The sequence below is a fragment of the Kineococcus sp. TRM81007 genome, assembly GCF_022669155.1.
Classification (GTDB): Bacteria; Actinomycetota; Actinomycetes; order Actinomycetales; family Kineococcaceae; genus Kineococcus.
This window is the reverse complement of sequence record NZ_JALBVB010000051.1, coordinates 59,404-115,365: the sequence shown is the minus strand read 5'-3', so window position 1 is coordinate 115,365 and position 55,962 is coordinate 59,404. Positions and strand designations below refer to the sequence as shown.

The window sequence follows — 55,962 nt, the reverse complement described above, 5'->3', positions numbered from 1 at the left end:
CCTGTCCGACCGGGTGCGCCACGAGCGCCTGCACGTCGTGGAGGGCATGGCCATCGGCGACGCCCCCTCGACGAAGACGGCCGTCAAGCTCCTGTCGACGCTGTCCGGCCGCAAGAACGTGCTGGTCGTCCTGACCCGCGACGACGAGGTGTCGGCCAAGAGCCTGCGCAACATCGCCGGCGTGCACGTCCTGCCCGCCGACCAGCTGAACACCTACGACGTCGTGAAGAGCGACGACGTCGTCTTCACCCGCGCGGCGCTGGACGCCTTCGTCGCGGGCCCGCCGAAGGGTCGCAGCGCGACCGCGGTGGCTGCGGAGTCGGAAGGGAGCACCCTGTGAGCGCGCTCGGCGGAACCCAGAAGGACCCGCGCGACATCCTCATCGCGCCGGTCGTCTCGGAGAAGAGCTACGGGCTCATCGACGAGGGCAAGTACACGTTCATCGTGGACCCGGCCGCCAACAAGACCGAGATCAAGATCGCGGTCGAGCGGGTCTTCGGCGTGAAGGTCTCCGCGGTGAACACCGCCAACCGGCAGGGCAAGAGCCGGCGCACCCGGTACGGCACGGGCAAGCGCAAGGACACCAAGCGGGCCATCGTGACGTTGCGCGAGGGCACGATCGACATCTTCGGCGGCTCGGTCGCCTGAGCCCACGGGGCTCGCACGACTGCCGTAGACACCTTCGAACCCGAGGAACGACGCAATGGGAATCCGCAAGTACAAGCCGACGACGCCGGGCCGCCGCGGCTCGTCCGTCGCCGACTTCGTCGAGGTCACGCGGAGCGAGCCGGAGAAGTCGCTCGTCCGCCCGCTGACCAAGTCCGGTGGCCGCAACTCCACCGGGCGCATCACCACCCGCCACATCGGCGGCGGCCACAAGCGCGCCTACCGCGTCATCGACTTCCGTCGCAATGACAAGGACGGCGTGCCGGCGAAGGTCGCGCACATCGAGTACGACCCCAACCGCACCGCGCGCATCGCGCTGCTCCACTACGTGGACGGCGAGAAGCGCTACATCATCGCCCCGAGCCGCCTGAAGCAGGGCGACCGGATCGAGAACGGCCCCACGGCCGACATCAAGCCCGGCAACAACCTGCCGCTGCGCAACATCCCGGTCGGCACGGTGGTCCACGCCATCGAGCTGCGCCCCGGCGGCGGCGCCAAGATCGCCCGGTCCGCGGGCGCCAGCGTGCAGCTCGTGGCCCGCGAGGGTCGCTTCGCCCAGCTGCGCATGCCCTCCGGCGAGATCCGCTACGTCGACGTCCGCTGCCGCGCGACGGTCGGCGAGGTCGGCAACGCCGAGCAGTCGAACATCAACTGGGGCAAGGCCGGCCGCATGCGCTGGAAGGGCAAGCGCCCGACCGTCCGCGGTGTGGCCATGAACCCGATCGACCACCCGCACGGTGGTGGTGAGGGCAAGACGTCCGGTGGCCGTCACCCCGTCAGCCCCTGGGGTCAGCCTGAGGGCCGCACGCGGCGTCCGGGCAAGGAGAGCGACAAGCTCATCGTCCGTCGTCGCCGCACCGGCAAGAAGCGCTGATAGGGAGTCCAGGCCACCATGCCTCGCAGCTTGAAGAAGGGCCCGTTCGTCGACGACCACCTGCAGAAGAAGGTGGACTCGCAGAACGAGGCCGGCACGCACAACGTCATCCGGACCTGGTCCCGCCGTTCGGTCATCACGCCGGACTTCCTGGGTCACACGTTCGCGGTGCACGACGGCCGCAAGCACGTCCCCGTCTTCGTCACCGAGGCGATGGTGGGGCACAAGCTCGGCGAGTTCGCGCCCACGCGGACGTTCAAGGGCCACGAGAAGGACGACCGCAAGGGTCGTCGTCGCTGAGCCCCGCGGTTCAGTGCAACGAAGTCACGAACTGAGACCAGAAGGCAGGACAGGGATGGAAGCCAAGGCGCAGACGCGGTACCTCCGCGTCACGCCCCAGAAGGCGCGCCGAGTCGTCGACCTCGTCCGGGGCAAGCAGGCCACCGAGGCCGTCGCCGTGCTCTCGTTCGCCCCGCAGTCGGCGGCCGAGCCGGTGCGCAAGCTCGTCGAGAGCGCCATCGCGAACGCGAAGTTCCTCGCGGACAAGCACTCTGAGGCGTTCGACCCGAACGACTACGTGGTCAAGGCGATCCACGTCGACGAAGGCCCCACGATGAAGCGCTTCCGTCCCCGCGCCCAGGGCCGCGCGGGACGCATCCTGAAGCGCACCAGCCACATCACGGTGGTCGTCGCCCCCGCAGTCGCCGGCGCCAAGAAGACGAGGAGGACCCGCTAGTGGGACAGAAGGTCAACCCGCACGGGTTCCGACTGGGCATCACCACCGATCACAAGAGCCGCTGGTTCGCGGACTCCACCAAGACGGGTCAGCGCTACGCCGACTACGTCAAGGAGGACGTCGCGATCCGCCGCCTCATGTCGAAGGGCATGGAGCGGGCCGGCATCTCCAAGGTCGAGATCGAGCGCACCCGCGACCGCGTGCGCGTCGACATCCACACCGCCCGGCCGGGCATCGTCATCGGCCGTCGCGGTGCGGAGGCCGACCGCATCCGCGGTGAGCTGGAGAAGCTGACCGGCAAGCAGGTGCAGCTGAACATCCTCGAGGTCAAGAACCCCGAGATCGACGCTCAGCTCGTCGCGCAGGGCATCGCCGAGCAGCTCGCCAGCCGCGTGTCGTTCCGCCGTGCCATGCGCAAGGGCATGCAGACGTCCCTGCGCTCCGGCGCCAAGGGCATCCGCGTGCAGTGCGCCGGCCGCCTGGGCGGCGCCGAGATGAGCCGCTCGGAGTTCTACCGCGAGGGGCGCGTGCCGCTGCACACGCTGCGCGCGAACATCGACTACGGCTTCTACGAGGCCCGCACGACCTTCGGCCGCATCGGTGTGAAGGTCTGGATCTACCACGGTGACGTCACCAGCCGTGAGCTCGCCCAGTCGCAGGCCGCCGCCCCGCGCGCCCCGCGTCGCGGGGAGCGCGGTGACCGCGGTGAGCGCGGCGGCCGTCGTCCCCGTCCCACGCAGGACGCGACCAGCGCACCCGTGGCCGAGGCCGCTGCCGGTGGCAGCGCCCCGACCGGGACCGCGGCGAGCGAGCCGGTGACCGGCAAGGGCAGCAACGGAACGGAGGGCTGAGGCGTGCTCATCCCACGGCGAGTCAAGCACCGCAAGCAGCACCACCCCACGCGGCGCGGTGCGGCCAGCGGCGGCACCCGCGTCACGTTCGGCGAGTACGGGATCATGGCCGTCGAAGGCGGCTACGTGACCAACCGGCAGATCGAGTCGGCTCGTATCGCCATCACCCGCCACATCCGTCGTGGCGGCAAGGTCTGGATCAACATCTACCCGGACCGCCCGCTCACGAAGAAGCCGGCCGAGACCCGCATGGGTTCCGGCAAGGGCTCCCCGGAGTGGTGGATCGCGAACGTGAAGCCGGGAAGAGTCATGTTCGAGCTGTCGTTCCCCAACGAGAAGGTCGCTTCGGAGGCGCTGACCCGCGCCATCCACAAGCTGCCGGTGAAGTGCAAGATCGTGCGCCGCGAGGGTGGTGAGTGATGGCCATCGGGACCAAGGGCCTGGGTGCCGACGAGCTGCGCGACTTCGAGGACGCGAAGCTGGTCGAGGAGCTCAAGAAGGCCAAGGAGGAGCTGTTCAACCTGCGCTTCCAGTCCGCGACCGGGCAGCTGGAGAACAACTCCCGGCTGCGGGCCGTCAAGCGGGACATCTCCCGCATCTACACCACGATGCGCGAGCGCGAGCTCGGCATCACCGAGGCGCCGATCACGAAGGAGGCCGCGGAGTGAGCGAGCAGACCGCCGCCGCCGCGACGAGCGAGCGCGGCTACCGCAAGACGCGCCGCGGTTACGTCGTCAGCGACAAGATGCAGAAGACCGTCGTGGTCGAGGTCGAGGACCGCGTGAAGCACCCGCTCTACGCGAAGGTCATCCGCCGCACCACCAAGGTCAAGGCGCACGACGAGGCATCGACCGCCGGCGTGGGGGACCTCGTCCTCATCGCCGAGACCCGGCCGCTGTCCGCCACCAAGCGCTGGCGCGTCGTCGAGGTCCTCGAGCGCGCCAAGTGACCTCGGGCGGAGCGCAGGTGCGCACCGCCTCCCGTACCCCATGTCCGTTCGGCCAGGCTCGACACCCCCTCGCGGGGCGTCGAGAACCGGCGCGACGAAGGAGTAGAGAGTGATCCAGCAGGAGTCGCGGCTCAAGGTCGCCGACAACACGGGTGCCAAGGAGATCCTGTGCATTCGCGTGCTCGGCGGTTCCGGCCGCCGCTACGCGGGCATCGGTGACGTGATCGTGGCCACGGTCAAGGACGCGATCCCCGGTGGCAACGTGAAGAAGGGCGACGTGGTCAAGGCCGTGATCGTCCGCACCAAGAAGGAACGTCGCCGCGCCGACGGTTCCTACATCCGCTTCGACGAGAACGCGGCCGTGATCCTCCGCGCCGACGGCGGCGACCCGCGCGGCACCCGAATCTTCGGGCCCGTCGGTCGTGAACTGCGCGAGAAGAAGTTCATGAGGATCATCTCGCTGGCTCCGGAGGTGCTCTGACCATGGGGAAGATCCGCATCAAGAAGGGTGACCTCGTCCAGGTCGTCACCCGCGTGCGTGGTCGTCGCAACGAGGACGGCACCAAGACCTCGGACCTCGGCAAGCAGGGCAAGGTCCTGGAGGTCTTCGCCGACACGCAGCGCGTGCTCGTCGAGGGCGTCAACCAGATCAAGCGCCACACCAAGGCTCGCCCGGGCGTCGCCGGCGGCATCGAGGTCCGCGAGGCCCCGATCCACATCAGCAACGTGCAGCTGGTCGACCCGGAGTCGGGCAAGCCGACCCGCGTGGGCATCCGCACCGAGCAGGTCGAGCGCGACGGTCGCACCAAGACCAACCGGATCCGTGTCGCCAAGCGCTCCGGCAAGGACATCTGATGACTACTGAGACTGAAGCCCGCCCGCTGCCCCGCCTGAAGCAGCGCTACCGCGACGAGATCAAGGGTCAGCTGCACGAGCAGTTCGGCTACGGCAACGTCATGCTGATCCCCGGCCTGGTCAAGGTCGTGGTGAACATGGGCGTCGGCGAGGCTGCCCGCGACTCCAAGCTGATCGACGGCGCGGTGCGTGACCTGACCGTGATCACCGGCCAGAAGCCGCAGATCACGAAGGCCCGCAAGTCGATCGCCCAGTTCAAGCTGCGCGAGGGCATGCCGATCGGTGCGCACACCACGCTGCGCGGCGACCGCATGTGGGAGTTCCTGGACCGCCTCGTGTCGCTGGCGCTGCCGCGCATCCGCGACTTCCGCGGCCTGTCGCCCAAGCAGTTCGACGGCAACGGCAACTACACGTTCGGCCTCAACGAGCAGTCGATGTTCCACGAGATCGATCAGGACAAGATCGACCGCGTCCGCGGCATGGACATCACGGTCGTGACGACGGCCAAGACCGACGAGGAGGGCCGTGCGCTGCTGCGTGCGCTGGGCTTCCCGTTCAAGGAGAACTGACCGTGGCGAAGACCGCTCTCATCACCAAGGCCGCGCGCAAGCCGAAGTTCGCTGTCCGCGCCTACACCCGTTGCCAGCGCTGCGGCCGGCCCCACGCCGTGTTCCGCAAGTTCGGCATCTGCCGCATCTGCCTGCGGGAGATGGCACACCGTGGCGAGCTGCCCGGTGTGACCAAGAGCAGCTGGTGACCACCGACATCACGACGACGCCGAAGGTCCGCACCGCGCCCCGCGGTGCGGAAACCCCGGCGAGGAAGGGCGGACGAGCCCGATGACGATGACCGACCCCATCGCAGACATGTTGACGCGTCTGCGCAACGCCAACTCGGCGTACCACGACACGGTCTCCATGCCGTACAGCAAGCTGAAGTCGCACATCGCCGAGATCCTCCAGGCCGAGGGCTACATCGCCTCCTGGTCCGTCGAGGACGCCGAGGTCGGCAAGAAGCTGACGCTGGACCTGAAGTTCGGCCCCAACCGCGAGCGTGCGATCGCCGGCCTGCGCCGCGTGAGCAAGCCGGGTCTGCGGGTCTACGCGAAGTCGACCAACCTGCCCCGCGTGCTGGGTGGCCTGGGCGTGGCGATCCTGTCCACGTCCTCCGGGCTCCTGACCGACAAGCAGGCCAACAAGAAGGGCGTGGGTGGGGAAGTCCTCGCCTACGTCTGGTGAGGGAGGAGGACTCATGTCGCGCATCGGTCGACTCCCGATCCCCGTCCCCGCGGGCGTGGACGTGACCATCGACGGCCCCGCCGTCACGGTCAAGGGCCCCAAGGGCACGCTGACGCACACCGTCGCCTCGCCGATCACGGTGGAGCGCGCGGAGGAGGGCACCCTGCAGGTGGCCCGCCCCGACGACGAGCGCACCTCGCGGGCGCTGCACGGCCTCACCCGCACCCTGCTGGCCAACATGGTCCAGGGCGTGACGCAGGGCTACGAGAAGCGCCTCGAGATCGTCGGCACCGGGTACCGCGTGACCGCCCGGGGCACGGACCTCGAGTTCGCGCTCGGGTACAGCCACCCGGTGGTCGTCAAGGCCCCGGAGGGCATCACCTTCGTGGTGGAGAACAACACGCGCTTCTCGGTGTCCGGCATCGACAAGCAGCAGGTCGGCGAAGTGGCTGCGAACATCCGCAAGCTCCGCAAGCCCGACCCGTACAAGGGCAAGGGCGTGCGCTACGCCGGCGAGCAGATCCGCCGCAAGGTCGGAAAGGCGGGTAAGTGACGATGGCTCTCTCCACCCAGCGGACTCAGAAGGGCAAGGCGGCTGCGCTCAAGCGTCGCCACACCCGCGTGCGCAAGAAGGTCGTGGGCACCCCCGTGCGCCCGCGCCTGGTCGTCACCCGCTCCTCCCGACACGTCTTCGTGCAGGTCATCGACGACGCGGCGGGTCGCACCCTCGTGTCGGCCTCGACCATGGAGGCGGACCTGCGTGCCAGCGGTGACGACAAGTCGGCCAAGGCGAAGGCTGTCGGCGTCCTCGTCGGCGAGCGGGCCAAGGCGGCCGGCATCGAGGCCGTGGTCTTCGACCGCGGCGGCAACCGGTACGCCGGGCGTGTCGCGGCGATCGCCGACGGCGCCCGCGAGGCTGGTCTCGCCCTGTGATGACCCGAACTGTCGATGAGATGAGGAACGTCTGATGCCTGGACCCCAGCGCCGAGGCGCCGGCGCCGGTGCGGCCGGCGGCGGCGACAACCGCAACAACGACCGTCGGGACCGCCGCGACGGCGGCCGCGACCAGCGCGGGCGGGGCGACGCGGGCGACCGCGGCAACTTCGTCGAGCGCGTGGTGACCATCAACCGCGTGGCCAAGGTCGTCAAGGGCGGCCGTCGCTTCAGCTTCACGGCCCTCGTGGTCGTGGGTGACGGCGACGGCACCGTCGGCGTCGGCTACGGCAAGGCCAAGGAGGTGCCCGCGGCGATCGCCAAGGGCGTCGAGGAGGCCAAGAAGAACTTCTTCCGCGTGCCGCGCATCCAGGGCACCATCCCGCACCCCATCCAGGGCGAGAAGGCGGCCGGCGTGGTCATGCTGCGCCCGGCTTCCCCGGGTACCGGCGTCATCGCCGGTGGCCCGGTGCGCGCCGTGCTGGAGTGCGCGGGCGTGCACGACGTGCTGTCGAAGTCGCTCGGCTCCGACAACGCGATCAACATCGTGCACGCGACCATCGAGGCCCTGCGCGGCCTGGAGCGTCCCGAGCAGGTCGCGGCGCGCCGCGGTCTGCCGGTGGACCAGGTGGCCCCCGCCGCGCTGCTGCGCGCCCGTGCCGAAGGGGTGAGCGCCTGATGGGTCGCATCAAGGTCACCCAGGTGAAGTCCGGCATCGGTGGCAAGCAGAACCAGCGGGACACCCTGCGCAGCCTCGGGCTGCACAAGATCGGGCAGAGCGTCGTCAAGGACGACAAGCCGGAGTTCCGCGGCATGGCCATGACGGTCGCTCACCTCGTGACCGTCGAGGAGGTTGACTGACATGGCGAACCAGCCGGGCGAGCACGTCCTGAAGCTGCACCACCTGCGCCCCGCACCGGGGTCGCACACCGCCAAGACCCGCGTCGGCCGCGGTGAGGCCAGCAAGGGCAAGACCGCCGGCCGCGGCACCAAGGGCACGAAGGCCCGCTACCAGGTGCCGGAGGCCTTCGAGGGCGGCCAGATGCCCCTGCACATGCGACTGCCGAAGCTGCGCGGGTTCAAGAACCCGTTCCGCGTCGAGTACCAGGTGGTCAACCTCGACAAGCTGGCCTCCCTCTACCCCGAGGGTGGCGCGGTCACGGTCGAGGACCTCGTCGCCAAGGGCGCCGTCCGCAAGGGCCAGCCCGTCAAGGTGCTGGGCACCGGTGAGATCGCCGTTGCCCTGCAGGTGACCGCGGACAAGTTCTCCACCTCGGCGGCCGAGAAGATCGCGGCGGCCGGCGGGACGACGACCGCCGCCTGAGGCTCCGGCCCCACAGCTCCACCGGTTCCACACCGCACACGGCGGTAGCGGCGAGTGATCGCCCGCTACCGCCGTGTGCGCGTTGTGGGGGACTGTAGGGTGCTCGGGGAGACGCGCGCTGTGCGCGCCGACCCGGCAGGTCCTCCGCAAGTCCGTCCACGAAGTCCACCCGCCGCGCCCCGCCGGGCAGCGGTGGCGCAGGAGGTTCACGTGCTCACCGCATTGGCCCGCGCGTTCCGCACGCCGGACCTGCGCCGCAAGCTGCTCTTCACGCTCGGCATCATCGTGCTGGTCCGGGTGGGGTCGTTCGTGCCCACGCCCGGCGTCGACTACGGCGCGGTGCAGCAGTGCATCGCGCTGGCCGAGTCCGGGAACGACCTGCTGGGCCTGGTCAACCTCTTCTCCGGCGGCGCGCTGCTCCAGCTGAGCATCTTCGCGCTCGGGATCATGCCGTACATCACGGCGAGCATCATCATCCAGTTGCTCACCGTGGTGATCCCGCGCTTCGAGGCGCTGAAGAAGGAGGGGCAGCAGGGCACGACCAAGCTGACCCAGTACACCCGGTACCTCACGATCGCCCTGGCGATCCTGCAGTCGACGACGTACGTGACGATCGCGCGGGAGCCCTCGCGCCTGTTCGGCACCGCCTGCAACGCCGAGGTGGTGCCCGACCAGAGCATCCCCGCCATCGTCCTCATGGTCATGACCATGACCGCCGGCACGGGGCTCATCATGTGGCTCGGTGAGCTCGTCACCGAGCGCGGCGTCGGCAACGGCATGTCCCTGCTGATCTTCACCCAGATCGCCGCCGGGTTCCCCACGTCGCTGTGGGCCATCCAGCGCGAGCAGGGTGCCCTCACCTTCGCCGCGGTGCTCCTCATGGGGCTCGTCGTCATCGCCGCCGTCGTCGCCGTCGAGCAGTCCCAGCGCCGCGTGCCCGTGCAGTACGCCAAGCGGATGATCGGCCGGCGCATGTACGGGGGCAGCTCCACCTACATCCCGCTGAAGGTCAACATGGCCGGGGTCATCCCGATCATCTTCGCCTCGTCGCTGCTGTACCTGCCGGCGCTGGTGGGTCAGTTCAGCGACCAGAACGCCGGGTGGGTCGTGTGGATCAACGAGCACCTGGTGACGGGTGACCACCCGGTCTACATGATCACGTACTTCCTGCTGATCATCTTCTTCGCGTACTTCTACGTCGCGATCACGTTCAACCCGGACGAGGTCGCCGAGAACATGCGCAAGTACGGCGGCTTCATCCCCGGCGTGCGCGCCGGCCGGCCCACCGCCGAGTACCTCGACTACATCCTCACGCGCATCACCCTGCCCGGCTCGCTCTACCTGGGGCTCGTCTCGCTGCTTCCCCTGATCGCGCTGGTGGCGTTCAATGCCAACTCCAACTTCCCCTTCGGGGGCACGTCGATCCTGATCATCGTCGGGGTCGGGCTCGAGACGGTGAAGCAGATCGAGTCCCAGCTCCAGCAGCGCAACTACGAAGGGTTCTTGCGATGAGTCGTCTCGTCCTCCTCGGTCCCCCCGGTGCCGGCAAGGGCACCCAGGCCAAGCGCCTGTCCGAGAAGCTGGGGATCCCCGCCATCTCCACCGGTGACATCTTCCGGGCCAACGTGGCGCAGCGGACCGAACTGGGCAGGACGGTCCAGGAGTACCTGGACGCCGGCAAGTACGTGCCGGACTCCGTCACCAACGCGATGGTCCGCGACCGCATCGCGCAGCCGGACGCCGCCGACGGCTTCATCCTCGACGGGTACCCGCGCACCACCGACCAGGTCCGCGAGCTGGACGACATGCTCGCCGGCTCCGGCGCCAAGCTGGACCGCGTGCTGGAGATCACCGCCGACCCCGACGAGCTCGTGCGCCGCCTGACGAAGCGGGCGCAGGTCGAGGGCCGCAGCGACGACACCGAGGAGGTCATCCGCACCCGGCAGGAGGTCTACGCCGAGCAGACCGCCCCCCTGGTGTCCGTGTACTCCGAGCGGGGCCTGCTGCGCAGCGTGGACGGCCTGGGCGAGGTGCCCGAGGTGACCTCGCGACTGCTGGACGCGCTCGCCTCCGACGCTGGCTGAGGCGGCCTTGTTCGGTCGCGAGCGCATCGAGATCAAGACCCCCGAGCAGGTCCTGGCCATGCGCAGGGCGGGCCTGCTCACCCACGCCGCGCTGGAGAGCGCCCGGGCGGCCATCCGCCCGGGCATCACCACCCGCGAACTGGACGGCATCGCCGCGGAGGTGATCCGGGCCGGTGGGGGCACGTCCAACTTCCTCGGCTACCACGGCTACCCCGCGACCCTGTGCATCTCGGTCAACCACGTCGTGGTGCACGGCATCCCCGGCGACCAGGTCCTCGCCGAGGGCGACGTGGTGTCCGTCGACGGCGGCGCGATCGTCGACGGCTGGCACGGCGACTCCGCCTTCACCGCGATCGTGGGGGAGCCCGCGGCCCCGGAGGACGTGGAGCTGGTGGAGACGACCCGCAGGGCCCTGTGGGCGGGCATCGCCGCCCTGGACCGCCGCGGGCGCGTCGGTGACGTCGGGGCCGCCGTGGAGGACGCCGTCGACGGACGCTTCGGCATCGTCGACGGCTACACGGGGCACGGCATCGGCACGGCCATGCACATGGCGCCGGAGGTGCTCAACTACCGGGTGCGGGAGCGCGGACCCAAGGTGCGGCCGGGCATGTGCCTGGCCGTGGAGCCGATGTGCACGCGCGGTGGCGTCGAGACCGACGTGCTGGCCGACGAGTGGACCGTGGTCACCTCCGACGGTGCGCGTGCCGCGCACTGGGAGCACACGGTGGCGGTGCTGGACGAGGGCCTGTGGGTCCTCACCGCCCCCGACGGGGGAGCTTCCGAGCTCGGTCCCCTCGGGGTCTCCGTGCCGCAGGACTGACTGCCGCCCAACGGGTCCCGACGGCTGTGCGCCGTCGATTTCGCCTACGGCGCGCCGTCGACTAAGCTTGACCGTTGGTTCGCCATGCCTACGTTCCGGTCCCTCCGGGTCCGGGCGCAGCGGGCGGACACCGAACCGACACTTGATGAAAAGCGGAGGACATGCCGAAGAAGGACGGCGTCATCGAGATCGAAGGCACCGTGATCGAGGCCCTGCCGAACGCGATGTTCCGCGTCGAGCTGAGCAACGGTCACAAGGTGCTGGCCCACATCTCCGGGAAGATGCGGCAGCACTACATCCGCATCCTCCCCGAGGACCGGGTGGTCGTCGAGCTCAGCCCGTACGACCTGTCCCGCGGGCGCATCGTCTACCGCTACAAGTGATTCCCCCACTGGCCGCCGGCCGCGGTCCCGCCACACCCGTGGTCGGGGTCCGGTCTGCTCGACCGGAGACACGATGAAGGTCAAGCCGAGCGTCAAGAAGATCTGCGACAAGTGCAAGGTGATCCGCCGCCACGGCCGGGTCATGATCATCTGCGACAACCTGCGCCACAAGCAGCGCCAGGGCTGATCGCAGGACCCCCGCCGCCGGGCCCCGCAGCCGGCGGCACCCATCGCAGCACCCGCCCGCCCCGCACGCCGGGAGCGGGCGACACCCCCGGTCGGAGGCCGGGGACCCGCCGGACGAGAGCGGGAGCGGTACTGCGCCAGACCTCCGCGACAGAAGAGGGACCACCCGCATGGCACGTCTCGTCGGCGTCGACCTCCCCCGCGAGAAGCGGCTCGAGATCGCGCTCACGTACATCTACGGCGTCGGGCGCACGCGCGCCATGGAGACGCTGACCGCTACCGGCGTCAGCCCGGACCTGCGTGTCCGCGACCTCTCGGACGACGACCTGGTCGCCCTGCGCGACCACATCGAGGGCAACTACCGCGTCGAGGGTGACCTCCGCCGCGAGGTGGCGGCCGACATCCGCCGCAAGGTCGAGATCGGCACCTACCAGGGTCTGCGGCACCGCCGCGGCCTGCCCGTCCGCGGGCAGCGCACCAAGACCAACGCCCGCACCCGCAAGGGACCGAAGCGCACCGTGGCCGGCAAGAAGAAGGCCGGTCGCAAGTAAGCAGTGCGCGGCCCTCCGGGTCGCCTCGCGAGCCGTCCGCCGGCTCGCCCTCGAACTCAGTCGTCGCAGTCCACCAGGAGTCCGGACACCATGCCTCCCAAGAGCCGCCAGGCCACGGCGACGCGCAAGCCGCGTCGCAAGGAGAAGAAGAACGTCGCGCACGGCCACGCGCACATCAAGAGCACGTTCAACAACACGATCGTCTCGATCACCGACCCCACCGGTGCGGTGATCGCCTGGGCGTCCGCCGGCCAGGTCGGTTTCAAGGGGTCGCGCAAGTCCACCCCGTTCGCCGCCCAGATGGCGGCCGAGGCCGCTGCCCGCCGCGCCCAGGAGCACGGCATGCGCAAGGTCGACGTCTTCGTCAAGGGTCCCGGCTCCGGCCGGGAGACCGCGATCCGCTCCCTCCAGGCCACCGGCCTGGAGGTCGGCGCCATCCAGGACGTCACCCCCAGCCCGCACAACGGCTGCCGGCCCCCCAAGCGCCGGCGCGTCTGACCCGGTGACGACGCCGGCCGCACCCCACGGGGGAGCGCGGCCGGCGTCCTCCCGACCGGCCGGACCGGCCGGACCAGCCAGACCAGCCAGACCCCGTCGGTGGACCGATGCTGACGGGCGTGCGGGGCGTCATATGGCGGACGCCCGCGGGAAGGAACCTCCGTGCTGATCGCACAGCGCCCCACCCTCACCGAAGACGTCGTCAGCGAGTACCGCTCGCGCTTCGTCATCGAGCCCCTCGAGCCCGGCTTCGGCTACACCCTGGGCAACTCGCTGCGTCGCACCCTGCTGTCGTCGATCCCGGGCGCAGCAGTGACCAGCCTGCGCATCGACGGTGTGCTCCACGAGTTCACCTCCGTGCCGGGGGTCAAGGAGGACGTCACCGAGATCGTCCTCAACGTCAAGAACCTCGTCGTCTCCTCCGAGCACGACGAGCCCGTCGTGATGTACCTGCGCAAGCAGGGGCCCGGCGCCGTCACGGCCGCCGACATCGCGCCGCCGGCCGGCGTGGAGGTCCACAACCCGGACCTGCACATCGCCACGCTGAACGGCAAGGGCAAGCTCGAGATGGAGCTGACGGTCGAGCGCGGCCGCGGTTACGTCTCGGCCGCCCAGAACAAGTCCGGCGAGCAGGAGATCGGCCGCATCCCGGTCGACTCCATCTACTCGCCCGTGCTGAAGGTGACGTACAAGGTCGAGGCCACCCGCGTCGAGCAGCGGACGGACTTCGACCGCCTCGTCGTGGACGTCGAGACCAAGCACGCCATCACCCCGCGCGACGCCGTCGCCTCCGCCGGCAAGACGCTCGTCGAGCTGTTCGGTCTGGCGCGCGAGCTGAACGTCGAGGCCGAGGGCATCGACATGGGCCCCTCGCCCACCGATGCCGCGCTCGCCGCCGACCTCGCGCTGGAGATCGAGGCGCTGGACCTGACGGTCCGCTCCTACAACTGCCTCAAGCGCGAGGGCATCCACGCCGTCGGCGAACTGGTCTCGCGCAGCGAGGCCGACCTGCTCGACATCCGCAACTTCGGGCAGAAGTCCATCGACGAGGTCAAGGCCAAGCTGGCGGGCATGGGCCTGCACCTCAAGGACTCCCCGCCCGGGTTCGACCCGAGCACCGCCGTCAACGACTTCGAGGAGGACGACTCGTCCTTCGCCGAGGACGAGCAGCTCTGACCGTCCGCTGACCGGCACCCTCCACCCGGGTGTCGGCGACCTTCGAGGAGATCGACAACCATGCCCACCCCCACCAAGGGTCCGCGGCTCGGCGGCGGGCCGGCCCACGAGAAGCTCATCCTCGCCAACCTGGCGACGCAGCTCTTCGACCACCGCAGCATCACCACGACCGAGGCGAAGGCCAAGCGCCTGCGCCCGGTCGCGGAGCGCCTGATCACCTTCGCGAAGAAGGGTGACCTCGCGTCCCGCCGCCACGTGATGAAGACCGTGCGCGACAAGTCCGTCGTGCACTTCCTCTTCACCGAGATCGCCCCGGCCATGGCCGAGCGCGAGGGTGGCTACACCCGCATCGTGAAGATCGGCCCCCGCAAGGGCGACCAGGCCCCCATGGCGGTCATCCAGCTCGTCATGGAGCCGGTCAGCCCGAAGCAGGCCACCGTCCGCGAGGCCGAGCAGGCCGCCGCGAGCGCCGCCGCGGCGTCCGCCGCCGTGGCCGCCGACGCCGAGGCCGGTCAGGCCGCGGTGGAGGAGCCCGTGGAGCCGGGCAGCGTGGACCAGCCCGACACCCTGCCCGAGGGTGACGGCGCCGACACCGGTGCCGAGGTCGACGCCGCCGAGGCCGACCCGAGCGACGAGAGCACGGAGGGGAAGGCCTGAGCGCCTCCTCCCCGCACCGCGACGAGCCCGTCCTCCCCGCAGGGGAGGGCGGGCTCGTCCGCGTCGACCCGGCCGGTGCCCCGGAGGTGGTGCGCGTGCGGCTCGACCTCGGCTACGACGGCGCGGGCTTCGCCGGGTGGGCCGAGCAGCCGGGCCTGCGCACCGTGCAGGGCGAGCTGACGCGCGCCCTGGGGCGCGTGCTGCGGCTGGACCCCGCCCCGCGCCTGACGGTCGCCGGCCGCACCGACGCCGGTGTCCACGCCCGCGGGCAGGTCGCGCACGTGGACGTGCCCCGCGCAGCCTGGGAGGCGGCTCCCGGCCGCTCCGGTTCCGAGCCGGGTACCGCCCTGGTGCGGCGCCTGGCCGGCGTGCTGCCGCCCGACGTGCGCGTGCACCGCGCCGCGACCGCGCCCGACGGCTTCGACGCGCGCTTCTCCGCGCTGCGCCGCCGCTACGCCTACCGCGTCTGCGACGACCCGTCCGGTGCGCCACCGCTGCTGCGCTCCCACGTCCTGCACCACCGGCGCCCGCTCGACGTGGCCGCGATGGACTCCGCCGCCCGCGCGATGGTCGGGCTGCACGACTTCGCCGCCTACTGCAGGCCCCGCGAGGGGGCCACGACCGTGCGCACGCTGCTGGCGCACTCGTGGCGGCGCGAGCGGGAGGGCCCGTACGCCGGGCTGCTCGTGGCGGACGTGCGCGCCGACGCCTTCTGCCACTCGATGGTGCGCGCCCTCGTCGGCGCCGTCCTGGCCGTGGGCGACGGCCGCCGCGGCCCCGACTGGCCGGCGCAGGTGCTGCTGCGCGGGGTGCGCGACCCGGCCGTCGCCGTCGTCGCCCCGCACGGGCTGTGCCTGGAGGAGGTGGCCTACCCGCCCGAGGCGGACCTGGCCGCCCGCGCCCGCGAGGCGCGCGCCGTGCGCTCGCTGCCCGTGCCGCCGGCCGCCGAGGACCCTCTGCGGCCGCGCTGACCCCGCGCGGCACGGCGCGGCACGGCGCGGCGCGGCCGCGCCCGCGGTGCGCGGGGGTGCCTGCCGGGCGCCGGGGGCGGTGGGGCAGTCTTGCGTCGTGCCCACGCTCGTCCTCGTCCGCCACGGCAAGGCGGACACCCCCCTCGGCCTGCAGGACATCGCCCGCCCCCTCACCGAGCGGGGTCGCGCGGACGCGGCCGCCGCCGGTCGCTGGCTGTCCGAGCACGTCGCCGCCCCCGACCTGCTGGTGACCTCCCCCTCGCGCCGCACGGAGGAGACCACGGCACGCCTGCTGGACGCCTGGTGCGTCGAGCCGTCGATCGTGGACGAGGAGCGGGTCTACGAGGCCTCCGTGGGGGACCTGCTGCGCCTGGTGCGCGGGCTGGACACCGACCGTCCCGAGTCGGTCGTGGTCCTGGTCGGCCACAACCCGGGCCTGTCCGACCTGCTGGAGGCGCTCACCGGCGAGGTGCAGCAGCTGCGCACCTGCGGTGTCGCGGTGCTCGACGTGGCGGGGGAGTGGGCCGACGCCGACACCACCAGCTGCACGCTGCGCGCGGCGCACACGGCCCGCGCGTGATCGTGCGCGCCGCCACCGCGCGAACGGCGGCGGCGGGGGGACCGGCGGCGCCCGCCGCCCGCGCCGGGGCAGACTGACCCCCGTGGGCCACGTCGACGTCCAGGCCGTCAGCCACGAGCTGCCCGACGGCCGCCCCCTGCTGCACGAGGTGACCTTCCGCGTCGCCGACGGCACCACCACCGCGCTGGTCGGCCCCAACGGCACCGGCAAGACGACGCTGCTGCGGCTGGTCGCCGGTGACGAGCCCGTCCAGTCCGGGGCCATCGCCCGCAGCGGCGGCCTCGGCGTCATGCGGCAGTTCGTCGGGTCGCTGCGCGACGCCACCACCGTCGGCGAGCTGCTGGTCTCCGTGGCCCCGGCGCCGCTGCGCGCGGCCGCCGCGGCCGTGGACGCCGCCGAGGCGGCGATGCTGGAGACGGACGCCGAGCGCGAGCAGATGCGCTACGCGCAGGCCCTGGCCGACTACGCCGACGTCGGCGGCTACGACGCCGAGGTCGGCTGGGACGAGTGCACCACCGCCGCGCTGGGGACGGGTTTCGAGGGCTGCCGGCACCGCCTGGTGCGCACGCTCTCGGGCGGGGAGCAGAAGCGGCTGGTGCTGGAGGCGCTGCTGCGCGGGCCCGACGAGGTCCTGCTGCTGGACGAGCCGGACAACTACCTCGACGTGCCGGGCAAGCGGTGGCTGGAGGAGCAGCTGCGGGCCACGGCCAAGTCGGTGCTGCTGGTCAGCCACGACCGCGAGCTGCTGTCCGCCGCCGCCGACCGCATCGTCACGCTGGAGCCCGGTGCGCTGGGTGCCGTCTCGTGGGTGCACGGCGGTTCCTTCGCCACCTACGGCGAGGCCCGCACCGCGCGCGGGGAGCGGCTGGAGGAGCTGCGACGGCGCTGGGACGAGGAGCGCGTGAAGCTGCGCGCCCTGGTGCTGGCGCTGCGTGAGAAGGCGAAGTTCAACGACGGCGTGGCCTCGCGCTACGCCGCGGCGCAGACGCGGCTGGCGAGGTTCGAGGAGGCGGGGCCGCCGCAGGCGCCGCCGGCGGTGCAGGACGTGCGGATGCGCCTGCGCGGCGGCCGCACCGGCAAGCGGGCCGTGGTGTGCGAGGGGCTGGAGCTGACCGGCCTGATGCGGCCGTTCGACGCCGAGCTGCACCTGGGCGACCGGGTGGCGGTCCTGGGCTCCAACGGCTCGGGCAAGTCGCACTTCCTGCGGCTGCTGGCGGCCGGGGGCTCCGACCCCGACCCCGAGCACGCCCCCGTCGACGAGCACCCCGTCGCAGCGGTGCCGCACGCGGGCGCCGTGCGGCTGGGCGCGCGGGTGCGGCCCGGCTGGTTCGCGCAGACGCACGAGCAGCCCGCGCTGGTGGGCCGCACGCTGCTGGACGTGCTGCACCGCGGCACCGCCCACCGCGCCGGGCTGGACCGGGAGGCGGCCGCGCGGGCGCTGGACCGCTACGGGCTGGCGGGGGCCGCCGAGCAGCGCTTCGAGCACCTGTCCGGCGGGCAGCAGGCCCGGTTGCAGATCCTGCTGCTGGAGCTGTCCGGCGCCACGCTGCTGCTGCTGGACGAGCCCACCGACAACCTCGACCTGCACTCGGCCGAGGCGCTGGAGCAGGCGCTGGCCTCGTTCGAGGGCACCGTGGTGGCGGTGACCCACGACCGCTGGTTCGCCCGCGGCTTCGACCGCTTCCTCGTCTTCGGCGCCGACGGGCGGGTCGTCGAGAGCGCCGAGCCCGTGTGGGACGTGGCGCGGGTGGCGCGCGCCCGCTGATCCACCCCGGTGCGGCGCGCAGCCGTTTTGACCCTTCGGTACCGGGCCGGGTAACGTCATTGGTCGTTGTGCCCACGCAGTGCCTGTCCGCCCGGAAACCCGGAGCAGACGGCCCCGAGCGCGGGCCCGTTCCGCAATCGTCTCGAGGAGATGGGCAAGCCCCGTGCGCACGTTCACCCCGAAGCCCGGCGACATCGACCGCCGCTGGCTCGTCATCGACGCGGAGGACGTCGTCCTGGGTCGCCTCGCGTCGCAGACGGCCGCCCTCCTCCGCGGCAAGCACAAGCCGACCTTCGCGCCGCACGTCGACGGCGGCGACTTCGTCGTCATCGTCAACGCCGCCAAGGTGGCCCTGACGGGGGCCAAGCGCGAGCAGAAGATCGCCTACCGCCACTCCGGGTACCCCGGCGGCCTGAAGGCCACGAGCTACGTGGACCTGCTGGAGCAGAACCCCGAGAAGGCCGTGGAGAAGGCCGTCCGCGGGATGCTGCCGAAGAACTCGCTGGGACGGCAGATGCTGTCCAAGCTCAAGGTCTACGCCGGCCCGGAGCACCCGCACGCGGCGCAGCAGCCGCAGCCCTTCGAGCTGACCCAGGTCGCGCAGTGAGCGCTACCCCCACTGCGAACTGACTGAGGAGAACCGTGGCCGAGTACACCACCGAGACCGTCGACGACATCACCGAGTCCGACGAGTTCACCGGCACCTACACCAGCGAGTCCGCGCAGCCGCAGACCGGCGGCAGCAGCGTGATCGCCCCCGGCGGGGCCACCGGCCGCCGCAAGGAGGCCGTCGCTCGCGTGCGCATCGTCCCCGGCTCGGGCAAGTGGTCGATCAACGGCCGTGAGCTGGAGAGCTACTTCCCGAACAAGGTGCACCAGCAGCTCGTCAACGAGCCGTTCCGGGTCACCGCGCTCGAGGGGTCCTTCGACGTCATCGCCCGCATCCACGGCGGTGGCTCCTCCGGCCAGGCCGGTGCGCTGCGCCTGGGCGTGGCCCGTGCGCTCAACGCGGTCGACCTCGAGGCGAACCGCCCGGCGCTGAAGAAGGCCGGGTTCCTGACCCGCGACCCGCGCGCCATCGAGCGCAAGAAGGCCGGTCTGAAGAAGGCCCGCAAGGCGCCGCAGTTCAGCAAGCGCTGATCCGCGCCCGCACCCGCGGGCACGCACAGCTCACACCGCGACGGCCCCGGGGGGAGAACCCCGGGGCCGTCGTGGCGTCGAGAAGCATTGGACCGAGTGGGGGACGGACGCGTGGGGCGGCTCTTCGGCACCGACGGGGTGCGGGGTCTGGCGAACGTCGACCTGACCGCGGAAACGGCCCTCGGCCTGTCCGTGGCGGCGGCGACGGTGCTCGCCGCGCCGGGTGGGGCCGCGCACCCGCGCGCCCTCGTGGCCCGGGACCCGCGCGTGTCCGGGCAGTTCCTGTCCGCGGCCGTCGTGGCGGGGCTCGCCAGCGCCGGCGTGGACGTGCTGGACGTGGGCGTGGTGCCCACCCCCGCGCTGGCCCACCTCGTCGACGTCACCGGCGCCGACTTCGGCGTGATGCTGTCCGCCTCGCACAACCCCATGCCGGACAACGGGCTGAAGATCTTCGCCCGCGGCGGCACCAAGCTGCCCGACGAGGTCGAGGACGCCGTCGAGCGGGAGTTCCGCGCCGGCGGCGGCCGCCGTCCCACCGGTGCCGCGGTCGGCCGCGTGCACGCCGGCCCGGACGTCGAGCAGGACGCCGCCGACACCTACGCCGCGCACCTGCTGTCCACCCTGCCGAACCGGCTGGACGGCCTGCACGTCGTCGTGGACTGCGCCAACGGGGCGGCCAGCGCCATCGCCCCGCGCGTGCTCGCCGAGGCCGGGGCGCGCGTGACCACCCTGTTCGCCCACCCCGACGGGCTGAACATCAACGACGGCTGCGGGTCCACCCACCTCGGCCCGCTCACCGAGGCCGTCCTCGCCCACGGCGCCGACGTCGGCATCGCGCACGACGGCGACGCCGACCGCTGCCTCGCCGTGGACGCGACCGGCCAGGTCGTGGACGGCGACCAGATCCTCGCCGTGCTGGCGCTGGCGATGCGCGAGCGCGGGGAGCTGCGCGAGTCCACCCTCGTGGCGACCGTGATGAGCAACCTCGGCCTGCGGCTGGCCATGCAGCGCGAGGGAGTGCGGCTGGTGGAGACGGGCGTGGGGGACCGCTACGTGCTCGAGGCGCTGGGTGCCGGCGGCTGGAGCATCGGCGGTGAGCAGAGCGGCCACGTCGTCCTGCCCGCGCACGCCACCACCGGCGACGGCGTCCTCACGGCCCTGCACCTGCTGGCGCGGGTGGCGAGCACCGGCCGCTCGCTCGCCGACCTGGCGGGCGTCGTGCAGCGCCTGCCGCAGGTCCTCGTGAACGTGCGCGGCGTGGACAAGTCCCGCACCGGGCAGGACGAGCACCTGCGCGAGGCCGTCGCGGCGGCCGAGGCCGAGCTGGGCGAGACCGGCCGCGTGCTGCTGCGTCCCAGCGGTACCGAACCGCTCGTGCGCGTCATGGTCGAGGCCGCGCGCACCGAGCACGCCCAGGAGGTCGCCGACCGCCTGGCGGGCGTGGTGCGCGAGCGCCTGGCGCTCTGACGCCCCTGGGCGCAGCGCCCGCACCGGAAAACCCCTCGCCCGCACCGCGGGTGCCCTGGCTCACTGGTGACGTGCACGTCCTGACCACCAGCACCGACGACCCCGCCCGCGCCGCGTGGGCGGCGGAGCACTTCGACGACTGGTACGCCGCGCAGGCCGCCGGTGAGTCCCACGGCCGCGCCGACCCGGCGCTGTGGCAGCCGGGGGAGCGGCGAGCCCAGCTGGAGCACGGCACCGTCGACGACCGGATCCACCTGCTGCTGGCGCGCGACGCCGCCGGGGCGGCGCTCGGCGCGGCCGAGGTGTGGCTGCCCGTGCACGACAACGCGCACCTGGCGATCGTCGACGCCGCGGTCGTCCCCGCCCACCGTCGCCGCGGGGTGGGCACCGCGCTGCTGCGCGCCGGCCTGGACGTGGCCGCCGCGGCCGGCCGCACCCGCGTGCGCTCCACGACGGAGCGTCCGGTGGGCGTGGCCGCCGGCGACTGGCCCGGCTCGGCCGCCGCGACCGCGTGGGGGTTCGCCGTCGCCCAGGCCGTCGTCCGCCGCCAGCTGCTCCTCCCGCCGCGCCCGGGGCTGCTGGACGAGCTGGAGCGCGCCGCCGCCCCGCGCGCCACCGGGTACGCGGTGCGGACCTGGGCCGGCCCCGCGCCGCAGGAGCACGTCGACGCGATCGCGCACCTGGCGTCGCGGATGAGCACCGACGCCCCCCGGGGGGAGCTGAGCACCACCCCGGAGGTGTGGGACGCCACCCGGGTGCGTGAGGGGGAGGTGCTGCGCACCGCGCAGGGCCGGCGGTGGTGGACGGCGCTGGCCCTGGCCCCGGGCGGCGAACCCGTCGGGTACACGGTGCTGGTGAACTCCCGGCACGAGCCGCAGCGGCTGCTGCAGCACGACACCCTCGTGGTGCGCGAGCACCGCGGCCACCGCCTCGGGCTGCTGCTGAAGGTGGCGTGCCTGCGGGCGGCGCTGCACGACGTGCCCGGTGCCGAGCGGGTCACGACCTGGAACGCCGCGTCCAACGCGCCGATGGTCGCGGTGAACGAGGCACTCGGGTTCCGCTGCGACGAGGTCGTCGAGGAGCTGGAGGCGCCCCTGGAGGCGGTGCGGGCCGCCGCGGGGGGCGTGGCGGCCGGGGTGGCCCGCTGACGCGGCGGGCTCAGAGCTTGCGCAGCCGCACCTGCTGCACGGAGTGGTCCGGGCCCTTGCGCAGCACGCACGTGGCCCGGCCACGGGTGGGACGCACGTTCTCCACGAGGTTGCGCTCGTTGATGTCCGCCCAGATCCGCTGCGCCCGCGCCACGGCCTCCTCGTCGCTGAGGGCGGCGTAGCGGCGGAAGTACGACTGCGGGCGGTTGAACGCGGTGCGCCTCAGCTCCAGGAACCGCGACACGTACCAGGAGCGCACGTCGTCGGTGCGCGCGTCGACGTAGAGCGAGAAGTCGAAGTAGTCGCTGACGGCCACGCCCTGCGTGCCGTCGGCGCGGACCCGCGCCGGCTGCAGCACGTTCAGGCCCTCCACGATGAGCACGTCGGGGCGGCGCACCACGGTCTCCTCGCCGGGGACGATGTCGTACGTCAGGTGCGAGTACACCGGCGCGCGCACCTCCGCCGCCCCGGACTTCACCGCGGAGACGAACCGCAGCAGCGCCCGGCGGTCGTAGGACTCCGGGAAGCCCTTGCGCTCCAGCAGCCCGCGCCGCTCCAGCTCGGCGTTCGGCAGCAGGAACCCGTCCGTGGTGACCAGCTCCACGCGCGGCGTCTCCGGCCAGTGCGACAGCAGCTCGCGCAGCACGCGCGCCGTGGTGGACTTGCCGACCGCCACCGACCCCGCGACGCCGATGACGAACGGCGTGCGCCGTGCCCGCTCACCCAGGAACGTGGACGTCGCCGCGTGCAGGCTCCCGGCGGCCCTCTCGTACAGCGTCAGCAGCCGCGACAGCGGCAGGTACACCTCCTCCACCTCGTGCAGGTCGACCCGGTCGCCCAGGCCGCGCAGCCGCGCGACGTCCTCGGCGGTGAGGGTCAGCGGGGTGGCGGCGCGCAGCCGGCTCCACTCGGCCCGGTCGAGCACCACGTAGGGGGAGGTCTCGCGGGGCCCCTCGCGGGGGCCGTCGCGGGAGGGGTCGGGCACGGCCGGCTGCCTGACCGGCGCGGGCGACGTCCCGGGCAAGGGTCCGGCCGAGCTCACCGGCGGCACGGTACCCGCTGCCGCGCGGTGCACCGGGCACCCGCCCGACCGTCGGCCGCCCCGGCGTCGCCCGCCGCGCCCCCGCGTCACCCACCCGGCCGGACGGGTGCACCCGCACGGGTGGCCGTGCACAGGTCGTGCACACCGCGCTCCCCGCCGGGGCGGGGGACGGACCGTACGCTTGCTGCCCATGTGCGGCATCGTGGGCTACGTCGGGCGACCCGGGGCACCGGGCGCGGCAGCGGAGGGCGGCCCCGCCGTCGTCCTGGAGGGGCTGCGGCGGCTGGAGTACCGCGGGTACGACTCGGCGGGCATCGCCGTCGTCACCGGCGACGGCGTGGCCGTGCGCAAGCGCGCCGGCAAGCTCGCCAACCTCGTCGAACTGCTGGACGCCGACCCGTTGCCGGACACCGGCACCGCGATCGGGCACACCCGCTGGGCCACCCACGGCGGCCCCACCGACGCCAACGCGCACCCGCACGTCGACGCCGCCGGCCGGGTGGCGGTCATCCACAACGGCATCGTCGAGAACTTCGCGGCGCTGCGCGCGGAGCTGACCGAGGCGGGCGTGGAGTTCACCAGCGAGACCGACACCGAGGTCGTCGCCCACCTGCTGGGCGCCCAGTACCGCCTCACCCCGGACCTCACCGAGGCGATGCGCGCGGTGTGCGCCCGGCTGGAGGGCGCGTTCACGCTGCTGGCCGTCCACGCCGACGCCCCCGGCACCATCGTCGGCGCGCGCCGCAACTCCCCGCTCGTCGTCGGCCTGGGCGAGGGCGCGAACTACCTCGGCTCGGACGTGGCGGCGTTCATCGCGCACACCCGCGAGGCCCTGGAGCTCGGCCAGGACCAGGTCGTCACCATCACCCCCGACGAGGTGCGCGTCGTCGGCTTCGACGGCACGCCCGCGCAGGGCCGGCGCTTCCACGTCGACTGGGACGCCTCCGCCGCGGAGAAGGGCGGTTTCCCGAGCTTCATGGCCAAGGAGATCCACGACCAGCCGCAGGCCATCGCCGACACCCTGCTGGGGCGCACCGACGCCGCCGGCCGCCTGCAGCTGGACGAGATGAAGATCACCGAGGCCGAGCTGCGCAGCATCGACAAGATCGTGGTCATCGCCTGCGGCACCGCCGCCTACGCCGGGCAGGTCGCCAAGTACGCGATCGAGCACTGGTGCCGCATCCCGGTGGAGGTGGAGCTCGCCCACGAGTTCCGCTACCGCGACCCCGTCGTGTCCGAGCGCACGCTCGTCGTGGCGATCTCGCAGTCCGGCGAGACCATGGACACGATCATGGCGGTGCGCCACGCCCGCGAGCAGGGCGCCAAGGTGCTCGCGATCTGCAACACCAACGGCTCCACGATCCCCCGCGAGTCCGACGCCGCGCTGTACACGCACGCCGGCCCGGAGATCGCCGTGGCCTCCACCAAGGCGTTCCTCGCGCAGATCACCGCCTGCTACCTGCTGGGGCTGTACCTGGCGCAGCTGCGGGGCAACAAGTTCGCCGACGAGGTCGCCGAGGTCCTCGCGCAGCTGCACGAGGTCCCCGGCCAGGTGCGCCAGGTCCTCGACGGCCTCGAGCAGGTCCGCGAGATCGCCCGGTCCATGGCCGACACCCGCTCGGTGCTGTTCCTCGGCCGGCACGTCGGCTACCCGGTGGCGATGGAGGGCGCCCTGAAGCTGAAGGAGCTGGCCTACATCCACGCCGAGGGCTTCGCCGCCGGCGAGCTCAAGCACGGCCCCATCGCCCTCGTCGAGCCCGGCCAGCCCGTGTTCGTCGTGGTGCCCAGCCCGCGCGGGCGCGACTCCCTGCACGCCAAGGTCGTCTCCAACATCCAGGAGGTGCGCGCCCGCGGCGCCCGCACCCTCGTCATCGCCGAGCAGGGCGACACCGACGTCGAGCCGTACGCCGACGTCGTCATCCGCGTCCCGCGCACCTCCACCCTGCTGTCCCCGCTGCTGGCGGTGGTGCCGCTGCAGGTGTTCGCGTGCGAGCTCGCCACCGCCAAGGGCCTGGACGTCGACCAGCCGCGCAACCTCGCCAAGTCCGTCACCGTCGAGTGAGGCGCACCCCGCCGCGGGTGGCGCGGACCCCGCGTGGGACCGTGTCCGCCTGCGGAGGGGGCTGAGGATGATCGTCGGAGTGGGCATCGACGTGGTCGACATCGCGCGGTTCGTGCGGCAGCTCCAGCGAACGCCGCGGCTGCTGGACCGGCTGTTCGGCGACGGCGAGCGCGGCCTGCCCGCCGAGTCCCTCGCCGCGCGCTTCGCCGCCAAGGAGGCCGTCGCCAAGTCGCTCGGCGCTCCCGTGGGCCTGGTGTGGCGCGACGTCGTCGTCGAGCGCGAGGACGGCCACCGCCCCGAGATCGTCGTGCGCGGCAGCGCCGAGCGCATCGCCCGCGAGGCCGGGGTGCAGCGCTTCCACCTGTCCCTGTCCCACGACGCCGGCATCGCCACCGCCATGGTCGTCGCCGAGGGCGCGTGACGCTCCGCTGACGCACGGCTGAAACCGCGCTGAGCCGTCCGGGGAGCCGCCGGCGAGCGCCCGGGGCCCGTCGGTGCCAGGGTCGGAGCGTGATCGAAGCGCACGCCACCGCCGACGTCCGCGCCGCTGAACGCACCGTGATGGCCACCGCCCCCGAGGGCACCCTCATGCAGCGCGCCGCCACCGCCCTCGACGCCGAGTGCGCCGCCGTGCTGCGCGCCACCACCGGCCGCGTCACCGGCCGCCGCGTCGTCGTCCTCGCCGGCGCCGGCGACAACGGCGGCGACGCCCTGTTCGCCGCCGCGCGCCTCGCCGGCCGCGGCGCCGGCGTCCTCGTCCTCACCACCGCCGGCACCGCCCACCCCGAGGGCCTGGCTACCGCCGTGGCCGCCGGCGCGCGCGTGCGCCCCTTCGACGACGAGGGCCCCGCCGCCTGCCGCGCCGCCGACCTCCTCCTCGACGGCGTCGCCGGCATCGGCGGGCGCGGCGGCCTGCGCGCCCCCCTCGACGAGCTGCCCGCGGCCCTGGCCGGCGCCGGCGAGGACGGCCCCGTCGTCGTCGCCGTCGACCTGCCCAGCGGCCTGGACGCCGACCGCGGCGCCGTCGAGGGCGGGGTGCTGCACGCCGACGTCACCGTCACCTTCGGCACCGCCAAGCCGGCCCACCTGCTGGCCCCCGCCGCCGCCCGCTGCGGGCGCGTCGTCGTCGCCGACATCGGCGTGCGCGAGCAGCTGCCCGCCCCCGCGGTGCGCCGCGTCGAGCCCGCCGACGTCGCCGCCCGCTGGCGCCGCCCCGGCCCCGGCGACGACAAGTACTCCCGCGGTGTCGTCGGCGTCGTCGCCGGCGGCCCCGACTACACCGGTGCCGCCCTGCTGGCGGTCGACGCCGCCGTGCGCGCCGGCGCCGGCATGGTGCGCTACCTGGGCCCCGAGCACCCCGCCGAGCTGGTGCGCCACCACCGTCCCGAGGTCGTCGTCGGCCCCGGCCGGGTGCAGGCGTGGGTGCTGGGGCCGGGCGTGTCCCCCGACGACGACGAGCAGCAGCAGCGGGTGCGCGAGGCGCTCGCCTCCGGGGAGCCGGCCGTCGTGGACGCCGGCGCGCTGGCCGGGTTGCCCGAGGGCCTGGGCCCGCAGCACGTCCTCACCCCGCACGCGGGCGAGCTGTCCCGCCTGCTCGGCGTCCTCGGCGAGGACGTGCCCCGCACCGCCGTGGAGGCCGACCCGCTGCCGCACGCCCGCCGCGCCGCCCGCGCCACCGGCGCCACCGTCCTGCTGAAGGGCTCCGTCACCACCGTCGCCGGCCCCGACGGGCGCGTCCTCACCGCCGCGTCCGCCCCCGCCTGGCTGTCCACCGCCGGGGCGGGGGACGTGCTCGCCGGCGTCCTCGGCGCCGCCCTCGCCTCCCGCGCCGCCGAGCTCGCGCGGGACCCGGCGCTCGCCGCCGAGGTCGCCGCCGACGCGGCCGTGCTGCACGGCTGGGCCGCCGCCCTCGCCAGCGCCGGCGGGCCGATGAGCGCGCTGGACGTCGCCGAGGCGTTGCCGGCGGCCCTGACGTCGCTGCCCGGCTGGTAGGCGCCCCGTCGGTGGGGCGCGGTGGGTGCCGGACGCCGCCTGCCGCACCACCGGGCCCCCACCGCTCGCGGGTCTGGGGCGCCGTGCCGGGCAGCGACACGGCGCCGCCGTGGTGGGGGAGGGGAGGTCGGGGCCGCCGGGTACCGTCGGAGCGTGGGCTCACCCGTGGACGAGGCCGTGGACCCGGCCGCCGCACCCGCTCGCCGCACCCCGCCCGAGCCGTCGCCGGGGCTGCCGGCCGAGGCCGTCGTCGACCTGGACGCGATCACCGGCAACGCGGCCGCTCTGCGCGAGCGGCTCGGGTCCGCGCAGCTCATGGCCGTGGTCAAGGCCGACGGGTACGGGCACGGCGCCGTGCCCGCCGCGCGCGCAGCGCTGGCCGGCGGGGCGAGCTGGCTGGGCGTGGCGCACGTGCACGAGGCGCTCGCGCTGCGCGGGGCCGGGATCGCGGCGCCGGTGCTGGCGTGGCTGCTCACCCCCGGGCTGGACCTGGGCGCGGCCGTGGCCGCGGACGTGGACCTGTCGGTGGCCGCTCCCTGGGCGCTGGCGGAGGTGGTGGCCGCCGCGCGCGCCACCGGGCGCACCGCCGGCGTCCACCTGGAGCTCGACACCGGCATGTCCCGCGGCGGCGCCTCCCCGGAGCGGTGGGTGGACCTGCTGGACGCCGTCGCGCAGCACGTCGCGGAGGGTTCGGTGCGGGTGCGCGGCACGTGGGCGCACTTCGCCTCCGCCGACGCCCCCGGCGACCCCTCCGTGGACGCGCAGCTCGACGCCTTCACCGCCGCGGTCGCCACCGCCCGCGCCCGCGGGGTCGACCCCGGGCTGCTGCACCACGCGAACTCCCCGGCGGCGCTGTTCGACCCGCGCGCCCGCTTCGACCTGGCCCGCTGCGGCATCGCGCTGTACGGGATCAGCCCGGCACCGCACGTGGCCTCGTCGGCGCGGCTGGGGCTGGTGCCGGCGATGACGTTGACGGCGCGGCTCGCCCACGTGCGCCCGGTGCCGGCCGGTGCGGGCGTCTCCTACGGCCTCACCCACCGCACGCCCCGCGCCACCACGCTGGGCCTGGTGCCCGTCGGGTACGGCGACGGGCTGCCGCGGCACGCCTCCTCCCGCCCCGGCGGCGGCGGGTCGGTGCTCGTGGCCGGGCGGCGCCGGCCGGTGCTGGGGCGGGTGTGCATGGACCAGGTGGTCGTCGACCTCGGCGGCGAGGAACCGGCGCCGGGGGAGCCGGTGGTGCTCTTCGGCGCGGGCGAGGCCGCCGGCCGGCCGGCCGAGCCCACGGCGCAGGACTGGGCAGAGGCCGCCGGCACCATCGCGTACGAGGTCGTCACGCGCATCGGCCCGCGGGTGCCGCGCCGCTGGACCGGGGGCACGGCGTGAGGGTCGCCGGGGTGCTGCGCCCGCGGCGGCGCGTCGCGGTCGCCCGCGAGGAGGTGCAGCCGCTGGCCGGGGAACCGGTCGAGGTGCAGACCGACGACGGCGCGTGCCTGCACGTGGAGGTCGACCCCGCCGACCCCGCGCAGGTGGTCCCCGGCGCACCGACCGTCGTGCTGTGCCACGGCTACGGGCTGTCGGCCGACGCCTGGCACTTCCAGCGCCTGGCGCTGCGCGGCCGGTACCGCCTCGTGCTGCCCGAGCACCGCGGCCACGGCCGCTCCACCCGGGGCCCCGCCGGGCCGGTGGGGGTGGCGCGGCTGGCCGACGACCTGGGGCAGGTCCTCGACGTCGTGGCGCCCACCGGCCCGCTGGCGCTCGTGGGCCACTCCCTCGGCGGCATGACGATCATGGAGCTGGCGGTGCGCCGGCCCGACCTGCTGGAGCGCGTCCGCGGCGTCGGCTTGGTCGCCACCAGTTCCGGCGGGCTGGCCGCGTTCGACCACGGGCTGCCGCTGCTGGGCCGGCACCTGGTGCGCTGGGCCGAGCAGGCGCTGCAGCGCACCGCGGAGCGCGCCGACGTCCTGGAGCGCGGCCGCCGTCTGGGCGCGGACGTGGAGCAGCGCCTGGTGTCGCACTGGTCGTTCGCCTCACCGGTGTCCCCGGAGGTGGAGCGGCTGGCCGCCCGCATGATGGGCGCCACCTCGGTGGGCACCATCGCCGACCTGCTGCCGGCGTTCGGCACCCTCGACGAGAGCGAGGCGCTGGTGGCGCTGGCCGGGCGGGCGGTGCTGGTGATCGCCGCCGAGCGCGACCTCATGACGCCCGCAGCGCACGGGCGCACCATCGCCGACGCGGTCCCCGGCGCCGAGCACGTGCTGGTGCGGCAGGCGGGGCACCTGGTGATGCTCGAGCACCCCGCGGTGGTCACCGCCCGGCTGGAGCGGCTGCTGGCGCGCGCCGCCGGGGACGTCGGGCCCGGTGGGGGCGACGAGGTCGTCCTGCCGGTGGCCGCCCGCTCGCGCCCGAGGCGGGTGCGGCGGTGAGCGCCCCGCTGGAGCTGGAGCTGGAGCTGCCCACCGCGGAGGCCACCGGGGAGTTCGGCCGCCGCCTGGGAGCGCTGCTGCGCGCCGGGGACCTGGTGGTCCTGTCCGGCGACGTCGGCGCGGGCAAGACGACGATGACCCGCGGGCTGGCTGACGGGCTGGGCGTGCGGGGGCCGGTGACGTCCCCCACGTTCGTCATCGCCCGGGTGCACCCCTCCCTGCGCGGCGGCCCGCCGCTGGTGCACGTGGACGCCTACCGGGTCGGTTCCCTGGCGGAGGTCGACGACCTGGACCTGGACGCGGACGCCGACGAGGCCGTCACCGTCGTGGAGTGGGGCGCCGGGCTGGTGGAGGACCTGAGCGGGCAGCGCCTGGAGGTGCACCTGGAGCGTCCGCACGGCGCGGCGCCGGCGGGGGAGTCCGGTGAGGTGCCGGTGGAGCCGCGCGCCGCGCGCGTGGTCGCGCACGGCGAGCGGTGGGCGGGTGTGGACCTGGCCGGCGCGCTGGGCGCCGGCGCGTGAGCGGCCCCCGAGGGCAGCGTCCTGCCGGCGACCGGCCTCGCGGGTCGGGGAGCCCGGGGGCCACGCCCTAAGCTGCGCGGCGTGCTGCTGCTCGCCCTGGACACCGCCACCGACGGGGTCGCCGTGGCGCTGCACGACGGCACCCGCGTGCTGGACGCGCGCCGTGCCGGCGACGCCCGCCACCACAACGAGGTCCTCGTCCCCACCATCGCCGAGGCGCTCGCCGCCGCCGGTCGCGAGCGCGGCGAGGTCACCGACGTCGCGGTGGGCGTGGGGCCGGGCCCGTTCACCGGCCTACGGGTGGGGCTGGTCACCGCCCGCACCCTGGCGCTGGCGTGGGGCGCGGCGCTGCACGGGGTGTGCGCGCTGGACGCGCTGGCCGCGCAGGCGGTCGCGCAGGGCGCGGTGCCCGCGGAGGGGGAGTTCCTCGTCGCCACCGACGCGCGCCGCCGCGAGGTGCACACGGCGCGCTACCGCGTCGAGGGCGGCCGCCCGGTGCGCCTGGGCGGCCCGGACGTGGTGGCGCCCTCGGCGGTGCAGCGCGACGGGCTGACCGTGGTGGGGCGCGGTGCCGCCCTGTACCCGGAGGCGCTGGGACCGGCCGGCCCGCTGGCCGACGTCGACGCGGGGTTCCTCGCGCAGGTGGCCGTGGACGCGCTCGACGGTCGCGGCGGGCCGGGGCTGCTGCCGGCGGAGCCGCTGTACCTGCGGCGGCCGGACGCGGTCGAGCCCGGCGCCCGCAAGCGCGTCACCGCGTGAGCGGGTGCGCGGTCCGGCCGGCGCGCCGGTGATCGACAGCGGTTGACACCGCCCGAGGGAGTGGGAGGGTGTGATCGCCGCCGCGACCCGTCGGCGGTCCGCCCGATCCGGCACCGCCCCAAGGACAGCGCCGTCCCCGTTCCCGGAGGCCCCATGGACGCCGTCGAACCCGCCTACGGCACCGCCACCCTGCTGCTCATCGCAGCGGGTGCCGTGGCAGTGCTCCTGCTGCTCATCATCAAGTTCAAGCTGCACGCCTTCCCCGCGCTCGTGCTCGTCAGCGTGCTGACGGCCGTGGCGACGGGGATCCCCACCGGCGACATCGTCGACACCCTCAGCACCGGCTTCGGCGGCACGCTCGCCAGCGTGGCGCTGCTCGTCGGCTTCGGCGTCATCATCGGGCGCCTGCTGGAGGTGACCGGGGGCGCGCAGGTGCTCGCCGACACCCTGATCGCCCGCTTCGGGGAGAAGCGCGCCCCGCTGGCCCTGGGCGTCGCCTCGCTGCTCTTCGGCTTCCCGATCTTCTTCGACGCCGGTTTCGTCGTCTTCCTGCCGATCATCTTCTCCGTGGCCCGGCGCTTCGGCGGCTCGGTGCTGCGCTACGCGCTGCCCGCGGCCGGCGCCTTCGCGATCATGCACGCGTTCGTGCCGCCGCACCCGGGTCCGGTCGCCGCGGCCGAGCTGCTGGGGCTGAACGCCGACATCGGCCTGCTCATCATCGTCGGCTTCGTGGTGGCGGTGCCCACGTGGTTCGTCTCCAGCTACCTGTTCGGCCTGTGGGCGGCGAAGCGCACGGACGTGCCGCTGCCGGCGGAGTGGGCCGGGCACGCGGCGAAGGCCGGCGGGGACCACGGCACCAACCGCGAGTCCTCCACCGGTGCGGGCAGCGGCAGCGCGGCGGGGGCGGTCGGCGACGGCCGCGACGACGAGCCCGCGGGCGGCGGGAACGAGGGCCTGCCCGGCCCGCCGCCGTCGTTCGGCACCGTCCTGCTCCTGCTCCTGCTCCCGCTGGTGCTGATCTTCCTGAACACCGGCCTGAACACGCTGGCCACGGCGGGCAGCGTCGACGGCGACGCCGGCTGGGTGCAGACGCTGCGCCTGATCGGGCAGACGCCCATCGCGCTGCTCATCGCGGTGCTGGTGGCGATGGTCGTCCTGGGTCGCGGCCGCTTCGACAAGGGCTCCGTGGAGGACCTCGCCAACGGCGCGCTCGGCCCGGTCTGCGCGATCATCCTCATCACCGGCGCCGGCGGCATGTTCGGCTACGTGCTGCGCACCAGCGGCATCGGCGGCGCGCTGGCCGACACCCTGGAGGCCGCCGGCCTGCCGATCATCCTGGCCGCGTTCATCATCTCCCTCGGTCTGCGCGTGGCGCAGGGCTCGGCCACGGTGGCGCTGACGACGACGGCCGGGCTCATCGCCCCGGCCGTGCAGGGCGCGGGCCTGTCGTCGCTCGACCTGTGCTTCGTCGTCATCGCCATCGCCGCCGGCGCGACGGCCCTGAGCCACGTCAACGACTCCGGCTTCTGGCTGGTGGGGCGCTTCCTCGGCATGGACGTGCCCACGACGCTGCGCACCTGGACCGTGATGGAGACGATCATCGGCGTCGTCGGCTTCGCGCTGGCGTGGCTGGGGTACGTGCTCCTGTGACGGCCGTGCTCGCCCCGGGAGCGCTCCTCGCGCCGATGCGCTGGTGGCACGTGGCCGACGCGCAGCGCCTGGAGGCCGACCTGTTCGGTCCCACCGCGTGGTCGGTGGAGACGTTCTGGGGCGAGCTGGCGGCCCCGGGCCGCACCTACCTCGTCGCGCTGGAGGGCGAGGAGGTGGTCGGCTACGCCGGGCTCGTGGTCTCCGGCGCCGACGCCGACGTGCAGACCGTCGGCGTGGCCCGCGCCGCGCAGGGTCGCGGGCTGGGCCGGGCGCTGCTGCACGAGCTGCTGGCGGCGGCCCGTGCGGGCGGCGCCACGCACGTGCTGCTGGAGGTGCGTGCCGACAACGAGCCCGCGCAGGCGCTGTACCGCAGCGAGGGGTTCGAGCAGATCGCCCGCCGGGCGCGCTACTACCAGCCCGGCGGCGTCGACGCCCTGGTGATGCGCACGCGGGTGTGAACCTCAGCCCACCGGTTCCACGACGAGCACCGACTGCCTGCCGGCCACCCGCGTCAGCACCACCGTGGCCGGCGTCGAGCCCTTCAGGGCGAGCTGGCGGCGCAGGACGTCCGGGTCCACGGCGGTGCCGCGCTTCTTCACCGTCAGCGGGCCGACGTCGCGCTCGCGCAGGTACCGGCGCAGCGGCTTCAGCCCGAACGGCAGCACGTCGAGCACGGCGTAGGAGCGGGCGAACGGCGAGGCGGCCGGGCCGTCGGTGGTGACGTAGGCGATGGTCTCGTCCACCAGACGGCCGCCGAGCAGCCGCGCGGCGGCACCGACGAGGCCGGCGCGGACGACGGCGCCGTCCGGCTCGTGCAGGTGGGTGCCCACGGCGCCGACGGCGGGGACGGGGTTGTCCGCGTCGTCCAGCTCGGAACGCTCCCCGCCGCGCACCACCAGGGCGCTGCGGCGCACGCCCGGCCGGGCCAGCGGCCCGCACCACAGCGCCGCCTCCACCACGTCGCCGTCCACGGACGTCCACTGCGCCTCCGCGCCGGCGGGCACCAGCTCGTGCGGCAGGCCGGGGGCGAGCTTGGCGCCGGTGGCGGGCACCCGCGCGGCGGTGGCGAGCACGAAGGACAGCGGCGGGGAGGTCGCCTCCGGGTCGAGGAGGCGCCGGCCGCCGGCGGTGCGGCGGGCGGGGTCGAACCAGGCGCCGTCGCCGGGACCCAGCTCGTCGACGACGCCGGCGGTGACGTCGGCGCAGCGGACCTCGCCGCGCCCGGCGAGGTTGGCGGCGGCGGCCGCCGCGGTGCCGGGGTCGGCGTCGACGGCGAGGACGTCCAGGCCGGCGTCGGTGAACGCGAGGGCGTCGGCGCCGATGCCGCAGCCGAGGTCGGCCACCCGGCGCACCCCGGTGGTGGTGAAGCGCCGGGCGTGCTCGGCGGCGACGACGGCGCGGGTGGCCTGCTCCACCCCGGCGGCGGTCAGCAGCAGCCCGGCCGCGCGCGGGCCGAGCTTGGCGGCGGCGCGCTCGCGCAGTCGCGCCTGCGTCATCGCCAGGGCGACGAGGGCGGGCTCGTGGCCCTCGCGGCGCAGCCGCTGCCCCAGGGCGAGCGGGTCGGCCGGGCCGGCGGCGGCGAGCACGTCCAGCAGCGCGCGCCCGGCGGGGGAGGTGAGCGCGGCGACGTCGGCGGGGTCCACCCCGGGAGCGTGCCAGCCGGGGGACACGCCTGGCACTCGCGGGTCGGGAGTGCTAACTTCTGACGCAGCGTCGGTGGCACTCCTCCCGCGGGAGTGCCAGACGCGAGACGGGCCGCCCGGCACCCGCGACGACGGGCGCGCACCACCCTCGCAGCCGACCCACCAGTACGCCAGATCCGTACCGAGTACGCAGAAGGGGAGGGCCGCTCAGTGTCGGTCTCCATCACTCCGCTCGAGGACCGCATCGTCGTCAAGCCGCTCGACGCGGAGCAGACGACCGCTTCCGGTCTGGTCATCCCGGACACCGCCAAGGAGAAGCCCCAGGAGGGCGAGGTCCTGGCCGTGGGCCCGGGGCGCGTGGACGACAACGGCAACCGCGTGCCCGTCGACGTCGCCGTCGGCGACAAGGTCATCTACTCCAAGTACGGCGGCACCGAGGTCAAGTACGGCGGCGACGAGCTGCTGATCCTCTCGGCGCGCGACGTCCTCGCCAAGGTCGCCAAGTAAGCGGCTGACGGACCACGACGCCCCGGGCGCCCGAGACACCGGGCGCACCCGGGGCGTCTCCCGTTGACGCTCGAAGATCTGGAAGGAACACGCACATGGCCAAGCAGCTCTCGTTCGACGAGGACGCCCGCCGCTCCCTGGAGCGCGGTGTCGACGCCCTCGCCAACGCCGTCAAGGTGACCCTCGGCCCGCGCGGCCGCAACGTCGTCATCGACAAGAAGTGGGGTGCGCCGACGATCACGAACGACGGCGTCACCATCGCCCGCGAGGTCGAGCTCGACGACCCGTTCGAGAACCTCGGCGCGCAGCTCGCCAAGGAGGTCGCCACCAAGACCAACGACGTCGCCGGTGACGGCACCACCACCGCGACCGTCCTGGCCCAGGCCATGGTCCACGAGGGCCTGCGCAACGTCGCGGCCGGCGCGGCCCCCTCGGGCCTCAAGCGCGGCATCGACGCGGCCGTGGAGGCCGTGGGCGACGAGCTGCTCAAGCTCGCCCGCGACGTCGACGGCAAGGGCGACATCGCCCACGTCGCCACCATCTCCGCGCAGGACCCGGCCGTCGGCGAGCTGCTCGCCGACGCGTTCGACAAGGTCGGCAAGGACGGCGTCATCACGGTCGAGGAGTCCTCCACGACCGCGCTGGAGCTGGACTTCACCGAGGGCATGCAGTTCGACAAGGGCTACATCTCGCCCTACTTCGTCACCGACGCCGAGCGCCAGGAGGCGGTGCTGGAGGACGCGTACGTCCTCGTGCACCAGGGCAAGATCTCCACGGTCAGCGAGCTGCTGCCGCTGCTGGAGAAGGTCCTGCAGGCGTCCAAGCCGCTGCTGATCATCGCCGAGGACATCGAGGGCGAGGCCCTGTCCACGCTGGTCGTCAACAAGATCCGCGGCACCTTCAACGCCGTCGCGGTGAAGGCCCCGGGCTTCGGCGACCGCCGCAAGGCGATCCTGGGCGACATCGCCGTCCTCACCGGCGCCCAGGTCGTCGCCGAGGAGGTCGGCCTCAAGCTCGACCAGGTCGACCTGGACGTGCTGGGCACCGCCCGCCGCATCGTCGTCACCAAGGACGACACCACGATCGTCGAGGGCGCCGGCGCGTCCGACGAGGTGGAGGGCCGGGTCGCGCAGATCAAGGCCGAGATCGAGCGCACCGACTCCGACTGGGACCGCGAGAAGCTCCAGGAGCGCCTCGCGAAGCTGGCCGGCGGCGTGGTCGTCATCAAGGTCGGCGCGCACACCGAGGTGGAGCTGAAGGAGAAGAAGCACCGCATCGAGGACGCCGTCTCCGCGACGCGCGCCGCGATCGAGGAGGGCATCGTCGCCGGCGGCGGCAGCGCCCTGACCCACGCGGTGAAGGTGCTCGAGGGCGGTCTGGGCAAGGAGGGCGACGAGGCCACCGGCGTGAAGCTGGTGCACCGCGCCGCCACCGAGCCGCTGCGCTGGATCGCCGAGAACGCCGGTCACGAGGGCTACGTCGTGGTCGAGAAGGTGCGCGGCCTCGAGGTCGGTCACGGCCTGAACGCCGCCACCGGCGAGTACGTGGACCTGCTGGCCGCGGGCGTCATCGACCCGGTGAAGGTGACGCGCTCCGCGCTCGTCAACGCCGCGTCGATCGCGTCGATGGTGCTGACCACCGACACCCTCGTGGTGGACAAGAAGGAGGAGGAGCCGGCGGCTGCCGGCCACGGTCACGGCCACGGCCACTGACCCCTCCCCGCGCACGACGAGAGGCCCGGTCCCTTCGGGGACCGGGCCTCTCGTCGTGTCGTCGTCGTGTCGTCGGGGCGTGCCGCGCACCGCACCACCGTGCGCGGGTGCGCCGTCCGACGCCGGCGGGCCCCCGCCCGTCGGGGGAGCGTCAGCTGGCGATGCGCAGGCCGCGGCGGCGCTCGGCGGCGTAGGCGGCCTCGCGGTCGTCCTCGGTCAGGCCGCCCCACACGCCGTAGGGCTCGCGGACCTTCAGGGCGTGCTTGCGGCACTCCTCGATGACGGGGCAGCCGGCGCACACGGCCTGGGCGGCGGCGTCGCGGTTGCGGCGGGCGGGGCCGCGCTCGCCCTCGGGGTGGAAGAAGAGGTCGGGGTCGGCGTCGCGGCAGGCGCCGATGAGCTGCCACTCCCAGATGTCGGCGACGGGACCGGGGAGGCGGGAGATCTCAGCCATGGTGCGCTCCTTGGGGAGGGTGCGGGTCTTCGGGGGTCATCGCCGGGGCGACGGATCTTGCTGACGAGGTAGGACGCTACAACCGCGTCAGAAGTTGTTCAAGGCCCTCCCGGCAAGTTGTTCAACACTGATTCGAGTGACCTACGTCACCTTGTTCAAGCGGAGTCACCGACAGCTGACCGCCACGTGCACAGCCGGTGAACAACCCTGTGGACGAACCCCCGGCAAGCCCCCGCACCCGCCCCGACCTGCGGTGAACAACGTTGAACAACTTGTGACCGCCTTCCGTGGCCTCCTCCGCCGGGCCGACGGAGGGGTGAGTGGCGGCTCGCGCCGCGGCGCGGGAGGATCCGGGGGTGTCGTCGTCGCCCCAGGGCTCCACCGCGCCCCCGGCCCCGCGCATGACCCTCACCGTCGCCGCGGTGGCGCGCCGGCTCGGGGTCGCCCCGGCCACCCTGCGCACCTGGGACCGCCGCTACGGGCTCGGGCCCTCCGAGCACACCGCCGGCGCCCACCGGCGCTACTCCTCCACCGACCTCGCCCGCCTGGTGGTGATGCGCCGCCTCACGCTGGAGGGCGTGGCCCCCGCTGAGGCCGCCGCCATCGCCGCCACCACGGCCGTCGCCGACGGCGGCTTCGCCCTCGCCAGCGTGTCCACGATCCCCGCCGCGGTCATCGAGGCGGCCGTCACCGACGCCGCCGCCCTGGCCGGCCCGGAGCAGGACGGCCAGGACCCCGCCGCGGCGGACCCCCGCCCCGGGCTGCCCGATCCGGCCGCCGGCGCGGGCGCCGCGTCCGGTGGCGCGATCGGCGGCGAGGACGACGACGAGGACGACGACGAGGGGCCCGGCGCCCCGCGCGGGGCCGCGGGCCGGCCGGCGGCCCCGGCGCACGCGCCCGGCGGGCTGCAGGACTGGGCGGTGCAGAGCCTGGCGGACCGCTTCGCCGAGGAGGTGCGCAACCGCGGTGCCGCCGCCGCGTGGGACGCGGTCCTCGGCCCGGCGCTCGCCACCGACGACGCCGCCCTGCACGAGGCCGTGGCCCGCGCCCTGGCGGTGCTGCCGACCCGCGACGACGAGCGCTCCGTCGTGCTGGCCGGCGCCGACCCCGCGCCCCGCGGGCCGCTGCTGCTGGCCGCCGCGGTCGCCCTGGCCGAGGCGGGCGCGGGTGCCCGCTCGGTCGGCGACGGCGTCCCGGTGCGGGTGCTGGCCGCAGCGGTGCGCCGCGCCCGCCCCCCCGCGGTGCTGCTGCACGCCCATCGAGAGCGCGGCCCCGCGGACGTGGCCGCCCTGGCGGTGCTGCTGGCCGTGCGGCCGGCGCCGCTGCTCGTGCTCAGCGGGCCCGGGTGGCCGAAGGCGGTCGAGGGCTGCGAGCGCGCCACGTCCCTCGCGGACGCCGTGCGCCGCTGCGCGGCCGCCGTGCACGGCTGACCCGGCCCCCGGTGCGCCGGCCGACCTCGCTTGACGCGGGCCCCGCCGACGCGTTAGGGCGCGCTCAGGTGAGGGCCCTCCCGTGCCGATGACTTCGACGTGGCGCGCTCGACGCACGCCGCGACGCCCCACGGACGGGTGCGTCCCACCCGTACAGGGAAGAGGCAAGTGGTGGCTACGGTCCTGGTCTGTGACGACCTCCCGCTGGCCCGGGAGACGATGCGGCGCATGGTCGCCGCGGTCCCGGGCGTGACCCGCGTCGTGGGTGCCGCCTCCGGTGAGGAGGCCCTGACGCGCTGGCCCGTCGAGCGGCCCTCGCTCGTCATCATGGACGTGCGCATGCCGGGGATCGGCGGGGTGGAGGCGGCCCGCCGCCTGCTCGCCCGGCACCCGGAGGCGAACGTCCTCATGGCGACGATGGCCGAGGACGGCGACGGCGTCGCCCGCGCGGTGGCCTCCGGCGCCCGCGGCTACGTCGTCAAGGACGTCTCCCGGGAGGAGCTGGCGACCGCCGTGCTCCAGGCGCTGCAGGACGTCTCCCGCCGCCGCGGCGGCGGCCGCCCCCGCACGGTCCTCTCCGGCCGGGCGCCGGTGCTGACCGAGCGCGAGGGGCAGGTCCTGGTCGGCATGAGCCGGGGCCGCAGCAACGCCGAGATCGGGCGGGAGCTCTTCCTGTCCGAGGACACGGTCAAGACGCACGCGCGGCGGTTGTTCCGCAAGCTCGAGGCGGCGGACCGGGCGCAGGCGGTGGCTGTGGGATTCCGCTGGGGTCTCGTACGGTAGGCGCGTGGGCCCTGGGGGCGACGAGACCGGTGGACCGGCCGGGGTGGACGCCGCGCGGCGCGTCCGTCCCGGTGCTGCCTCCGCGACCGGTGTCGTCCCCGGCGGTGTCGAGGTGCGCACCACGCCGGCCCTGCTGCACGGCGGTGCCGGCCCGGACGTCCCCGAGGTGCTGCGCGACCCCGACGGTGACGCGGACGTCACCGGTGATGACGGTGCGGAACCAGGTGTAACGGCGAGTGCCCCTCGCCCGATGAGCAGAGTGGATGCCGGGGGGCTCCAGGACCTGGCGGCGCGCGCCCTGACGGGGGAGCAGGGCGCCGTCGCCGACCTCCTGGCAGCGGTTCGCCGCCTCGTCCACCGCTACTGCCGGGCCAGGCTCGGGCGCATGCCCGGGGCTGATCACGCCGCCGAGGACGCGGCACAGGAGGTCTGCATCGCCGTGCTGACGGCACTGCCCCGCTACAAGGACACCGGGCGCCCGTTCGAGGCGTTCGTGTACCGCATCGCGGCGAACAAGGTCGCCGACGCGCAGCGGGCCGCCTACCGGGCCCCCGTGCCCACCGACGAGGTCCCCGACTCCGCCGCTCCCGGGCCCGGCCCGGAGCAGCTGGCCCTGGACGCCTTCGACTCGGAGACGGTCGGGCGGCTCCTGGACACCCTGCCGCCGAAGCTGCGGGAGATCCTCACGCTGCGCGTGGGGGCGGGCATGTCCGCCGAGGAGACCGGTCGCGCCCTGGACATGACGGCGGGAGCGGTGCGCGTCGCGCAGCACCGCGCGATGCAGAAGCTGCGCAAGGCCGCGCTGGCCGACGACTCGCTGCGGGTGACGTCGTGAGCGCCGGGACCGGCCGCGGCGACCGCGGGCACCTGCGCGGCGGCCCGGAGGGGCTGCCCACGGTGCCGGACCTGCTGGCCACCGACGCCCTGCTGGACCGCCTGGGGGCGCACCGCGCCACCGAGGGCGACCTGGACGACGCCGTGGCGCGCCTGCTGGACGCCTACGCCCAGCACGCCGACCCGGAGACCGCCGGAGCGCGGCAGGTGGACCTGCCGTTGCCCGTCGTGGTCCCGGGCGTGCCCACCGCCCCCGCGGGGGCGGACGAGGCCGGGCCGCGCGTGCTGCTGGCGCGGCGCCGCACCCTCGAGCGCCTGGGCCGGGGCACGGCCGCGGCGTGCGCGGTGCTGGCCCTGCTCGGCGGCACGGCCGCTGCGGCCGCGACGAGCGGCGGCTCGGCGGCCTCGTCCGCCGACCAGGTCGCCAGCCCGGTCGTCGCCGGCAAGCCCGACTGGTTCCCCGAGAGCGTCTGGGAGGTGCTGGGCGGCACGGTCGAGCAGCGCGTGGAGCGGCAGCTGGCGCAGGCGCGCGCCGCCGCGTCCTCCGGCGCGCACGAGGAGGCCGTGGAACGCGTCGGCCGCGTCCTGACGAGCCTGCGCGCCGCCGAGGGCGACACGCCGCTGGTGCGGTCGGTGCAGGACACCCTGCAGGAGCTCCGCCAGCAGGCCGCGGCGCAGGGACCCGCGGTCGCCGCGCCGCCCACCGCGACCGCGAACCCGGGGACGCTGCCCCGCCTGGTCGCCGACTCGACCCCCACGGTGGAGGGCTCCCCGCGCTGGGTGGCGCCGATGGCGCCCCCGGTGAGCGCGACGCCGTCGGCGCCGTCGGCGCCATCGACCCCGTCGGCGCCCTCGGCGCCGGTGCCCTCGGCGCCGGTGCCCTCGACGCCGTCGGCCCCCGGCGGTACCGCCACGCCCACCGGCACCCCCAGCGGCGCCCCCGCCCCGCGCCCCTCGTCGGGCCCGAGCGCCCCGAGCGCCCCGAGCACCTCGGTCCCGAGCGGCCCGGCCCCCTCCACGGGCGTGCCCACCGCGCCCGGTGCGCCCCCGGCCGAGCCGTCCCCGGACGTGCCGGGCGAGCCGACGAGCATCCCCCCGCAGCCCTCGGACCCGGCCGAGCCGCCAGCGGGTGGGCCGAGCGCCCCCGCGGGCGGCGGTGCCCCCGACGGTCCCGGGGGCACGGACGCGCCGTCCGCCCCGGCGGAGTCCCCCGCCCCGGCGGAGCCCCCCGCCCCGGTGGAGCCCCCCGCCCCGGTGGAGCCCCCCGCCCCGGTGGAGCCCTCCGTCCCGGACGCGGCCACGGGCGAGCCGGCCGCGCCGTCCCCGGACGGGGGTCCCGGGCAGGTCCCGGCCGGCGGCGAGCCGGCCCCGGACGCCACGGGTCCCGCCGCTCCCACGGCGCCCGCCGACCCCACCGACCCCGTCGGTGGCGACCCGGCCAACCCGCCGCCGGCCCAGGAGCCCTCGCCGGAGCCGTCGCCCGAAGCGGGGGTCCTGCCGTCGCCGGAGCCCGCGCCGGTGCCGTCGCCCGCCCCGGTGCCCTCGTCGGAGCCCGCGCCGGTGCCGTCGCCCGCCCCGGTGCCGTCGCCGGAGCCCGCGCCGGTGCCTGCGCCCGAGGCGGGGCCGACGCCGGGGCCCGCCGGGGAGGAGGCGGCCCCGGGCGCGCCCGCCGCTGCGCCGGGGGAGGCCGCGCAGTCGTCCGGGCAGGGCTGAGCGAGCCGTAGCATCGAGGGGTGAGCGCGCAGACCCCCGCCGGTGCCCCGACCCCCCTCCCCGCTCCCGACCACCCCGGCCACGACCCCTTCGGCTTCGTGGGCCTGACGTACGACGACGTCCTGCTCCTGCCGGGCGAGTCCGACGTGATCCCCTCGGAGGCGGACCCCTCCAGCCGCGTCTCCAAGCGGGTGACGTTGCGGGTGCCGCTGCTGAGCTCGGCGATGGACACCGTCACCGAGGCCCGGATGGCGATCGCGATGGCCCGCCAGGGCGGCCTGGGCGTGCTGCACCGCAACCTGTCCGCCGACGAGCAGGCCGACCAGGTCGACATCGTCAAGCGCTCCGAGTCGGGCATGGTGACGCGTCCGGTGACGACGTCGCCGGACGCGACCCTGGCCGACGTCGACGAGCTGTGCGGGCGGTACCGCATCTCCGGCGTGCCGGTGGTCGACGCCGACGGCGTCCTGCTGGGCATCGTCACCAACCGCGACCTGCGCTTCGAGAGCGACTTCTCCCGCTCGGTGCACGAGGTCATGACCCCGATGCCGCTGGTGACGGCGCCGGTGGGCATCAACGCCGCCGACGCCGAGCAGCTGCTGCGCAAGCACAAGATCGAGAAGCTGCCGATCGTCGACGAGCGGAACCGCCTCACCGGCCTCATCACGGTGAAGGACTACGTCAAGAACGAGCAGTACCCGCTGGCGACGAAGGACGACTCGGGCCGGCTGCGGGTGGCCGCGGCGATCGGCATCTTCGAGGACGCCTGGAAGCGCGGCATGCAGCTCGTCGACGCGGGCGTGGACGTGCTCGTGGTGGACATGGCGCACGGGCACTCCCGCGCCGTGCTGGAGATGATCTCCCGCCTGAAGGCCGACAGCGCTGCCGCGCACGTCGACGTCGTCGGCGGCAACGTCGCCACCCGCGCCGCGGCGCAGGCGCTGGTGGACGCCGGCGTGGACGGCATCAAGGTGGGCGTGGGGCCCGGGTCCATCTGCACCACCCGCGTCGTCTCCGGCGTGGGCGTGCCGCAGGTGACGGCCATCCACGAGGCGGCGAAGGCCGCGCGCCCGGCGGGCGTGCCGCTCATCGGCGACGGCGGCCTGGCGTACTCCGGCGACATCGCCAAGGCGCTGGTGGCGGGTGCGGACACGGTGATGCTCGGCTCGCTGCTGGCCGGGTGCGACGAGAGCCCCGGTGACCTGGTCTTCATCAACGGCAAGCAGTTCAAGAGCTACCGCGGCATGGGGTCGCTGGGGGCGCAGCAGACCCGGCAGGGCGGTCGCTCGTTCTCCAAGGACCGCTACTTCCAGAACGACGTCGCCTCCGACGATCGCTTCGTGCCCGAGGGCGTGGAGGGCCAGGTGCCGTACCGCGGCCCGCTGGCCGCGGTCGCGCACCAACTGGTCGGCGGCCTGCGGCAGTCGATGTTCTACGCCGGCGCCCGCACCGTGCCGGAGCTGCAGCGCGTGGGTCGCTTCGTCCGCATCACCCCGGCGGGGCTGAAGGAGTCGCACCCGCACGACATCCAGATGACGGTCGAGGCGCCCAACTACTCCCGCGGTCGCTGAGGAGCGGCGCCTCCTGGACCCCGCGGGTGCCGCGCGCTGCTCCCGCGGTCGCTGACGGCGCGGCACCCGCCCCGCCGCCGCGGGAGGGGCGGGCGCCGGGCAGCCGGTAGCCTGTCGGGGTGTACGAGATCGAGATCGGCCGCGGCAAGCGGGGTCGTCGCGCCTACAGCTTCGACGACGTGGCGATCGTCCCCAGCCGCCGCACGCGCGACCCCGAGGACGTCTCCACGGATTGGCAGATCGACGCATACCACTTCTCCCTGCCGGTGCTGAGCGCGCCGATGGACTCGGTGGCCTCGCCGGCGACGGCCGTGGCCATCGGCCGGCTCGGCGGCCTGGGCGTGCTGGACCTCGAGGGCCTGTGGACGCGCTACGAGGACCCGGAGCCGCTGCTGGCGGAGATCGCCGCGCTGGACCCGGCGGTCGCGGTGCGGCGCATGCAGGAGATCTACGCCGAGCCGGTCAAGGCTGAGCTGATTACCGCACGGCTGGCGCAGGTGCGCGCCGCCGGGGTGACCGTCGCCGGGGCCCTGTCGCCGCAGCGCACCCAGGAGTTCTGGAAGGTCGTCGTCGACGCGGGCGTGGACCTGTTCGTCATCCGCGGCACCACCGTCTCCGCCGAGCACGTCTCCGGTCGCAGCGAGCCGCTGAACCTCAAGCGGTTCATCTACGAGCTGGACGTGCCGGTCGTGGTGGGCGGTGCCGCGACGTACACGGCGTCCCTGCACCTGATGCGCACCGGCGCCGCGGGCGTCCTCGTCGGCTTCGGCGGGGGAGCGGCGCACACCACCCGCCGCACCCTGGGCATCCACGCCCCGATGGCGAGCGCGGTGGCGGACGTGGCGGCGGCCCGGCGCGACTACATGGACGAGTCCGGCGGCCGCTACGTGCACGTCATCGCCGACGGCGGTGTCGGCACCTCCGGCGACATCGTCAAGGCGGTCGCGTGCGGGGCGGACGCGGTGATGCTGGGTGCGGCGCTGGCGCGCGCGACGGAGGCCCCGGGCCGCGGCTGGCACTGGGGTCCGGAGGCGCACCACTCGGTGCTGCCGCGCGGTGAGCGGGTCCACGTGGGCACGGTGGCGCCGCTGGCGGAGATCCTCGAAGGCCCCGGCCGCGTGGCCGACGGCACCACGAACCTCGTCGGTGCGCTGCGCCGCTCGATGGCGACGACGGGCTACTCCGACCTGAAGGAGTTCCAGCGCGTCGAGGTCGTCGTCTCCCCCTACCAGCCGGCGTGAGCGGGCGCCCGGTGGCGGTCTGGACGCCGGACGAGCTCGGTCCGCAGGACGGTCGCACCGTCCTGGTGACGGGCGCGAACTCCGGCCTGGGGTTCCACGTGGCCGTGGAGTTCGCCCGCCGCGGCGCGGACGTGCTGCTGGCCTGCCGGGACACCGGCCGGGGTGAGGCGGCCCTGGAGCGGTTGCGCGCGGACGTCGCCGACTCGGGCGTGCAGGCGTCCGCGGAGCTGGTGGCGCTGGACGTGGCGGACCTGGCGAGCGTGCGCCGCGCGGCGGCGGACGTCGCCGGCCGGCGCGCGAGCGTGGACGTCCTGGTGAACAACGCCGGGGTCATGGCGCCGCCGTTCGCCCGCACCGCGGACGGGTTCGAGCTGCAGGTCGGCACGAACCACCTGGGGCACTTCGCGCTGACGGGGCTGCTGCTGCCGCTGCTGCTCGCCGGCGACGGTGCGCGGGTCGTCAGCGTGGCGAGCGTGGCGCACCGGTTCGGCGCGCTGGACCGCGAGAACTACCTCAGCGAGCGCTCCTACTCGCGCTGGCACGCGTACGGGCAGTCGAAGCTGTCGAACCTGCTGTTCGGGCTCGAGCTGCAGCGGCGCGCCGCGGCGGCGGGGGCGCCGCTGGTCTCGACGACCGCCCACCCGGGGATCTCGGACACGAACCTGTGGAAGGCGACGCCGCTGGCGGCGGACAGCCGCGTGGGCGGTGCGCTGGGCCGGGCGCTGGGCCGCCTGGTGGGGCACCCGCCGGCTCAGGGGGCGTGGCCGCTGCTGCGCGCGGCGGGCGATGCGGCCGCCACCGGCGGGGAGTTCTTCGGCCCCGACGGGGTCGGCGGCTGGAAGGGTTTCCCGGTGCTGGAGCGGGCGTCCGCGGCGGCGTACGACACCGCGGACGCGGCCTGGTTGTGGGCGCGCTCGGCGGAGTGGACGGGCGTGGCGTTCGAGGAGCTCACCGCGCGCTGACGGTCCCCACTCGTCCGCGACGGTGCGGTGGCCCCGGGGGCTGGGTGCACCCGCCCCCGGGGACGACCGGTCAGTCGATGAGGGACGGCGCCAGGTCGGGCGCGGACTTCGTCCCGCGGGTGGCGTACACGTCGTCCACGACGCCCGCGCTGCCGCCGCCGCGCCGGGTGGTCTCGGCCGCGGCGAGCATCAGCGGGGTGCGGCCCTCGGGCGTGGGCAGGAACTCCACCGCCGTGGCGGCGCCGATCTCGGCGGTCTCGCTGAAGGCGTGGCCGAGGGCGGTGAGCTCCGCCCCGTGCGCCTGCAGGAACGCCGGCTCGGCGTTCACGGTCGCCGTGTTGCGCGGCGTGGCCCGCGGCGCGGCGATGGCCTCGTCGAGCTGCATGTTCGCGTCGACCCGGTTCACGAGGGTCTGCAGGACGGTCGTGATGATGGTGCTGCCGCCGGGGGAGCCGAGCGCCATGAGGGGCTCGCCGTCGTTCAGCACGATGGTGGGGGCCATGCTGCTGCGCGGGCGCTTGCCGGGGGCGGGCAGGTTGGGTTCGGGCTGCGTGAGGTCGGCGGGCGCGAACGTGAAGTCGGTGAGCTCGTTGTTGAGCAGGAAGCCGCGGCCCGGCACCGTGATGCCGCTGCCGCCGGTCTGCTCGATCGTCAGCGTGTAGCTGGCGATGTTCCCCTCGGCGTCGGCCACGGTCAGGTGGGTCGTGGACACCCCCGCCGCGGTGTCCTGCACGCTCGCGCCGTCGGTGGCGGCGCAGGGGGCGTACTCGCCGTCCGGTACCCCGGCCGGGACCGGCTTGGGCGCCGCGGCGGTGGGGTCGATCTCGCAGGCGCGTTCGGACGCGAAGCCCTCCGAGAGCAGCTCCTCGACGGGGACCTGGCTGTAGGCGGGGTCGCCGACGTAGGCGTTGCGGTCGGCGAAGGCGAGCGCACCGGCTTCGAGGTAGTGGTGGAGCCGGTCGGCCTCGGGCATCGAGGCCAGGCCGTACTGGTCGAGGATGTTCAGGGCCTCGCCGACGGTGGTGCCGCCGCTGGAGGGGGGCGCCATGCCGTAGACCTCCAGGCCGCGGTACTCCACCGCGGTGGCCTCGCGCAGCGGGGCGTCGTAGGCGGCGAGGTCGGCCGCGGTGAGCAGACCGTCGTAGGCCTCCGGCGCCCCCTCGGCCTCCTGCGGGTCCTGCGCGGTCGCCGCGATCTCATCGGCGAGGCGACCGTCGTAGAAGGAGTCCACGCCCCGCACGGCGAGCTGCCGGTAGGTGCGGGCGAGGTCGGGGTTGCGGAAGACGGACCCCACCTCGGGCAGTTCCCCGCCGGGCAGGAACAGCTCCGCCGTGGCGGGGAACAGCCGGAACCGCTCCTCGTTCTCGGCGGTCTGCTGCCGGAACGTCTCGTCGACGGTGAACCCGTCGCGGGCCAGGGCGGTGGGCCCGGCGAGCACGTCGCGCAGCGACTTGGTGCCGAACTCCTCCAGGGCCCGTTCCCACGTGCGCGGCGTTCCCGGGGTGCCCACGGACAGGCCGCTGTTCACGGCGTCGCGGAAGGGCAGGGGCTCGCCGTCCTCGTCGAGGAAGGCGGTGGCACCCATGGCCATCGGGGCGGTCTCCCGGCCGTCGATGGTGGAGACCTCACCGCTCTCGGCGTCGTAGTAGACGAAGAACCCGCCGCCGCCGACGCCGGCGGAGTAGGGCTCGGTGACGCCGAGCGCGGCGGCGGCGGCCACGGCCGCGTCGGCGGCGTTGCCGCCGTCGGCGAGGACGTCGAGGCCGATGCGGGTGGCGTCGGGGTCGACGGTGGCGACGGCGCCACCCGTGCCGACGGCGAGGGGCACCTTCTCGGCGGTGGGGGCGGCGGTGGGGGCGGCGGTGGCCGGGCCGGCGACGGCGACCCCGGCGGTCAGGCCGACGAGCGCGAGGAGGGAGGTGCGGCGACGGTGCGGCATGCGTGCTCCAGGCGGGGGGTGGGACCGCGGACGGCGCCATCCAATACCCCTGCGCGGCGCCGGCGCAAGGATCCCGACACGCACGGTGAGGACCCGGCGGTCCCGCGCTCCTGAGCTCCCGCGTCACGCAGTGTTGATGATCACGTGATCTGCACGAAACACAGCACCGCCAGGGTTCGGGTGTCCCCCTCACCGGGGGTGATCCCCCTGTGTCCTCTCGAGGAGAACCGTGCCCGTTTCCCGCAGGAACTTCCTCCGTGGTGTCGGCGCCACCGGCGGCGCCGGGGCCATGTTCGGCGCCATGGGCGCCTTGGGCCTGGCCCCGCTGGCGTCGGCCGCCGAGAACGCCGCGTTCACCCCGCCGCGCGCGTCCGACTTCACCCTCACCGGCCGCTCAGCCCGCAGCGTCCTGGTGCTGGGTGCCGGCATCGCGGGCCTGACCACCGCGTACGAGCTCGGCAAGGCCGGGTACCGGGTCACCCTGCTCGAGGGCCGCCACCGCCCCGGCGGCCGGAACTGGACGGTCCGCGGGGGTGACACGGAGACGGACCTGAACGGCGAGACGCAGCGGGTGAGGTTCGCCGAGGGCCAGTACATGAACGCCGGCCCCGCGCGCATCCCGCAGCACCACGTCACCCTGGACTACTGCCGCGAGCTGGGCGTCGCGATCGAGCCGTTCGTGAACCAGAACGCCGACGCGTTGCTGTACTACACCGGCGACACGGCGATCTCCAACACCCCGGTGAAGCACCGCGCCGCCAAGGCGGACGTGTACGGGTACGTCTCGGAACTGCTGTCGAAGGCCACGAACGCGGGTGCGCTGGACGGTGAGCTCAGCGCCTCCGACAAGGAGGCCCTCATCGAGTTCCTGCGCGACTTCGGCGACCTGGGGAACTCCACCGGGGACCCGGCCGCGGCGGACCTCTACCTCGGTGGCAGCGGCCGCCGCGGCTTCGACGTCGAACCCGGGGCCGGCCTGGAGGCCGGCTCCGTCACGCCGGCCCCCGGCCTGCACGACGTCCTCGCCAGCGGCATCGGCCGCGAGTTCACCTTCGAGTTCGGCTGGGACCAGGCGATGATGATGTTCCAGCCCGTCGGGGGCATGGACCGCATCGCGTACGCGCTGGAGAGGGCCGTCGGTCCGGGGAGGATCCGCTACGGCGCGGAGGTCACCGGGATCCGCACCACCCCCGCCGGCGGGGAGGTCGACTACGTCGACGCCCGCGGCGTCCCGCGCACCGCGAGCGCGGACTTCGTCGTCAACACCATCCCCCCGCACATCGCCGCGCGCATCCCGCACAACCTCGGCCCCGGCGTCACCACGGCGCTGCAGGCGGCGAAGCCGGCACCCACCGGGAAGATCGGTCTGGAGTACTCCCGCCGCTGGTGGGAGGACGACATGCGCATCTACGGCGGCATCACCAACACCGACCTGGACCTGGCGCACGTCTGGTACCCGTCGTCGGGTTTCCACACCGAGCGCGGCGTCGTCGTCGGCTACTACAACTACGGGCAGGCCGCCCTGGAGTACCAGGCGCTGCCGCACGCGCAGCGCCGTGCACGGGCCGTGCGCAACGGCGCCCTCATCCACGGCGACGTGTACGGGAAGGACATCGCGTCCTCGTTCTCCGTCTCGTGGGCCGCGACGAAGTACAGCGAGGGCGGCTGGGTGGGCTGGGAGGACCAGGCCGGGCCCGACTACGCGACGCTGCTCGCCCCGCAGGGCAACGTCTACTTCGCCGGCGACCACCTCTCCCACGCCATCGCCTGGCAGCACGGCGCGATGACCTCCGCCCGCGCCGCCGTCACCGCGCTGCACCAGCGCGTCATGAGCAGCTGAACCACCGAACCGGAGGAACCCGAGTGAAGAAGAACCTGTCCCGCCGGCCGCTGGCCGTGGGCGTCAGTGCGCTGCTCCTCGTCGGCCTGGGCGCCGGCGCCGGTGTCGCCGCCGCCCGCGGCGGGACTCCCGCACCGGGAACGGTCGAGGTGGCGCTGCCCCTGGGTGAGACCAACCCGTTCATCGCGAACGGTGTCGGCATCGGCCCGGGCACCGCGATCTACAAGTCCAGCGGGATCGGTCCGTCCGCTGCGAACCCCGACGCCGCGCCGGGCACCCCGGACGCGTACGTGGACCTCGCCTCCTTCGGCGGTGCGCTGCCGGAGGGCGTGACGCTCACCGAGGCGCAGGGCCTGAACGCCCTGGCGGCGATCGGGGAGAACCTCGCCGCGCAGGGCCTGAGCTTCGACGACGTCGTCACCATGCGAGTGTTCCTCGCCAACGAGGAGGGCACCGAGACGGCCGACTTCGCCGGCTGGAACCGCGCGTACCGGCAGTACTTCGCCAACGTCGACCTGGAGACGAACGAGGCGGTCGACGTGCCGATGGGCACCGCCGCACCCGCGCCGCCGCTGTTCGAGAACCCCGCCCGGCCGTCGCGCTCGGCGCTGGAGGTCGCCTCCCTGCCGGTGGCCGGTTGGCTCGTGGAGATCGAGGTGGACGCGGTCTACCCGGAGCAGCCGTTCGCGAAGGGCGAGAAGCACTGACGCGCCTCTGACGCGCCTCTGACACGGCGGCCGCGGCGGGACCCCGGGGGTTCCGCCGCGGCNCCGCCGCGCGCCCCGGCCGCGGCCGGCGGTCACCCGCCCTTCGACTGGTTGAAGCGCAGCATGTTGCCGGCAGGGTCGCGGAAGGCGCAGTCGCGCACGCCGTACGGCTGGTCCACCGGTTCCTGGAGCACCTCCCCGCCGGCGGCGCGCACCCGCTCGAAGGTGGCGTCGCAGTCGTCGGTCCGGAAGATGACCCCGCGGAGCATGCCCTTCGCGAGCAGTTCCGCGGCGGCCCGCCGGTCGTCGGCGGACGCGTTCGGGTCCGCCAGGGGCGGTTCGAGCACGATCTCCACGTCCGGCTGGGCGGTGGAGCCGACGGTCGTCCAGCGCATCCCCTCGAACTCGACGTCGTTGCGCACCTCCAGGCCGAGGGCGTCGCGGTAGAAGGCGAGAGCCGCCTCGTGGTCGTCGACGGCGATGAAGCACTGCGAGAGCGTGATGTCCATGCGCTTCACGCTAGGGGCGCGTCCGCGTCCCGGGCTTCTCCGTTCCTGACCGGTCGCGTCCTGACCGGCCGCGTGCGCACCCTGGCCACGCAGGGCGGCACGGCGGCGCTCTCGTCGTGGTGGCGCGCCCGGTACGCGCTGGGGCTCTCGCCGACCAGTTCGGTGAACCGCGAGCTGAACGAGCCCAGCGACGTGCAGCCGACCGCCAGGCACACCTCCGTCACCGTCAGGTCGCCGCGCCGCAGCAGCGCCTTCGCGCGTTCCACCCGCCGCGTCATCAGGTAGCCGTACGGCGTCTCCCCGAAGGCGGCCCGGAAGCTGCGCGAGAAGTGGCCGGGCGACATCAGGGCGGCGCGAGCCAGCGCCGGGACGTCGAGCGGCTGCGCGTGCTCCCGGTCGATCAGGTCGCGCACCCGCCGCAGCCGGACGAGGTCCTCCAGCGTCACGCGACCACCGTGCCACGGCCCCCGCGCCGCGGGTAGGGGTGCGGGGGCCGTGGCACGGCACCGGCCCCCGCGGGGGTGCGTGCCTCAGCCGCCGTGCCAGCTGCGCCACAACCGCGCGTACGGCCCGTCGGCGTCCACCAGTTCGTCGTGCGTGCCGAGTTCCGTGATGCGCCCGCCCTCCACGACGGCGATGCGGTCGGCGTCGTGGGCGGTGTGCAGGCGGTGGGCGATGGCGACGGTGGTGCGCCCGTCCAGGACCGCCGCCAGCGAGCGCTCGGTGTGCCGGGCCGCGTTCGGGTCCAGCAGCGAGGTCGCCTCGTCGAGCACGAGGGTGTGCGGGTCCGCCAGCACCAGGCGCGCCAGCGCCACCTGCTGCGCCTGCGAGGCGGACAGCTCCACCCCGTTCTCGCCGACCTGCGTGGCCAGGCCCTCGGGCAGCGCCCGCACCCAGCCGAGCGCGTCCACCGCTTCCAGCGCCGCCTCCACCGCGGTGTCGTCGGCGTCCGGCGCGGGCAGCGCGACGTTGTCGCGCAGGGAGGCGCTGAACACGTGCCGCTCCTGGGTGACGAGCGCGACCTGGCGGCGCATCTCGTCCAGGGGCAGTCCGGTCACCTCGGCGCCGCCGACGCGCACCGACCCGCTGGTGGGCGGGGCGATGCCGGCGATGAGCCGGCCCAGGGTGGACTTGCCGGCGCCGGTGGGGCCGACGACGGCGAGGCGCTCGCCGGGTTCCAGGGTGAGCGAGACGTCGTGCAGCACGGGCCGGCCGGGGGCGTACTCGTAGCCGACGCGCTCGGCCCGCACGTCGTCGGAGCGGGCCTCCTCGCCGGTCTCGGTGCGGTCCGGCGGCACGGTCGCCAGGCCGACGACCCGCGCGAACGACGCCTGCCCCACCTGCAGCTCGTCCCACCAGATGAGCAGCTCGTTGACGGGACCGACGAGCTGCCGCAGGTACAGCACGACGGCGGCGACCTCACCGGCGGAGGCGAGGTCGTGGCGGACGAGGAACCCGCCCCACACCAGCGCCACCACCACCGGCAGCAGGTACGACATCTCGATGGTGGGGAACCACGTGGTGCGCAGCCGCAGCGTGTACGACTCGCGCCGCACGGTCTCGCCGATGACGCGGTCCAGCAGCCCCACCCGGTGCTCGGCCAGGCCCAGCGCCTCCACGGTGCGCGTGTTCTCCACGTTCTCGCCGAGGGTCGTGGAGATGCGGCCCCACCAGGCGCGCTCGGCGGCGTACCCGGCGGGCGCGCGGCGCAGGTACCAGCGGGTCCCGACGAGCAGGCCGGGCAGGCCGGCGAGGATCGCCAGCGCCACCAGCGGCCCGGCGAGGAACGCGGCGGCGACGGTGAACGCGGTGGTGACGGCGGCCACGAGGATCGCCGGCGCGCCGTAGCGCACGGTGTAGCTGAGCGACTCGACGTCGTTGGTGGTGCGGGAGACGAGGTCGCCGGTGCCGGCCTGCTCGACGACCGACAGCGGCAGCCGGGTGGCGCGGGCGAGGAACTCCTCGCGCAGCTCGGCGAACACCTCCTCCGACAGCGACAGCGACCGGTACCGCGCCACCCGCGCCAGCAGGGCCTGCGCGACGACGGCGGCGGCGAGCAGCGCGACGGTGCGGTCCACGTCCGCCAGGGCGGCCGCCGCGTCGCCGCCGCGCGCGGCGGCCACGACGCGGTCCACGAGGCTCCCCAGCAGCCACGGGCCGGCGAGGCCGACGAGGGCGGCGGCCGAGTGCAGCACCAGCATCACCGCGCCCGGGCGGCGGTGCCGGCGCACCAGGCGCTCGACGTCGCGCAGCACCTGGGTGCGGTCGGCGACCGGCAGGGTGGTGCGCTCGTCGAGCAGGGGGTCGGTGCCCTCGTCGGTCGTGCTCTCGGTGGTGCTCACTCAGGTCTCCTGACCGGGCAGCGGGGCGGGCACGGGGCGGCGGGCGGTGGGCTGCGCCGGCACCCCGCCCGCGGTGGGCGCGCCGTGGGCGTCGCCCTCCCCACCGGCGTCGCGGGTGACGAAGCGGCGGTACGCGGGGTCGGCCAGCAGGTCGGCGTGCCGGCCGCTGGCGACGAGGCGCCCGCCGCGCAGCCAGTGCACCGTGTCGGCGTGCGGTGCCACGAGCGGGCTGCCGCTGGCCACGAGCGTGGTGCGCCCGGCGCGGGCGGCGCGCAGGCGGGCGGCGATGCGCGCCTCGGTGTGGGCGTCGACAGCGCTGGTGGGCTCGACCAGCACCAGCACCTCGGGGTCGCGCAGCAGCGCGCGGGCCAGCGCCAGGCGCTGGCGCTGGCCGCCGGACAGCGAGCGGCCCCGCTCGGTGACGACGCCGCGCAGCCCGCCGTCGACGAGGTCGACGATCCCGGTGGCGTCGGCGACCTCCATCGCGGCGAGCACCTGCGCGTCGCCGTGCGCGCCCTCGGGGTCGACCTGCTCGCGCAGGGTGCCGCTGAACAGCTGCGCGTCGTCCTCGGCGAGCAGGACCCTGCGGCGCACCTCCGCGACGGGCACCCGCCGCAGCGGCACCCCGCCGAGGGCCACGCCCTCGTCACCGGACCCGGCGGGGTCGCCGGAGTCGTCGAAGCGGGCCAGGCGCCGGCCCAGCGGCGCGGCCAGCTCCGGGGGGTCGCTGACGACGACGGTCAGCTCGCCGGGGGCGGCGACGACGCCGGAGACCGGGTCGGCCAGCGGCCCCGCCGGCGGGTGCTCCGGCCGGGCCGGCTCGGTCAGCAGCGGCGGCACCTCCAGCAGCGTCACCAGCCGGCGGGCGGCGACGAGGGCGCGCGCGTACTTGTCGGCGGCCTCCACGAGCATCCGCAGCGGGGAGGTGAGGAACGCGGCGTAGCCGTAGAGGGCGACGAGCTCACCGGGGCTGATCTCCCCGCGCACGGTGGCGCGCGCCCCCGCCCACACCAGGGCGGCGACGAGGAGGCCGGGCACGAGGACCTGCAGGGCCTCCAGGCCGGACTCCCACGCGGCCACCCGTACGCCGGCGGCCCGCACCTGCTGGCTCTTGTCGCGGTAGCGGGTCAGGAACACCTCCTCGCCGCCGACGCCGCGCAGGATGCGCAGGCCCCGCACGGTGTCGGTGCCGAGGGTGGTCAGCTGCCCGCTCAGCTCGCGCTGGTGCTGCTGCCGCGCCTTCAGCGGTCGCAGCAGCACCAGCAGCACCACCAGCACGGCGGGGATGCCGAGCAGCACGACCAGGCCCAGCGGCACGGAGGTGCGCAGCACGAGGAGCGCGACGACGGCCACGGCGAGCACGGACGCCACCGCGCGCTGCGTGACGTCGAAGGCGTCGCCCACGCGCGGGCCGTCGGAGGAGGTGCTGGCCAGCACCTCGCCCTGCGGCAGGCGCCCGGTGACGGCGGTGCCGGCGCGGGCGGTGTGCCGGCCGACCTGCTGCAGCGTGCGGAAGCACGCCGTCAGCCAGTTCGTGACGGCGTAGCGGTGCCGCAGCACCGCGGCGACGGTGGTGACGAGCGCCAGCGCCAGCACGACGCCGGCCCAGCGCAGCAGGGCGGCGTCGTCACCGGCCAGGACGCCCTCGTCGAGGGCCTTGCCGACGGCGGCCGGCAGGACGGCCTGCGCGAGCATCCACGCGCAGCCGAAGGCGGTGCCGATCGCCATGGAGCGCCGCTGCTGCGCGGCCGTGCGCAGCAGCAGGCGCAGGGGGGAGCGGACGTCGGGGGTACCGGGGTCTTTCAGGGGGAGGTCCCGCACGTGGATCGACGGTAATCGCTGTCCGTGACGGGTTCCACGGGTTTGAGCGGTGCTACCGGCGTGGTCCCGGCCGCTCCACCGACCCCGTGCCCGTCTCGTACCGCCAGCGCGCCCCGGACCGCCGGGCACCGTTCTCCAGCCGGGCCAGCGCGCACCGCAGGCCCGGCGAGGAGTTCCGCACGGCGCTGGTGTCGACGACGAGTCGCCGCTGCGCGCGGCGGCGCGCAGCTGCCGCACCACCTCGGCGAGCGCGGCGCCGGTCGGGTCGGGCGGCAGGCGCACGACCACCGGTGCGGCCGGGTTCACGGGACCCGCAGGTTCTCGAGCCCCGTCGCCGCGCGCACGCGGCCGGTGAGGGCGCGGGCCAGCAGGTGGCACGCGAGCGCGACCGCGGCGCCGCCGACCAGCGCTGCGAGCAGGGGTGCCAGACCGCCCGGTGAGGACGTCGCGAGGAGCGCGATCCCCAGGGGCAGCCCACCGAGCAGGGTGCCGGCGACCACGGGAGGCACGGCGCTGCGCACCAGGCACCGCGCCTGCACCGCGACGAGGGTGCGCAGCGGCGTCCCCAGCGCCGCGGTGGAGGCCACGGCCCTGCGGGTGCCGGCGAGGTGGTCGGTCAGGCCCAGCAGCAGGCTCGCGAGCGCCACCGCGGCCGCGACGGCGCCGACGGCCGCGGCGAGCCCGGCCCCGCTGAGGTAGAAGGTGAGCCGCTCGGAGTCGTACTCGGTGCCGCCGCGGGGCGGGAACAGCAGGGACCCGGCCATCGCCGAGGTGTACCCGAACGAGAGTCCGCAGACGAACAGCACGGCGCTGGTGCCGGTGGCCGCGGCCAGGCCGCCCCGACGCTGCGCAGCGGCCAGGAGCGCGACGGCGGTGCCCCCGCGCGCCCGCGGCCGGGGCCCGGTGAACACCGAGCGGCGCGTCGCCGCACGGACGGCCAGCAGGACGAGCGCCGCGCCCACCGCGAGCGGCACGACGCCCAGCGGCAGCCACCACCAGCCACCGGCCACCAGGACGAGGCCGAGGGCGAGCAGGCCGGCGACGTGCGCGCGCGACGGCGCGTTCGAGGTCGCGGGGGCGGCGTCCAGCGGGCCGCGGCGGTGCGCGGCTCCCGGCGTGAGAGCGCCCAGCGCCGCCCCACCCCAGCGCAGCAGGAGCACCAGCACGGGCCACGCGACGAGCAGTTCAGCTTGCAGGCGCGGCAGCAGGCGCGCACCGGGCGGCAGGGCCGGGTGGAGCAGGACCCACAGCACCAGGTAGGCGGGAGCGACCCAGAAACCACCCCGCGTGAAGGCCGCGGCGGTGCGCGCGGCCCGCAGCCGCCGCAGGTCGGCCGGCGCCGCCCCGGCCAGGGAGAGCTGCCGCTCCCGGCGCTGTTCGAGGACCCCTCCCACGCGCAGCGCCTGCACGGCCAGCGCCAGGAACGGCGTGGCGAGCAGGACCGCGGCGATCGCGGTGCCCGGCCGCAGACCGGGCTCGGCGAGGAACGGCGCCAGGCCGCCGACGGGCTCACGGCCCACCTCGACCACCTGCCTGCCGTCCGCGTCCCGGTAGTAGCTGGTGACGCCGCTCAGGACGGTGTCGTGGACGGTGAGCACGGCCACCGCCACCAGCAGCGCCACCCCGATCCCCGCGGCGGCCGCTGTCGTGGTG

The 55,962-nt window shown here is 74.8% G+C and carries 62 protein-coding genes and 2 pseudogenes (1 of these 64 only partly in view); 55 read left to right on the top strand and 9 right to left on the bottom strand.

The genetic code is table 11. From position 1 onward, the window contains the following. The 35 genes and pseudogenes from rplD to MN205_RS09755 form a co-directional block, all read left to right on the top strand. Window positions 1-340, top strand: the final stretch of a protein-coding gene (gene rplD, locus MN205_RS09925; protein ID WP_242126764.1) for a 50S ribosomal protein L4. 356 nt of this gene lie to the left of the window's left edge; the window shows 340 of its 696 coding nt (coding positions 357-696); the start codon falls outside the window, past its left edge; its stop codon occupies window positions 338-340. Next, complete coding sequence (gene rplW / locus MN205_RS09920) at window positions 337-648, top strand: 50S ribosomal protein L23 (protein WP_242126762.1); 312 nt, start codon at window positions 337-339, stop codon at window positions 646-648. Before rplD ends, rplW begins: the two co-directional genes overlap by 4 nt. A gap of 55 nt (window positions 649-703) precedes the next feature. After that, the gene (gene rplB / locus MN205_RS09915) at window positions 704-1,540 is read left to right on the top strand and encodes a 50S ribosomal protein L2 (protein WP_242126761.1); all 837 of its coding nucleotides are present in this window, start codon (window positions 704-706) and stop codon (window positions 1,538-1,540) included. An 18-nt stretch (window positions 1,541-1,558) separates the two neighbouring features. After that, the gene (rpsS, locus tag MN205_RS09910) at window positions 1,559-1,840 is read left to right on the top strand and encodes a 30S ribosomal protein S19 (protein ID WP_242126759.1); all 282 of its coding nucleotides are present in this window, start codon (window positions 1,559-1,561) and stop codon (window positions 1,838-1,840) included. Between the two features lie 55 nt (window positions 1,841-1,895). Continuing rightward, window positions 1,896-2,276: a 50S ribosomal protein L22 gene (gene rplV, locus MN205_RS09905; protein WP_242126757.1), complete on the top strand. Its 381-nt coding sequence runs from the start codon at window positions 1,896-1,898 to the stop codon at window positions 2,274-2,276. Then, the gene (gene rpsC, locus MN205_RS09900) at window positions 2,276-3,127 is read left to right on the top strand and encodes a 30S ribosomal protein S3 (RefSeq protein WP_242126755.1); all 852 of its coding nucleotides are present in this window, start codon (window positions 2,276-2,278) and stop codon (window positions 3,125-3,127) included. The genes rplV and rpsC overlap by 1 nt, the downstream gene beginning before the upstream one ends. A gap of 3 nt (window positions 3,128-3,130) precedes the next feature. Further along, window positions 3,131-3,547 carry a 50S ribosomal protein L16 gene (rplP, locus tag MN205_RS09895; protein WP_242126754.1) on the top strand — a complete coding sequence of 139 codons (417 nt, stop codon included), beginning with the start codon at window positions 3,131-3,133 and terminating at the stop codon, window positions 3,545-3,547. Beyond that, a pseudogene (gene rpmC, locus MN205_RS09890) lies at window positions 3,547-3,789 on the top strand (50S ribosomal protein L29); the annotation flags it as partial. The gene rplP and the pseudogene rpmC, both read left to right, overlap by 1 nt. Before the next feature lie 2 nt (window positions 3,790-3,791). After that, window positions 3,792-4,076, top strand: coding sequence for a 30S ribosomal protein S17 (gene rpsQ, locus MN205_RS09885; RefSeq protein WP_308220261.1), 285 nt, complete (start codon window positions 3,792-3,794; stop codon window positions 4,074-4,076). Between the two features lie 109 nt (window positions 4,077-4,185). Beyond that, entirely contained in the window at window positions 4,186-4,557 is a 372-nt protein-coding gene (gene rplN / locus MN205_RS09880; protein ID WP_242126750.1) for a 50S ribosomal protein L14, read from the top strand. Window positions 4,558-4,559: 2 nt separating this feature from the next. Next, window positions 4,560-4,931: a 50S ribosomal protein L24 gene (gene rplX / locus MN205_RS09875; protein ID WP_166609816.1), complete on the top strand. Its 372-nt coding sequence runs from the start codon at window positions 4,560-4,562 to the stop codon at window positions 4,929-4,931. Next, the gene (rplE, locus tag MN205_RS09870; protein WP_242126748.1) at window positions 4,931-5,500 is read left to right on the top strand and encodes a 50S ribosomal protein L5; all 570 of its coding nucleotides are present in this window, start codon (window positions 4,931-4,933) and stop codon (window positions 5,498-5,500) included. The genes rplX and rplE overlap by 1 nt, the downstream gene beginning before the upstream one ends. A gap of 2 nt (window positions 5,501-5,502) precedes the next feature. After that, the gene (locus MN205_RS09865) at window positions 5,503-5,688 is read left to right on the top strand and encodes a type Z 30S ribosomal protein S14 (RefSeq protein ID WP_242126746.1); all 186 of its coding nucleotides are present in this window, start codon (window positions 5,503-5,505) and stop codon (window positions 5,686-5,688) included. Between the two features lie 82 nt (window positions 5,689-5,770). Continuing rightward, a complete protein-coding gene (gene rpsH, locus MN205_RS09860) occupies window positions 5,771-6,169 on the top strand; it encodes a 30S ribosomal protein S8 (protein ID WP_242126745.1) in 399 nt (132 codons plus the stop codon). A 13-nt stretch (window positions 6,170-6,182) separates the two neighbouring features. Next, window positions 6,183-6,722 carry a 50S ribosomal protein L6 gene (gene rplF, locus MN205_RS09855; protein ID WP_242126743.1) on the top strand — a complete coding sequence of 180 codons (540 nt, stop codon included), beginning with the start codon at window positions 6,183-6,185 and terminating at the stop codon, window positions 6,720-6,722. A gap of 2 nt (window positions 6,723-6,724) precedes the next feature. Continuing rightward, window positions 6,725-7,102, top strand: a complete 378-nt coding sequence (rplR, locus tag MN205_RS09850) for a 50S ribosomal protein L18 (RefSeq protein ID WP_242126989.1) — start codon at window positions 6,725-6,727, stop codon at window positions 7,100-7,102. 34 nt (window positions 7,103-7,136) lie between these two features. Continuing rightward, window positions 7,137-7,781, top strand: a complete 645-nt coding sequence (gene rpsE, locus MN205_RS09845) for a 30S ribosomal protein S5 (RefSeq protein ID WP_242126740.1) — start codon at window positions 7,137-7,139, stop codon at window positions 7,779-7,781. Further along, the gene (gene rpmD / locus MN205_RS09840; protein WP_242126738.1) at window positions 7,781-7,963 is read left to right on the top strand and encodes a 50S ribosomal protein L30; all 183 of its coding nucleotides are present in this window, start codon (window positions 7,781-7,783) and stop codon (window positions 7,961-7,963) included. Before rpsE ends, rpmD begins: the two co-directional genes overlap by 1 nt. Before the next feature lies 1 nt (window position 7,964). After that, complete coding sequence (gene rplO, locus MN205_RS09835; protein WP_374115904.1) at window positions 7,965-8,426, top strand: 50S ribosomal protein L15; 462 nt, start codon at window positions 7,965-7,967, stop codon at window positions 8,424-8,426. Between the two features lie 210 nt (window positions 8,427-8,636). Beyond that, on the top strand, window positions 8,637-9,938 hold the full coding sequence (gene secY, locus MN205_RS09830) for a preprotein translocase subunit SecY (RefSeq protein WP_242126736.1): 1,302 nt from the start codon (window positions 8,637-8,639) through the stop codon (window positions 9,936-9,938). After that, window positions 9,935-10,510: an adenylate kinase gene (locus tag MN205_RS09825; RefSeq protein WP_242126734.1), complete on the top strand. Its 576-nt coding sequence runs from the start codon at window positions 9,935-9,937 to the stop codon at window positions 10,508-10,510. Before secY ends, MN205_RS09825 begins: the two co-directional genes overlap by 4 nt. A 7-nt stretch (window positions 10,511-10,517) precedes the next feature. Then, window positions 10,518-11,330, top strand: coding sequence for a type I methionyl aminopeptidase (map, locus tag MN205_RS09820; RefSeq protein ID WP_242126732.1), 813 nt, complete (start codon window positions 10,518-10,520; stop codon window positions 11,328-11,330). 161 nt (window positions 11,331-11,491) lie between these two features. Further along, window positions 11,492-11,713: a translation initiation factor IF-1 gene (infA, locus tag MN205_RS09815; protein WP_012084955.1), complete on the top strand. Its 222-nt coding sequence runs from the start codon at window positions 11,492-11,494 to the stop codon at window positions 11,711-11,713. Window positions 11,714-11,786: 73 nt separating this feature from the next. Then, the gene (gene rpmJ, locus MN205_RS09810) at window positions 11,787-11,900 is read left to right on the top strand and encodes a 50S ribosomal protein L36 (RefSeq protein ID WP_106209588.1); all 114 of its coding nucleotides are present in this window, start codon (window positions 11,787-11,789) and stop codon (window positions 11,898-11,900) included. 169 nt (window positions 11,901-12,069) lie between these two features. Further along, entirely contained in the window at window positions 12,070-12,450 is a 381-nt protein-coding gene (rpsM, locus tag MN205_RS09805; RefSeq protein ID WP_242126729.1) for a 30S ribosomal protein S13, read from the top strand. Window positions 12,451-12,540: 90 nt separating this feature from the next. Then, on the top strand, window positions 12,541-12,948 hold the full coding sequence (gene rpsK / locus MN205_RS09800) for a 30S ribosomal protein S11 (protein WP_106209584.1): 408 nt from the start codon (window positions 12,541-12,543) through the stop codon (window positions 12,946-12,948). 162 nt (window positions 12,949-13,110) lie between these two features. After that, window positions 13,111-14,124: a DNA-directed RNA polymerase subunit alpha gene (locus MN205_RS09795; RefSeq protein ID WP_242126727.1), complete on the top strand. Its 1,014-nt coding sequence runs from the start codon at window positions 13,111-13,113 to the stop codon at window positions 14,122-14,124. 60 nt (window positions 14,125-14,184) lie between these two features. Next, window positions 14,185-14,781, top strand: a complete 597-nt coding sequence (gene rplQ / locus MN205_RS22330) for a 50S ribosomal protein L17 (protein ID WP_374115903.1) — start codon at window positions 14,185-14,187, stop codon at window positions 14,779-14,781. A gap of 86 nt (window positions 14,782-14,867) precedes the next feature. Then, on the top strand, window positions 14,868-15,752 hold the full coding sequence (locus MN205_RS09785; RefSeq protein WP_374115902.1) for a tRNA pseudouridine(38-40) synthase TruA: 885 nt from the start codon (window positions 14,868-14,870) through the stop codon (window positions 15,750-15,752). A 97-nt stretch (window positions 15,753-15,849) separates the two neighbouring features. Then, complete coding sequence (locus MN205_RS09780; protein WP_242126723.1) at window positions 15,850-16,332, top strand: histidine phosphatase family protein; 483 nt, start codon at window positions 15,850-15,852, stop codon at window positions 16,330-16,332. 82 nt (window positions 16,333-16,414) lie between these two features. Beyond that, window positions 16,415-18,097, top strand: a complete 1,683-nt coding sequence (locus tag MN205_RS09775) for an ABC-F family ATP-binding cassette domain-containing protein (RefSeq protein WP_242126721.1) — start codon at window positions 16,415-16,417, stop codon at window positions 18,095-18,097. 163 nt (window positions 18,098-18,260) lie between these two features. Further along, entirely contained in the window at window positions 18,261-18,704 is a 444-nt protein-coding gene (gene rplM / locus MN205_RS09770) for a 50S ribosomal protein L13 (RefSeq protein WP_242126718.1), read from the top strand. Window positions 18,705-18,739: 35 nt separating this feature from the next. Beyond that, a complete protein-coding gene (gene rpsI / locus MN205_RS09765; RefSeq protein WP_374115901.1) occupies window positions 18,740-19,237 on the top strand; it encodes a 30S ribosomal protein S9 in 498 nt (165 codons plus the stop codon). Window positions 19,238-19,348: 111 nt separating this feature from the next. Further along, window positions 19,349-20,704, top strand: a complete 1,356-nt coding sequence (gene glmM / locus MN205_RS09760; protein ID WP_374115907.1) for a phosphoglucosamine mutase — start codon at window positions 19,349-19,351, stop codon at window positions 20,702-20,704. Window positions 20,705-20,775: 71 nt separating this feature from the next. After that, complete coding sequence (locus MN205_RS09755; RefSeq protein WP_242126713.1) at window positions 20,776-21,852, top strand: GNAT family N-acetyltransferase; 1,077 nt, start codon at window positions 20,776-20,778, stop codon at window positions 21,850-21,852. A gap of 10 nt (window positions 21,853-21,862) precedes the next feature. Here MN205_RS09755 and coaA read toward each other — a convergent pair whose 3' ends face one another. Then, window positions 21,863-22,837, bottom strand: coding sequence for a type I pantothenate kinase (coaA, locus tag MN205_RS09750; RefSeq protein WP_242126711.1), 975 nt, complete (start codon window positions 22,835-22,837; stop codon window positions 21,863-21,865). Between the two features lie 247 nt (window positions 22,838-23,084). Here coaA and glmS point away from each other — a divergent pair, with 247 nt between their 5' ends. The 9 genes from glmS (at window position 23,085) to rimI (ending at window position 32,759) form a co-directional block, all read left to right on the top strand. Then, window positions 23,085-24,956, top strand: a complete 1,872-nt coding sequence (gene glmS / locus MN205_RS09745) for a glutamine--fructose-6-phosphate transaminase (isomerizing) (RefSeq protein WP_242126709.1) — start codon at window positions 23,085-23,087, stop codon at window positions 24,954-24,956. 67 nt (window positions 24,957-25,023) lie between these two features. Further along, a complete protein-coding gene (locus MN205_RS09740; RefSeq protein ID WP_242126708.1) occupies window positions 25,024-25,377 on the top strand; it encodes a holo-ACP synthase in 354 nt (117 codons plus the stop codon). Window positions 25,378-25,466: 89 nt separating this feature from the next. Beyond that, entirely contained in the window at window positions 25,467-26,948 is a 1,482-nt protein-coding gene (locus MN205_RS09735) for an NAD(P)H-hydrate epimerase (protein WP_242126706.1), read from the top strand. 231 nt (window positions 26,949-27,179) lie between these two features. Continuing rightward, window positions 27,180-28,331, top strand: coding sequence for an alanine racemase (gene alr, locus MN205_RS09730; protein WP_255818824.1), 1,152 nt, complete (start codon window positions 27,180-27,182; stop codon window positions 28,329-28,331). Next, entirely contained in the window at window positions 28,328-29,371 is a 1,044-nt protein-coding gene (locus MN205_RS09725) for an alpha/beta fold hydrolase (protein WP_242126702.1), read from the top strand. The genes alr and MN205_RS09725 overlap by 4 nt, the downstream gene beginning before the upstream one ends. Further along, window positions 29,368-29,892, top strand: coding sequence for a tRNA (adenosine(37)-N6)-threonylcarbamoyltransferase complex ATPase subunit type 1 TsaE (gene tsaE, locus MN205_RS09720; RefSeq protein WP_242126699.1), 525 nt, complete (start codon window positions 29,368-29,370; stop codon window positions 29,890-29,892). Before MN205_RS09725 ends, tsaE begins: the two co-directional genes overlap by 4 nt. Window positions 29,893-29,973: 81 nt before the next feature. Further along, window positions 29,974-30,651: a tRNA (adenosine(37)-N6)-threonylcarbamoyltransferase complex dimerization subunit type 1 TsaB gene (gene tsaB / locus MN205_RS09715; RefSeq protein WP_242126698.1), complete on the top strand. Its 678-nt coding sequence runs from the start codon at window positions 29,974-29,976 to the stop codon at window positions 30,649-30,651. Window positions 30,652-30,804: 153 nt separating this feature from the next. After that, entirely contained in the window at window positions 30,805-32,301 is a 1,497-nt protein-coding gene (locus tag MN205_RS09710) for a GntP family permease (RefSeq protein WP_242126696.1), read from the top strand. Between the two features lie 5 nt (window positions 32,302-32,306). Then, window positions 32,307-32,759: a ribosomal protein S18-alanine N-acetyltransferase gene (rimI, locus tag MN205_RS09705; protein WP_242126694.1), complete on the top strand. Its 453-nt coding sequence runs from the start codon at window positions 32,307-32,309 to the stop codon at window positions 32,757-32,759. Window positions 32,760-32,762: 3 nt separating this feature from the next. Here the strand turns inward: rimI and MN205_RS09700 are convergent, their stop codons facing one another. After that, on the bottom strand, window positions 32,763-33,944 hold the full coding sequence (locus tag MN205_RS09700; RefSeq protein ID WP_242126693.1) for a class I SAM-dependent methyltransferase: 1,182 nt from the start codon (window positions 33,942-33,944) through the stop codon (window positions 32,763-32,765). Between the two features lie 210 nt (window positions 33,945-34,154). Here MN205_RS09700 and groES point away from each other — a divergent pair, with 210 nt between their 5' ends. Further along, window positions 34,155-34,451, top strand: coding sequence for a co-chaperone GroES (gene groES / locus MN205_RS09695; RefSeq protein ID WP_012084928.1), 297 nt, complete (start codon window positions 34,155-34,157; stop codon window positions 34,449-34,451). Window positions 34,452-34,546: 95 nt separating this feature from the next. Next, the gene (gene groL, locus MN205_RS09690) at window positions 34,547-36,163 is read left to right on the top strand and encodes a chaperonin GroEL (protein WP_242126691.1); all 1,617 of its coding nucleotides are present in this window, start codon (window positions 34,547-34,549) and stop codon (window positions 36,161-36,163) included. Window positions 36,164-36,314: 151 nt separating this feature from the next. Here the strand turns inward: groL and MN205_RS09685 are convergent, their stop codons facing one another. Further along, window positions 36,315-36,617, bottom strand: coding sequence for a WhiB family transcriptional regulator (locus MN205_RS09685; protein ID WP_242126689.1), 303 nt, complete (start codon window positions 36,615-36,617; stop codon window positions 36,315-36,317). Window positions 36,618-37,018: 401 nt separating this feature from the next. Here MN205_RS09685 and MN205_RS09680 point away from each other — a divergent pair, with 401 nt between their 5' ends. The 7 genes from MN205_RS09680 to MN205_RS09650 all read left to right on the top strand — a co-directional run bounded on the left by MN205_RS09680 (window position 37,019) and on the right by MN205_RS09650 (window position 45,151). Then, window positions 37,019-38,047: a MerR family transcriptional regulator gene (locus tag MN205_RS09680; RefSeq protein ID WP_255818815.1), complete on the top strand. Its 1,029-nt coding sequence runs from the start codon at window positions 37,019-37,021 to the stop codon at window positions 38,045-38,047. 171 nt (window positions 38,048-38,218) lie between these two features. Next, window positions 38,219-38,830: a response regulator transcription factor gene (locus MN205_RS09675; RefSeq protein ID WP_242126685.1), complete on the top strand. Its 612-nt coding sequence runs from the start codon at window positions 38,219-38,221 to the stop codon at window positions 38,828-38,830. 4 nt (window positions 38,831-38,834) lie between these two features. After that, window positions 38,835-39,665 carry an RNA polymerase sigma factor ShbA gene (gene shbA / locus MN205_RS09670; protein ID WP_242126683.1) on the top strand — a complete coding sequence of 277 codons (831 nt, stop codon included), beginning with the start codon at window positions 38,835-38,837 and terminating at the stop codon, window positions 39,663-39,665. Next, the gene (locus MN205_RS09665) at window positions 39,662-41,377 is read left to right on the top strand and encodes a hypothetical protein (protein WP_242126681.1); all 1,716 of its coding nucleotides are present in this window, start codon (window positions 39,662-39,664) and stop codon (window positions 41,375-41,377) included. The genes shbA and MN205_RS09665 overlap by 4 nt, the downstream gene beginning before the upstream one ends. 20 nt (window positions 41,378-41,397) lie before the next feature. Next, the gene (gene guaB, locus MN205_RS09660; RefSeq protein WP_374115900.1) at window positions 41,398-42,948 is read left to right on the top strand and encodes an IMP dehydrogenase; all 1,551 of its coding nucleotides are present in this window, start codon (window positions 41,398-41,400) and stop codon (window positions 42,946-42,948) included. Window positions 42,949-43,067: 119 nt separating this feature from the next. Further along, the gene (locus MN205_RS09655) at window positions 43,068-44,189 is read left to right on the top strand and encodes a GuaB3 family IMP dehydrogenase-related protein (RefSeq protein WP_242126680.1); all 1,122 of its coding nucleotides are present in this window, start codon (window positions 43,068-43,070) and stop codon (window positions 44,187-44,189) included. Further along, the gene (locus MN205_RS09650) at window positions 44,186-45,151 is read left to right on the top strand and encodes an oxidoreductase (RefSeq protein WP_242126678.1); all 966 of its coding nucleotides are present in this window, start codon (window positions 44,186-44,188) and stop codon (window positions 45,149-45,151) included. Before MN205_RS09655 ends, MN205_RS09650 begins: the two co-directional genes overlap by 4 nt. 70 nt (window positions 45,152-45,221) lie before the next feature. Here the strand turns inward: MN205_RS09650 and ggt are convergent, their stop codons facing one another. After that, a complete protein-coding gene (gene ggt, locus MN205_RS09645; protein ID WP_242126676.1) occupies window positions 45,222-47,090 on the bottom strand; it encodes a gamma-glutamyltransferase in 1,869 nt (622 codons plus the stop codon). A 229-nt stretch (window positions 47,091-47,319) separates the two neighbouring features. Here ggt and MN205_RS09640 point away from each other — a divergent pair, with 229 nt between their 5' ends. Beyond that, the gene (locus MN205_RS09640) at window positions 47,320-48,930 is read left to right on the top strand and encodes a flavin monoamine oxidase family protein (protein WP_242126674.1); all 1,611 of its coding nucleotides are present in this window, start codon (window positions 47,320-47,322) and stop codon (window positions 48,928-48,930) included. A gap of 23 nt (window positions 48,931-48,953) precedes the next feature. After that, window positions 48,954-49,637 (top strand): Rid family hydrolase, encoded by a 684-nt coding sequence (locus MN205_RS09635; RefSeq protein ID WP_242126672.1) that lies wholly within the window; start codon window positions 48,954-48,956, stop codon window positions 49,635-49,637. Window positions 49,638-49,729: 92 nt separating this feature from the next. Here the strand turns inward: MN205_RS09635 and MN205_RS09630 are convergent, their stop codons facing one another. The 5 genes and pseudogenes from MN205_RS09630 to MN205_RS09610 form a co-directional block, all read right to left on the bottom strand. Then, a complete protein-coding gene (locus MN205_RS09630; RefSeq protein ID WP_242126670.1) occupies window positions 49,730-50,146 on the bottom strand; it encodes a VOC family protein in 417 nt (138 codons plus the stop codon). Window positions 50,147-50,151: 5 nt separating this feature from the next. Further along, entirely contained in the window at window positions 50,152-50,592 is a 441-nt protein-coding gene (locus tag MN205_RS09625; RefSeq protein WP_242126668.1) for a helix-turn-helix transcriptional regulator, read from the bottom strand. Window positions 50,593-50,676: 84 nt separating this feature from the next. Then, window positions 50,677-52,488, bottom strand: coding sequence for an ABC transporter ATP-binding protein (locus MN205_RS09620; RefSeq protein ID WP_242126666.1), 1,812 nt, complete (start codon window positions 52,486-52,488; stop codon window positions 50,677-50,679). Further along, window positions 52,489-54,309 carry an ABC transporter ATP-binding protein gene (locus MN205_RS09615; RefSeq protein ID WP_242126664.1) on the bottom strand — a complete coding sequence of 607 codons (1,821 nt, stop codon included), beginning with the start codon at window positions 54,307-54,309 and terminating at the stop codon, window positions 52,489-52,491. A 302-nt stretch (window positions 54,310-54,611) separates the two neighbouring features. Next, window positions 54,612-55,962, bottom strand: a pseudogene (locus tag MN205_RS09610) (hypothetical protein); the annotation flags it as partial.

Excerpts from the sequence above, each read along its gene's own strand:
- rplB (WP_242126761.1), top strand. The coding sequence starts at position 704 with ATGGGAATCCGCAAGTACAAGCCGACGACGCCGGGCCGCCGCGGCTCG.
- rpsS (WP_242126759.1), top strand. The coding sequence starts at position 1,559 with ATGCCTCGCAGCTTGAAGAAGGGCCCGTTCGTCGACGACCACCTGCAG.
- rplV (WP_242126757.1), top strand. The coding sequence starts at position 1,896 with ATGGAAGCCAAGGCGCAGACGCGGTACCTCCGCGTCACGCCCCAGAAG.
- rplX (WP_166609816.1), top strand. The coding sequence starts at position 4,560 with ATGGGGAAGATCCGCATCAAGAAGGGTGACCTCGTCCAGGTCGTCACC.
- rplE (WP_242126748.1), top strand. The coding sequence starts at position 4,931 with ATGACTACTGAGACTGAAGCCCGCCCGCTGCCCCGCCTGAAGCAGCGC.
- rpsH (WP_242126745.1), top strand. The coding sequence starts at position 5,771 with ATGACGATGACCGACCCCATCGCAGACATGTTGACGCGTCTGCGCAAC.
- rplF (WP_242126743.1), top strand. The coding sequence starts at position 6,183 with ATGTCGCGCATCGGTCGACTCCCGATCCCCGTCCCCGCGGGCGTGGAC.
- rplR (WP_242126989.1), top strand. The coding sequence starts at position 6,725 with ATGGCTCTCTCCACCCAGCGGACTCAGAAGGGCAAGGCGGCTGCGCTC.
- rpsE (WP_242126740.1), top strand. The coding sequence starts at position 7,137 with ATGCCTGGACCCCAGCGCCGAGGCGCCGGCGCCGGTGCGGCCGGCGGC.
- rpmD (WP_242126738.1), top strand. The coding sequence starts at position 7,781 with ATGGGTCGCATCAAGGTCACCCAGGTGAAGTCCGGCATCGGTGGCAAG.
- rplO (WP_374115904.1), top strand. The coding sequence starts at position 7,965 with ATGGCGAACCAGCCGGGCGAGCACGTCCTGAAGCTGCACCACCTGCGC.
- MN205_RS09825 (WP_242126734.1), top strand. The coding sequence starts at position 9,935 with ATGAGTCGTCTCGTCCTCCTCGGTCCCCCCGGTGCCGGCAAGGGCACC.
- infA (WP_012084955.1), top strand. The coding sequence starts at position 11,492 with ATGCCGAAGAAGGACGGCGTCATCGAGATCGAAGGCACCGTGATCGAG.
- rpmJ (WP_106209588.1), top strand. The coding sequence starts at position 11,787 with ATGAAGGTCAAGCCGAGCGTCAAGAAGATCTGCGACAAGTGCAAGGTG.
- rpsM (WP_242126729.1), top strand. The coding sequence starts at position 12,070 with ATGGCACGTCTCGTCGGCGTCGACCTCCCCCGCGAGAAGCGGCTCGAG.
- rpsK (WP_106209584.1), top strand. The coding sequence starts at position 12,541 with ATGCCTCCCAAGAGCCGCCAGGCCACGGCGACGCGCAAGCCGCGTCGC.
- rplQ (WP_374115903.1), top strand. The coding sequence starts at position 14,185 with ATGCCCACCCCCACCAAGGGTCCGCGGCTCGGCGGCGGGCCGGCCCAC.
- glmS (WP_242126709.1), top strand. The coding sequence starts at position 23,085 with ATGTGCGGCATCGTGGGCTACGTCGGGCGACCCGGGGCACCGGGCGCG.
- MN205_RS09740 (WP_242126708.1), top strand. The coding sequence starts at position 25,024 with ATGATCGTCGGAGTGGGCATCGACGTGGTCGACATCGCGCGGTTCGTG.
- MN205_RS09710 (WP_242126696.1), top strand. The coding sequence starts at position 30,805 with ATGGACGCCGTCGAACCCGCCTACGGCACCGCCACCCTGCTGCTCATC.
- groL (WP_242126691.1), top strand. The coding sequence starts at position 34,547 with ATGGCCAAGCAGCTCTCGTTCGACGAGGACGCCCGCCGCTCCCTGGAG.
- MN205_RS09685 (WP_242126689.1), bottom strand. The coding sequence starts at position 36,617 with ATGGCTGAGATCTCCCGCCTCCCCGGTCCCGTCGCCGACATCTGGGAG.
- MN205_RS09680 (WP_255818815.1), top strand. The coding sequence starts at position 37,019 with ATGACCCTCACCGTCGCCGCGGTGGCGCGCCGGCTCGGGGTCGCCCCG.
- ggt (WP_242126676.1), bottom strand. The coding sequence starts at position 47,090 with ATGCCGCACCGTCGCCGCACCTCCCTCCTCGCGCTCGTCGGCCTGACC.
- MN205_RS09630 (WP_242126670.1), bottom strand. The coding sequence starts at position 50,146 with ATGGACATCACGCTCTCGCAGTGCTTCATCGCCGTCGACGACCACGAG.